This window comes from Parapedobacter composti (genome assembly GCF_900112315.1).
Classification (GTDB): domain Bacteria; phylum Bacteroidota; class Bacteroidia; order Sphingobacteriales; family Sphingobacteriaceae; genus Parapedobacter; species Parapedobacter composti.
On record NZ_FOLL01000011.1, the window covers coordinates 114,145 to 154,668 of the forward strand.

Genomic DNA, 40,524 nt, shown 5'->3' on the forward strand with positions numbered 1-40,524 from the left:
TGTTCTCCATGCTTAAAGCTGCCGATTTGTCAATAGGTGGTTTGGCGGCTTTGGGTTCATATTTTTCCGGGTCTGCGTCTGTGGGTACACCGGCGTTCATCGGTTTTTCGGGTTCATGGGGTACCGCAACGCCGAGGTTCGCTGCTACCGCCCGGGCAAGGTCTTCGTCTACCTGGGTCAACAGTCCCACCATCCGTTCATGGATGTGGGGGTAGGTGACCTTGCCCAGTTCGAAGCTGAACGCATCGATAATGTGTTGCTGTTCGGCGGGCGATTGGCTATGGTAGAACAGCGAAGCTTGGGAGAAATGATCTGAAAAGCTGGCACTGCGATCGCGTACTTTATGGGCATCTATCCGTTCAGGATAGGAGGAAAATCCACCTTCGGACAACATGGCCTGGTATGGGCAGCCACCACCGAGCGAGTTAGGTTGGTAACTGGTCGTGCCGCGATTAATGGTGTGACGCATGTGGCCGTCGCGCTGGTTGTTGTGTACGGGAGCTACGGGACGGTTTATCGGAAGCTCATGGAAGTTCGGGCTGCCGAGGCGGCTCAGTTGGGTATCCAGGTAGGAGAAAAGCCGCCCTTGTAACAGCGGGTCGTTCGTGAAATCAATGCCGGGTACAATGTGGCCGGGATGGAAGGCCACCTGTTCTGTTTCGGCAAAGAAGTTGTCTGGATTGCGGTTCAGCACCATCTTGCCGATGCGCTGCACGGGAACCATTTCTTCGGGGATAATTTTCGTGGGATCAAGCAAATCGAAAGGGAAGTTATGTTCGTCTTCTTCTGCTACGAGCTGTACACCTAATTCCCATTCAGGAAAAACACCGCTTTCGATGGCCTCCCAGAGGTCTCGCCGATGGAAGTCGGGGTCCACACCGGATATTTTCTGCGCTTCGTCCCATGCGACAGCATGGACACCCAGCATAGGCTTCCAGTGGAATTTGACAAATGTACCTTTGCCGTCAGCATTGACAAAGCGGAATGTGTGCACGCCGAAACCTTCCATCATACGGTAGCTGCGTGGGATAGCGCGGTCAGACATTGCCCACAAAATCATATGCATGGACTCTGGCATCAGTGAAATGAAGTCCCAGAAGGTATTGTGCGCGGCCGTGGCTTGGGGAATTTCGTTATGGGGCTCTGGTTTAATCGAATGGACCAGATCGGGGAATTTCATTGCGTCCTGTATGAAAAATACAGGGATGTTGTTGCCAACCAGATCGAAGATGCCCTCATCGGTATAGAACTTGACCGCAAATCCGCGCACATCTCTCGCCAAATCGGTTGAACCGCGGGAACCGACGACGGTGGAAAAACGTACGAACACTGGGGTTTGCTTGTCGGGATCGGCTAAAAAGCCTGCCTTGGTCACGGCCGCCATTGATTGATAGGGCTGAAAGTAGCCATGGGCACCGGCACCCCGGGCATGTACGACCCGTTCTGGTATGCGCTCATGGTCAAAATGGAACATCTTTTCGCGGAAAATAAAGTCTTCCAGCAGCGAAGGGCCCCGATCACCGGCCTTGAGGGTGTTCTGGTTGTCTTGTATGCGTACGCCCTGATTGGTGGTAAGGAATTGGTCCGTGGATGAACGGGTGTCCTTGTCTAAATCAATTTGCTTCGGTGTGGGAGTTGGAGTCTTTTTTGCCATGGTTCATCATTTAATTGTTTAACATCCTCATTATGTTGAACAATGACGCTTTTTTATTGTTTGATTGAGTTTCAGAAGCTGGCATAAAGTTCGCAGCTATGGTTAACTTTACGCAAACGTTCTGATTTATGGATACATCATTAAACAGTAGATACGCCTTGGTTTGCGGAAGTACGCAGGGTATTGGGTTGGCCGCAGCCCGGGAGTTGGCGGCTTTAGGGGCTACCTGCATATTGTTGGCACGGAACAAAGCGAAACTTGAAGCGGCGATAGCGGGTTTGCCTACTCCCGAAGGGCAGCAACATTACTATGAAGTGGCGGATTTCACCGATTTGGGCGCAGTTAATGGAGCTGCCAACCGTATCATGGCGCGCTTCCCGGTGACGGTGCTGGTTAACAATACGGGCGGCCCCCCGGCGGGCGCTATAACGGATGCTCCGGTTCAGTCGTTTGAGCAGGCGTTCAGGCAGCATTTGGGATGTAACCAGTGCCTGGTAAGTGCGGCATTGCCGGCAATGAAGGCTGCCGGTTATGGTCGGATTATTAATGTCATTTCTACTTCGGTGAAAACCCCATTACCTGAATTGGGGGTTTCCAATACCGTCAGAGCCGCTGTTGCTGCGTGGGCTAAAACATTGGCCAATGAGGTTGGAGCGTTCGGAATCACGGTTAATAACGTGTTGCCGGGCCCAACGTATACGGGACGATTGGAGAGCCTGATGAAGCACACTGCGGAAAAGACAGGGAAACCGCTTGATGAGGTGGAACGTTCCATGGTGAGCACGATACCGCTAAGGCGCTTCGGTCAGGCGGAAGAAATTGCACATGTGGTTGCCTTTCTGGCTTCACCGGCAGCCGCTTACATCACAGGTGCCAGCATACCCGTGGATGGGGGCAAGACGCCAAGTTTATCATAAAAAAAGGAGCTTATTCAAGCTCCTCTAATTTCTCTGCGGTAACTTCCGCCTTGATCTTAGCTTCCAGCTCGTCCATCAGGTCGGGGTTGTCAAGCAACAGGTTTTTCACGGCATCGCGGCCCTGGCCGAGTTTGGTGTCGCCGTAGCTGAACCACGACCCTGATTTTTTGATGATGCTGAAATCGACACCCAGGTCAATGATTTCCCCCGCTTTGGAAATCCCCTCGCCGAATAGGATGTCAAATTCTGCGACACGGAAAGGAGGGGCTACCTTGTTTTTTACGATTTTTACCTTCACACGGTTACCGGAAACTTCGTCTGCATCCTTGATTTGTGCCATACGGCGGATATCGAGCCGCACCGAAGCATAGAACTTAAGCGCGTTTCCCCCGGTGGTGGTTTCCGGGTTACCGAACATTACACCTATTTTTTCGCGTAATTGGTTGATGAAGATGCAGCAACAGTTGGTTTTCGAAATGGTTCCGGTGAGTTTGCGCAGGGCCTGAGACATCAGGCGGGCCTGTAAACCCATTTTAGAATCGCCCATCTCTCCTTCGATTTCGCCTTTGGGAACAAGGGCGGCTACCGAGTCGATGACAATGACGTCAATAGCGCCGGAACGGATGAGGTTATCCGCAATCTCAAGGGCTTGCTCGCCGTTATCAGGCTGTGAAATGAGCAGATTTTCGATATCTACACCTAACTTTTTAGCATAATACTTGTCAAATGCATGTTCGGCATCGATGATGGCTGCGATACCTCCTTTTTTCTGTGCTTCTGCAATGATATGTGTAGCCAATGTGGTTTTCCCGGAAGACTCAGGGCCGTAAATCTCAATGACACGCCCTTTCGGCACACCGCCGATGCCCAAAGCGATATCCAATCCAATGGAGCCGGTTGAAATCGCTTCGATGGGTTCCACCGCCGAATCGCCCAATTTCATAATGGTGCCCTTACCGTATGATTTTTCCAATTTATCTAAGGTAAGTTGCAAGGCTTTTAGTTTCTCTTGATTGCTCATTGATTTAGTAATTATTCGGCCAAAGATAAAATTTATTTAATCTGTTTACTAAGTTTTTTCGTTTTTTTTATATTTCTCGAAATACCGGCACATCCACGTAATCGGACATGTTGCGCACTTGGGGTTTCGAGCCACGCAGATGTAGCGTCCATGTAAAATTAGCCAATGATGGGCAATTGCCAAAGTGTCTTTGGGTAAATATTTAACTAATTGTTTTTCTGCAGCGAGGGGCGTTTTGGCGTTGTCGGTAAGTCCAATGCGGTTAGCTACCCGGAAAACATGCGTGTCTACGGCAATGGCGGGCGCTTGGTATACCACTGAGGCGATAACGTTGGCGGTTTTGCGTCCTACACCCGGTAGTCGTTGAAGCTCTTCTATCTTTTGGGGTACTACACCGCCGAAATCGTTTACCAATGTCTGGGCCATGCCGACCAGGTGTTTGGCTTTATTGTTAGGGTAGCTGACGCTCCGGATATAGGTGAATACCTCATCCGGCGTACTTGCTGCGAGGCTTTCGGCATCAGGGAATCGGGCAAATAAGGCAGGGGTAACCTGGTTGATGCGTTTGTCTGTGCATTGAGCAGATAAAATAACCGCCACCAGCAACTCATATGGATTGCTGTAGTTGAGTTCGGTCTGGGCATCCGGATTGTGTGTGGAGAAATAGTCTACGAATGCCCGGTATCGTTCTTTTTTGAGCATAATCCGGCCCGGTAACTAAGCGGTATGCCAAGCCTTTGAGTATGCAACGATTTTGTTGATACTTCCCTGATTGGGCTGGCGGAGCAGCTCATCCATCTTGCTTTTGAGCGAATCGTAGAATAATTCATCATCTAAATCCAAGCGGAAGTGCTCCTTCTCTAATTTTCTGATGATACCGCGGGCCTGTTTCTTGGTGTAAATTTCTGTCATAAGCACAATGATTTAGCGTTTCGCGTATATCGTTTATAACGATTTGAACCGCACATTAGTATGTGACGGAAAGCATGGAGCGGCATTTTTACTGTTTTTTCTTGCTTGATTTTGAAGCCTGCTGCGCTGCGAGCTGCAAGGCCTTGTAGGCGTTAACAACACCTCCGGTCACACACACTTCGTTCATGGATACGCGCCTGTTCTGGCCGTCTGGCCCCTTCACCTTTACGCGCTGGTCTACACGGGTAACTGACTGCATGATGATGCGCTTTACCTCCACGGCCGGAAGCTCGGGGTAGTATGACCGTATCAGGGCCGCAAGGCCGGCCACTACCGGTGCTGCCATGCTGGTGCCTTGTTGGTCTTTATAGGTTGACCCGGGCATGGTGGAGTGTATTTTTACGCCTGGAGCAAACACATCGACAGAACGGCGGCCGTAGTTGGAGAACGAGGCGACCAAATCGCCGTCATTTTTCCATTGGCTGGCCCCAACTTCTATCCAAGCATCGGCTTCGCCTTTATTGATGCCCAAGCTATCCACGTAATTCCGGTTGGGGAAATTGGGGTTGGCGTCATTGTCCTGACCTTCGTTTCCGGCAGCATGGACTATCAGTACATCGTTTTCCATCGCAAAACGTACGGCGTCATCCACCACCTGTTTGTCTTTGGCAAAGGCTTTCCCGAAGCTCATATTGATGACTTTGGCTCCGTTTTCTACTGCATACAGGATGGAATTGGCCACATCCTTATCGCGCTCATCGCCATCGGGAACGGTACGTATGGCCATAATCCGCACGTTATCTGCCACCCCTTTTATGCCAATATCATTGTCGCGCACGGCACCGATAATACCGGCAACATGGGTGCCATGATCCGCATCCGGGCCCGTTACATCGGCATTGCCGTAATACCGCTCACGACTGTTTTCATAATCATCGCCAACGATGTGGCGCGGGTCGTATTCCTTGTTGAGGTGGTAGTTTACTTGGTTGTTAAAGTACTCCACGCCGTCTTTGAGTTGTTCGTAGAATTTACTGAAGTCGGGTTCGTCTTTCAGTTCTTTCTTAATGATCTTTAAGGCCATCTTTTCCAGATCGTCTTCGGCTCTGTATCGATCAAAGTCAGCGAGGGTAGGGTTTTCTTTCCCGATCCGGGCTACGATGGTGTCTACGGCTCGTTTCAAGCCGGTGTAGCTAACCTGGCCGAACCGGGCCTCCTGCGTCTTGTTGGCGTAGTAGGTAACCATCTTTTGGTATTCCTGAAATTCCCGCCGTTCTTCGCCGCTCATCGGGGTGGATGGCAATACGGAAATGTATTTGGGTTCAAGGACCCTCACCAGGCGGGTGACCTCAAGATTATCGTAATGAACGTTTTCACCGTTTGCATTGCCGATGAAATTCCATCCGTATTTGTCATTTATATAGCCGTTTCCATCTTCATCCTTGCCGGTGGCAGCGCTGTCCTTTTCGTTGATCCACATCACATCGCGCAAATCTTCATGGTTGACATCGATACCACCGTCAATCACGGCAACGACCACCGGTGTGCTTCTTTTGCCTTTCAGCAGCAGTTCATACGCCTTTTCGGTGCTGATACCCATCACACCGTCGCGCTCATAATCAAGGTTGAACCAGTTAGGGGGAGGATTGTCTTGTCCGACAGAAAGTAAAGGGATTAGGATGAGAAAGAATGCATTGCGCAATTTCCAGAACGCCATATAGTAGTTAATTTTTCGTATGCTGACAAATATACTGTTTATTGCTGTATACTATTTATTACCGCCGAATATTTGCAAAAGTTGACAAATATCTCCACCAAAGGTTTAACTAAACTGTTATCTTTGTTTACTAATCGTGTAACTAAGCGGCATGCCGATGAACCGAAAATCAACTAATTTTTTAATAATGAGTGTTTTAATGACTTCCTGTGCGCAGGAGAAGTCCCGGACGCCTTACGAGTGGCCATCGATTGCTGCGCCGATCGCTGCGGTGAAGCCGCATGTAAGAGCGCTGCATGGCGATACGGTGATCGACAATTATTATTGGTTGAATGATTACTTTAAAAAGGGACCGGATACCGCGGCCGTTATTCAGTATCTTGAAGCGGAGAACGCGTATACCGACGCCATGATGAAAGATACCGAACCGTTGCAGGCCAAATTGTTTGAAGAAATGAAGGGGCGTGTTAAGGAGCAAGACGAGTCTGTGCCTTATTTTAAGAACGGGTACTATTATTATACACGCACCGAAGAAGGCAAGCAATATTACAAGTTCTGCCGTAAGAAAGAAAGCTTAGATGCGCCGGAAGAGGTGCTGTTGGATGTGGATGCACTGGCGGAGGGCCATTCTTATTATTCCGTAAGGGGTTTCAATGTAAGTCCGGACAATAAGTTGCTGGCGTACGGGGTTGATACCGTGTCCAGACGGCAGTATACCATCCATATTAAAAAGCTGGAAACCGGCGAACTGATGGCGGATGCAATCCCTGGGACGACCGGGGGATCCGTGTGGGCCAACGATAACCAGACGTTGTTTTATACAAAAAATAATCCCGCTACGTTGCTTACGGAGAAAATCATGCGGCATACGCTTGGTAATGGGGTGGAGGGAGACGCGACCGTTTATCACGAACTGGATAACACGAACTATATTGGTGTAAGTAAGGCCAAATCAGGCCGGTTTATTTATATCTATTCTGGCGGTACACTATCGTCAGAGACCCGGTACCTGGATGCGGATAAGCCCATGGAAGCTTTCAGGGTGTTTCAGCCCCGCATGAAGGATGTGTTATACAGCGTCACAGCGTTATCGGATCGCTTTCTTATTGTAACCAACCGCGACGCTAAGAATTTCAAATTGATGGAATGCCCCTTGGACGAAACGGGCGTAGCGCATTGGAAAGAGATGATTCCGCACCGCGAGGATGTGCTGCTGGAAGATGTAGATGAATTTAAGGATTTTCTGGTTATATCCGAGCGGAAGAACGGCCTTGTTCAATTGGCGGTACGTAACCTGATGGACGGCAGTGAGCATTATCTGGATTTTGGCGAGGCAGCGTACACGGCCTACCCGGCAACGAATCCCGAGTACAATACCTCCACCTTGCGGTACGCGTATACATCGCTGACCACGCCGGCATCGACCTATGATTACGACATGTTATTGCGGGAAAAGACCTTGAAGAAGCAACAGGAGGTTGTGGGCGGTTATAACGTTGAAGATTATACTACCGAGCGATTGTATGCGACGGCTGACGATGGCACAAAAGTGCCTATATCGTTGGTCTATAAAAAAGGTTTCAGGAAGGACGGCAGCGCTCCGCTGCTGTTATATGGGTATGGCTCTTACGGTGCTACCATGGATCCTTCCTTCAGCTCCGCGCGGCTGAGCTTGTTGGATCGTGGGTTCGTGTTTGCCATTGCGCATATCCGTGGTGGACAGGAAATGGGCCGCCAATGGTATGAAGACGGTAAAATGATGAAAAAGAAAAACACATTCACCGACTTTATCGCTTGCGGCCAGTATTTAGTGGCCGAAAAATACACGGCCCCGGAACATCTTTACGCGCAGGGAGGCAGTGCCGGAGGGTTGCTTATGGGGGCTGTGATCAACATGGCGCCGCAGCTTTGGCATGGTGTCATTGCCCAAGTGCCATTTGTAGATGTGGTTAATACCATGCTTGACGAGACCATACCGCTTACCACAAATGAATATGATGAATGGGGCAATCCGAATGATCGAGAAGCCTATTTCTACATGAAGAGCTATTCGCCTTATGAGCATGTAGAAGCGAAGGCATATCCGAATATGCTGGTGACTACCGGCTTGCACGACAGCCAGGTGCAGTACTTTGAGCCGGCTAAATGGGTTGCTAAACTGCGCGCGACCAAGACGGACAACAATGTGTTGTTACTGAAGACCGAGATGGATTATGGCCATGGGGGAGCATCCGGGCGGTTCGACTATCTGAAAGAAATCGCGCTGGTATACGCCTTCTTATGTGCATTGGAGGGCATCACGGATTAGGTGACTGACTATTTTTTCTCTTGTGCTTCTTTTTTCCGCATCTCAAAATTCACGGCCGCGTTTTTACTGGCCCGCGACGAAACGTAAATGGCGGCGGATGCAAGCAGGATGACGATGAGAATACCCCAAACTCCCTTGCGCTTATCCTGCTTCATAAGCCAGATGAGCAACGCGATGAGGGGAACGGCGAAGAAAAGAATGAAAAACCAGCTTGTGCCTGTCATGCCGCAAAGTTCTGAATAAAAAGCAAGGTATGCAAATGGTATCTGTATGGCAGTCAGCCGCTAACATGACAGGGCTGGGATAAAAATAAAATATCAATAAATTTGTGTAAAGAAAAATATTTTCTCTACATTTGGCACCTTAATTGCAGCCCGGGTTGCAATACTATTCAGAATGAACACAAAAAATATAATCGCCGTATCTACCGTGTCGTGCTTCCAGCACCACATGTTGTGCTTTTTGTGTGAAGTTTTAACTGCCGAGAGACCGGTACTCCGGCTCCGACGACCCATTTTGCCCCGGGCTTAATTGTGGGGCAACGCTCTCCGAAAAACGTACAGTATTAGGTCCGATAGCTGTACATCGAATCAACGGTTTTCGTTTAACGATTTAATTACCAAAACACACCACTTCGTTGGCTGTTTTTAATTTTTTAGGGGTCGTATATTCCAATGCAACTTTCAGACTTTTTGATTATACCTGCTTCTGAGCAACATATTGCATACGCTCAGCAGATTTGCGACGAGATGGCAGAGTCGGCCAAAGCCCGGGGAACCGGGATTGCCCAGCGCAGTCCGGAATACGTAGCGAATAAGATGCGTGAAGGCAAGGCGGTGATAGCGCTGCGTAAGACAGATTGGGCGTGGGCCGGTTTCTGTTATATTGAAACCTGGAGCCATGGGGATTTCGTGGCCAACTCCGGTTTGGTGGTAAACCCCGAATTTCGTAAGGTAGGGTTGGCCCGCGCCATTAAAAAGCGTATCTTCGACCTCTCACGGGAGAAGTACCCGAAAGCTAAGATATTTGGCCTTACCACCGGACTTGCGGTAATGAAGATTAATTCGGAGCTGGGTTACGAGCCGGTAACGTATTCCGAACTCACACAAGATGAAGAGTTCTGGAAGGGATGCCAAAGCTGCGTGAACTATGACATCCTGACCAGCAAGCAACGTAAAAACTGCATGTGCACGGCCATGTTGTGGGACCCGGTAGAGAAAGAGAAGGAGTTGCGTGAGCGTATTGAAATGAAGGCCAAAGCGCGCGAACGGTTGAAGCAAATTACCAAGAAATCGTCGCTCCTGAAACGGATAGAAGCGAAACTGTGGAAATCGACCAAAAAAATGATCACCGCGTTTATCGCCAGACATCCAAGGACGGCATAAGCTGTATAAACTCAATAGATATCAATGAAGAAAGTCGTATTAGCATTCAGCGGAGGGTTAGACACCTCATTTTGTTGCATTTACTTGTCCAGAGATCTCGGACTGGAGGTACATTCAGTCATCGTTAACACGGGTGGTTTTTCAGCGGAAGAACTCGGCCAGATTGAGCAACGGGCTTATTCCCTCGGCGTGAAGTCCCATACTGTTGTCGATGAAACGCAGCACTATTACGACAGTTGTATCAGATACCTTATTTTCGGAAACGTACTGAAAAATGCTACCTACCCGTTGTCAGTAAGCGCGGAACGGGTAAGCCAGGCCACGGCCATTGCTCATTATGCCAAACAAATCGGTGCGGAATATGTGGCACATGGCAGTACTGGAGCGGGTAACGACCAAGTACGGTTCGATATGATTTTCAACACGCTTATCCCGGAGGTGGAAATCATTACCCCCATACGCGATTTAAAGCTGAGCCGTGAAGAAGAAATTGCATACCTGCATAAACATGGAGTGGAGTTCAGTGCCGAAAAAGCCAAATATTCCATCAATAAAGGAATATGGGGCACTTCAGTGGGCGGGCAAGAAACACTTACCTCTCATGAAACGCTGCCGGAAGAGGCCTGGCCTACACCGGTGACAGCTACGGAAACCCGGCGACTGGCGATTGACTTTGTAAAGGGCGAACCGGTGGCATTGGATGGCATGGAATTGGGACCGGTGAAGGTTATCCAAGAATTGCAGGCCATAGCCCAGCCTTATGGTATCGGGCGTGATATCCATGTGGGCGATACCATTATCGGCATAAAAGGGCGGGTTGGCTTTGAAGCGGCGGCCCCCATCATTCTTATCAAAGCGCACCATACGCTGGAAAAACATACGCTGACCAAATGGCAGCTGAGCTGGAAAGATCAATTAGCCGCGTTTTACGGCAACTGGATGCATGAAGGGCAAATGCATGATCCGGTAATGCGGGATATCGAAGCTTTCTTGCAAAGCGCGCAGCAGACGGTGAGCGGAAAGGTATTCGTTGAACTGAATCCTTACCGTTTTACCATCGTTGGTATTGAATCGGCCCACGACCTGATGTCCAGCAAATTCGGCAGTTATGGAGAGATGAATAATACCTGGACTGGCGATGACGTAAAAGGGTTTTCCAAGATTTTCGGTAATCAAGTGTCTATCTGGCACAAGGTGAACAGGGGGGGGGAATGAGTAAGGTAAAGGTAGGCATCATCGGTTCCGCCGGTTATACGGGCGGTGAACTGCTCCGTATCCTTATCCACCACCCGCATGTGGATATTGTATTTGCGTATAGTGCCAGCAATGCAGGCAATCTCATTGCTGATGTTCACACCGACCTGTTGGGCGATACCAGCCTGCGCTTCAGTGATACCTTCCATAGCGATATAGACGTATTGTTCCTCTGTGTAGGCCACGGCGATGCCCGGAAATTTCTGGAAGCCAACACGATTGAACCGCATGTGAAGATTATTGACCTTTCCCAGGATTACCGCTTACGTGCCCGGACGGAATACCAAGGTCGGTCTTTTGTATACGGATTGCCGGAGTTGCAGCGGGAGACCATCCGGTCCGCGCAGTATATCGCCAACCCGGGTTGCTTCGCTACAGGTATCCAGCTGGCTTTGCTGCCGCTAGCGGCGCAAGGGCTGCTTACCGGCGAAATCCACATCAATGCAACAACGGGTTCTACGGGCGCAGGGCAAAAACCGTCAACCACCTCCCATTTTAGCTGGCGGAATAATAATTTATCTGTATATAAGGCATTTACGCATCAACACTTGCAGGAAATCAGCGAATCGTTCGAAAGCCTGCAGCCGGGATTCCTGCCAGCTGATGGCGATACCTTGTTGCAGCGGGCGCAGCAGCGGATAAACATTATTCCACAGCGGGGCGATTTCACGCGGGGCATCCTTTCGGCCATTTACCTGGATAGTCCAATAAGTGAGGCGAAAGCGTATGAACTGTATGAAGCGTTTTATGCTGGCCATCCGTTTACCCACGTCAGTGAAGCTAATATAGACCTTAAACAGGTTGTAAATACCAACAAGTGCATCATACACCTTGAGAAGCATGGAGATAAGCTTTTTGTGGTAAGTATTATAGACAACCTGCTCAAAGGCGCAAGCGGGCAAGCCGTGCAGAACATGAACCTACTGTCGGGCTTGGAAGAAACCGCGGGCTTGAAGCTGAAGAGTGTAGGGTTTTAAGTGGCAAATACCGCGGCATTAAGCCGCGGGCTTGTTATGCCTGAATAGCTCATCCAAGCTCTCGAAAATTGCGCGCTTGGCTTTCTCCAGCTCAATCTTGCTATGGGCTGCGGAGATAAAGCCCACTTCGTAACCCGAAGGTCCCAGATAAATACCCCGGTTAAGCAATTCGCGGTGGAACACTTTGTAATGTTCCATACTGCCGTGATCGATAGCGCTGGCCGTACGGATATGTTCTTGATCAGTAAAGGCAAACCAAAAGATGGAACCTACATGGAATAGTTTGACCTTATAATTTTTTGCGGCAATATATCGCCTGATGGCTTCCACGAATTCCGAGGCTTTGGCATTAAGCGCCTTATAAAAGCCACTGCCCTTTAATTCGGTCAGCTGCGCTATGCCAGCTGCCATCGCTACGGGGTTGCCCGACAGGGTGCCTGCCTGATACACGGCGCCGTCCGGCGATATGCAGGCCATCAGCTCGGCGGACGCGCCGTAGGCCCCCACAGGCATACCCCCGCCGATAATTTTTCCGTAGGTGATGATATCTGGCTGTATGCCGTAATGTGCCGCCGCTCCTTCGAAACCGAGGCGGAATCCGGTGATCACTTCATCGAATATCAGCAATGCGCCATGCTGCTTGGTGATGTCGCGCAGGAACTGGACGTACGCAGGTTCCTGGATGAGCAATCCGTTGTTAGCCGGGATACCTTCAATGATTATTGCCGCGATTTGACCACTGAATTGGCTGAAGGCACTTTCCACTGCGTCGCGGTTGTCAAGGGGCAATACGATGGTTTCAGCGGCAAAGGCTTTGGGTACACCCGCTGAAGAAGTCTCGCCGAAGGTCACCAGCCCCGATCCGGCCTTTACCAGCAGTGAATCCGAGTGCCCGTGGTAGCATCCTTCGAATTTGATGATTTTATCGCGCCCCGTATACCCTCGCGCGAGGCGGATGGCAGACATCACTGCTTCTGTGCCTGAGCTGACAAAACGGATTTTCTCCAGGTATTTATTGTTCTTCAGGATAAGTTCGGCCAACTCATTTTCCAGGGCGGTAGGTGCGCCGAAGCTAAGTCCTTTTTCCAGTGTTTTGGTAACCCGCTCCCGGATTTTAGGGTGGTTATGCCCCAGTATCAATGGCCCCCATGAACAGCAGAAATCAATAAACTGGTTGCCATCGGCGTCCCATAGGAAGCAGCCATCGCCCCGTTCGATAAACAAGGGTGTGCCGTATACGGATTTGAATGCCCGTACCGGCGAGTTCACCCCTCCGGGGAAAAATTGCTTGGCCTTTTCGTAAAGGACTGCAGATTTTTCCCTGGAAATATCGTTCTTTTTGCCGGCCGGGGCCGTGCGGTGCTCATCGTTACCGGAGAAAGCTTTTTTCAGTGCATCTAACATGCTTCATCAATCTAAATCTGTTGTCTAATGTCTGTTTGTCTGTTATCCGCTGTCTTACTACAGCCACTTTTTTTCCAGCACTTCCTTTGCATGGTAAGACAGTATGGCCGTAGCGCCTGCGCGCCGGATGCTCATAAGCACCTCCATGGTAGCCCGTTGTTCATCGAGCCAGCCGTTGCGTGCAGCGGCTTTTATCATGGCATATTCGCCACTCACATTGTAGGCAGCGACTGGCAGCTGTGTATGATCTTTCAGCAGTTTGACAACGTCCAGGTAGGCCAATGCCGGTTTGACCATCAGAAAGTCGGCCCCTTCAAGAGCGTCCAGTTCTGCTTCAATGAGTGCTTCGCGCTGGTTGGCTGGATTCATCTGGTAGGTTTTTTTATCTCCGTGCTTTGGCGCTGAATTCAGCGCATCGCGGAAGGGGCCATAAAACGCGCTGGCATATTTCGCCGTATAAGACATCAACGATACCTGGTTATGTCCGTTGGCATCCAATATCCTGCGGATATAGCCGATGCGGCCGTCCATCATGTCTGATGGTGCGATGATATCCGCTCCGGCTTGGGCGTGAGCCAATGCCATCCGGCCCAAGATTTCGAGGGTTTCGTCATTGAGGATTTCGCCATTTTTCACAATGCCGTCATGACCGTCGCTGCTGTAGGGATCCATGGCGACATCCGTGATTATGCATGCTTCGGGGAAATGCTTCTTTACCTCGGCAATGGCGCGTAAGTACAGGCTGCCTTCACGGTAGCTTTCTGAAGCAAGTGGATCTTTTAGCGTGTCATCAATGTTCGGGAACAGGTCGAATGCGCGTAATCCCAAGTTCATGCAACTTTCCACCTCCCGGAGCAGGTTGTCTATCGAGTAACGGTAGATGCCCGGCATGGAATCAACCTCGGATTTCGCCCGTTCCCCCGCAATCACAAACAGCGGGAAAATAAGGTTGGACGTCGTTAGCTGCGTTTCCTGCACCATATCCCGGATTACCGCCGATTTGCGGTTTCTTCTGGGTCTTATCAACATATCTTCAACCATTCTTCGTCCCCTGCGCTCAATAATCCAACCCGAATACCGCTTCTGCAAGCCCGATTTCGTCAGGCGAATAAGGAAGGGTATATGAAAGTCCGAGTTCTTCGATTTTCCGGCCTGTGGAACGGCCTATACAGATGATTTTCTGGCCCGGATCCACCAGGTTGTCCACAAAATAAGCTTCTACATTGGATGGGCTCGTGAAGATCAACACGTCGGCATTGGATTTATCCACATTGGTATCGATGCGGGTTTGGTACACGGGTAAATTGATAATTTTGGTGTCCGGTGTAAGTGACTGCTGGATGGTTTCCAGCGACTCTTTTGCCCGTGGGATCAACACCGTGGTGCCTGAGGCTACTTTGGCAAATTCTGCCGCTATTTCTTCCATGTTGATGCCCAGCCGCTCGCCTGAAAAGTGCGGAGTATGGCCGAATTGCCGTAACATCTCTTCCGAACCCCGGCCGATGACAGCGAATTTCGTGTGCTTACGGAGTCTGGGATTGAGCCGGAAAAAATTCTCAATACCATTTTTGCTGCCGAAGAATACCCAATCCACGTATTTGAGGATGTAAGGATCCAACTTGTTGATGATGGGGAATATTTTGATGAGCGATCGGCCTTCCACAGCGATACCGTGTTTGGCCATGGCCCGGTAGAAGTAGCTGGTTTCTGCCACGTCGCGTGTGATGAAGACATGGCCGGGAAGCTTTCTGCTTTTGTCGAATTTGCTGGCTATCCGTTCTGCCAAGCCATCGGTTCGGACGGCTGAAAGGTAGAGCCTGTCGGGGAATTCTTCATCATTATCCGCTTTGGAAGTCCACACCTCGTAGTTGTCTCCCTGTTTGCGGCAGTAGCAGCCGAGGGGTGCATGGCATCCCGCGTCAAACAAGCGCAGCACCTGCCGTTCCACGGCAATGGTGTCGGCCACATCCGGGTCGTTAATTTCCTGTAACAGTTGGTGCAGCTCTTTATCGCTTTCTCTAATCTGGATGGCCAGCACCCCCTGGGCAGGTGCCGGGATGATTTCAACCGGGGGCAGTTCCTCCACGTGGAAGTCACTCAAATCGGCGCCGATACGTGTGATCCCGGCTTTGGCCAGCATGATGGCATCGTAATTTTCGTCGCGTAGCTTTTCTATGCGGGTCATGACGTTACCTCGCAGGTCATCAAATTCCAGATCGGGCCGCATGGCCAGCAGTTGGGCTTTACGGCGGTTGGACGAGGTGCCTACGATGGCGTTATGCTTCAGCGCGAGCCGCTTCTTGAGGTCCACGCAATCTTTATGGATGATGAGCAGTTCTGACGGATCCTCCCGCGTAGTAACAGCAGCGATGATAAGCCCCGCCGGTTGCGCGCTGGGTAGATCTTTATGTGAATGGACAGCTAAATCAATGGCTCCGTTAAGCAGTTCTTCCTCAAGCTCTTTGGTAAAAAAGCCCTTTCCTTCAAGCTTGTCCAGGCGCAGGTGCTGCACAATATCGCCTTGCGTCTTGATGATTTTTAGCTCTGCCTGTATGCCGATATCCGCCAGTTTATTTTTGACATAATTGGCTTGCCATAGCGCTAATTCGCTGCCACGGGTGCCGATAACCAATGTTCGGTCTATCTTTTGTGTGCGCTGCGCAGCTTTTTTAGTCAAGGGTTCTTGTATTAGCATAAACAAATTTAGCGAATAAATGGATTATTCGGCGGATATATTGCAAGATTGCGGTAAATTAAGGAAATTAACGACGGGCAATGGGGTTATCTGTTCAATTGATGTCAGCGTGGCTGGCTTTGACCAGAATATCCTTGGCCATCACCATGGGCACTTTGATGTATTTCTTCTCCATGTAGTCGATTACCTTTTCCAGCAGCTGCCTGGAGTTGGCATCCAGTGCACTTACTTCGGAGGCAAAAACCTCGTTAAGGGCGAACGAACGTATTTCTTTTACCTTTTGCGGCACTTCCCGCATGGCCAGTTCTACACGCCGTTGCTTAACGATGGGTAGAAACTCGCGGATGTTATTGGCAATGATCTGCTCGGCATGAACCAATTCATCACAGCGTTCCTGAAGGTTCTTCGATGCGATGGCCTGCAGGCTGCTAACTTCGATATAATGCACTGGAAATTGCAGCATTACATCCGGATGTACATCGTTGGGTATAGCCAAATCTACAATGACCTTTTTGTCGGTCTCACCCCGGAGCAAGGATTGGTACAGGGCGGTATCCACAATGGCTTCCGGCGCTCCCGTGCAGGTGATCATCACGTCAAACCCGCCTTGGTAATTCGGCAGTTCACTCAGCGGATAAGCTTTGCCATTCAGTTCCGTGCTCAGTGCCACCGCATTGTCCAACGTGCGGTTAAACACTACAAAATTGGAAAACCGATGTTTTTGCAGATATTTGGCAATGTTTTGATTGGTCTCTCCGGCACCGATGATAAGGATGCGGGGATTGTCGTGCAGTTTGATTTCGCGCAGCTTACGATAAGCCAAGGAAACCACCGAAACCGGATTGCGAGCAATACGGGTGTGCGTGTAAACCTCTTTGGCTGTTTTGACCAGGCGATCCATAACCAACCGCAGGAAATCGCCGGTAAAACCGCTTTTGCGGCAACGTTCATAAGCTTTGCGCACCTGGGCCAGGATTTCTTTCTCGCCCACAACCAGGCTTTCCATAGAGCATGACATGCGCAGCAGGTGGTTGAGCGCGTCAATGCCTTCATACGTGTTTACCTGATTGAGGAAGCACTCCAGCCGTTCGGACGGCACGCAGAAATTGAGCTTATGCATAAACTCCTTGACGAATTCGGCTGTCAGTTCGTGGGGGCCGTAAAAGACAAATTCTACGCGGTTGCAGGTACCGATATAAAAAATTTCAGGGATGTCAAAGCTGTTTTTAAGACTAATCAATCGGCTCTCCAGCTCTTCATTGCAAATCACGAGGCTGCCTAAATCCTTCAGGTCCACAAGCTTGTGGGTGAATGCTATGACTTTGAGATTTTTCAAGGTTGTACTACGCTCACTAATTTCCGGCAACAAAAGTACAACATCTATAGCCTGCCATCTGTCAGAAATGTGTCAAACACAGATATTTAGAATGGATATAAATAAGATAGCGGGTCGGTGAGCTGCCAAACTGTCATCATTCAAAATTTATTACTAACTTTGTAGGCTTATTCAATTACAATGTTTGAGATACCGACAAAAGAGCATGACGAATCGCGGCAAGGCGAAGCGGTGCTACTGGAAAAAGACCCCAAAAAGAGCAACGGACGTAAGCTATATATCGAAAGCTATGGTTGCCAAATGAATTTTTCCGATAGCGAAATCGTTGCGTCCATCCTGCTCGATAAGGGATTTGAAACCACACGTGACTATAAGGAGGCCGACGTGGTGTTTATCAATACCTGTTCCATCCGCGAAAATGCGGAACAACGCGTGCGTAACCGGCTGAAGGAATTTGAGTCGGCCAAGGCCAAGAACCCCGGCATGGTGGTGGGTGTGCTGGGCTGTATGGCCGAGCGGCTGAAATCCAAATTCCTGGAAGAAGAAAAACTGGTAGACGTTGTGGTGGGCCCTGATGCTTACCGTGATCTGCCCAACCTGATCGAAAAGGTGGATGAGGGTTCACGTGCGGTGAACGTATTGCTTTCGCGCGAGGAGACCTATGCAGACATCAATCCCGTACGTCTCAACACGAACGGGGTAACCGCCTTCATTTCTATCATGCGGGGCTGCGATAATATGTGCTCATTCTGCGTGGTGCCGTTTACCAGGGGCCGTGAGCGGAGCCGTGATCCGCAGTCTATCGTCCGGGAGGCACGCGATCTGTTCCATGCCGGATATCGGGAGGTTACCCTGCTGGGGCAAAATGTCGATTCGTATAAATATACGGCGCCGGTTGCTGAAGGTGAGGAGCCCGGCCCCGTGGTTAATTTCGCCGCCTTGCTGGAGATGGTTGCCGGAGTAGACCCGCTGTTGCGTGTGCGCTTCTCTACATCTCATCCCAAGGATATCACCGATGAGGTGTTATATACCATGGCGAAGTACGAAAATATCTGTAAATATATCCACCTGCCTGTGCAGTCTGGTAATTCGCGGATCCTGAAGCTCATGAACCGTACTTACGACCGCGAGTGGTATATGGAACGGGTCGACGCCATCCGCCGGATTATTCCCGATTGCGGTATATCCACCGACATCATTACTGGATTTTGCAGCGAAACAGAAGCGGAGCACCATGACACACTGTCGATGATGGACTATGTGAAATACGATTTTGCGTATATGTTCGCTTATTCGGAGCGCCCCGGCACATTGGCCGCAAAGCGCTACGCTGATGATATACCCGAAGAAATCAAGAAACAAAGGCTTACCGAGGTGGTCGACCGGCAGCGGGAACACAGCTTGGAGCGGTTGCAAACTTATGTAGGGAAGGTTCATAAAGTGCTTATTGAAGGGCTGTCTAAACGCTCTGATACCGATTATTGCGGTCGGAATGATCAAAATACCATGGTGGTGTTCCCTGTTGATGGGCGTTACCGGGTAGGAGATTATGTGCAGGTCTACGTGGATAGGTGTACCTCAGCAACGTTGATTGGAACGATTGTAGATTAGGAGAAGCAACATGGATATCCAGGATATAAAAAACAGATTTGGCATCATCGGCAATTCACCGCTGCTCAACCGGGCGATAGATATCGCCAGGCAGGTTGCGCCGACCGATATATCCGTGCTGGTCACCGGAGAAAGCGGTAGCGGTAAGGAAGTATTTTCGCACATCATTCACCAGCTCAGCGCCCGCAAGCATGGGCCGTTTATTGCCGTAAACTGCGGGGCCATCCCGGAAGGGACGATAGATTCCGAACTGTTCGGTCATGAAAAGGGTTCATTTACAGGTGCGCATGAAGCGCGGAAGGGATATTTCGAAGTGGTAAACGGCGGAACCATCTTTCTGGATGAGGTGGGTGAATTACCCCTTGGTACCCAGGCGCGGTTGTTGCGTGTGCTGGAAACGGGCGAATACATCCGTGTAGGATCCTCCAAGGTACAGAAGACCAACGTACGTGTAATAGCAGCAACCAATGTAGACATCTATGACGCTGTGCAGCAGGGAAAATTCCGTGAAGATCTGTATTACCGGCTCAACACAGTGCCGCTGCGCATCCCGCCGCTGCGCGATCGCAAGGAAGACATTCACCTGCTCTTCCGTAAATTTGTAGCAGATTTCACCGATAAATACCGCAGTCCCAGTGTACAGCTCACCGAAGACGCGCAGCAACTGCTTGTCAGCTATCCATGGCCCGGTAATGTGCGGCAACTGAAAAATATTGCCGAGCAGATTGCCGTCCTGGAAAAAGAGCGGCTGATCGACGCGCGTATCCTGCAGCAATATCTGCCCACGACGGGCAGGAGCACCTTGCCTGTGCATGTCGCACAGGGCGGAAAAGAAGATTTTTCGGAGCGGGACTTGCTTTACAAAGTGCTGTTCGACATGAAGAAAGATATGGTCGAACTGAAGAAACTGGTTGTAGAACTTATCCAGAACGGCGTCAACGCGCGGACGTTTGAAAATAATTCGCCATACATTAATCAGCTGTACAGGGAAGTGGATGGCCCCAACAAAGAACAATTGAACCAGCCGTCTACACTTACCATTCATCACCCGCAGACCGCTGGGCAGCGTGACGATTTTCACTACCATACGCAAGAAGCGGAAGAAGTGGAAGAAGAGTCGCTCTCGCTGGTTGAGAAAGAGTCGGATCTGATAAAAAAGGCGCTGAAGAAACATAAAGGCAAGCGGAAATCCGCTGCACAGGAACTGGGGATATCCGAGCGGACACTATACCGGAAAATAAAAGATTTGAATCTAAACTAACAGCGTAGATGTGATGACAGCGAAAAGATTCTTGGTTGCATTGGCTTCGGCGGTTATCGTATTCATCCAGGCATGCGGCGTTAAATATGGTTTTACCGGAGGTTCCATTCCTGAAGGGATGAAAACCTATACCGTGGAGTTTTTCGAAAATACCGCCCCAATTGTTTATCCAACGCTCAGCCAAAGTTTTACGGAAGCATTAAAAGATCGGATACGTAACCAATCGAGCCTCAGCCAGGTGAGCGCCGATGGCGATGCTATTTTCGAAGGAAGGATTACGGGATACAGCATCACCTCAGCCGCCGTGGAAGCCGGTACTGACCGCGCCGCACTCAACCGGCTGACGATTACGGTAAGTGTCAGGTATACCAACAATATTAAACCCGAGGATAGTTTTGAGCAGCAGTTTAGCCGTTTCAAAGATTTCGCCGGTACGGTACAAAGCCAAGAGGAGGCGCTCATACGGGATATTAATGAAATGCTCACGGAAGATATATTTAACCGGGCATTTGCAAATTGGTAAAGCTGGCAGCGGATTTATTAACTGACAGCTAACTTGGAATATCGAAGATGGTCGGAGAGGAAAATAAAGATTACAAGGCGTTATATAATCAGGCACTGTCTGATTCGACGGGTGTTGACGGCGATATGTTGGCGATGTTGATTGAAAAGTATCCGTATTCCCAGCCGCTGCATTATCTTCGCGTCCGGAAGCAGTTCAAGGAGTACGGCACCTTTGACAGTGAAACCGCTCTGCTGTATGCCGGCTCGGGGGATTGGCTATATGGCCTAATCCTGTCTGACGGGAGTGGTCCGGCTGTCCCGGAACCGGAAGGGGCGACTGGGGATGTACCGTTGACCGGAACAGAACGTGCGGTGGATGAACTCGCCGCTGTTGACATCAGTATTACGAGTGAAGGGCAACCGGCAGAATCAACACCTGCATCGGATGCAGAAACGCATATCACAGACGAAGGCCAGATAGCGGTTTTAATGGCCGATGAACCCACGGCCGACGCCGTGGCAGGCGATGCAGACGACGAGGATTTTCAACAGCCTGCAGACGGCCGTGCAGCGGTGGTGCCGGTTGCGCAGGCCACGCCGCATGAGAAAGTAAGCCTGTATCACGACGAGCACCTGCCGTACAGCTTCCTCTGGTGGCTGAACAAAACGCGCATGGAGCATGCGCATACGTATCAGCCTTATGCACCGCTGAATAGCAGGCCGCCGCACGCATCGCCTGCGACGCTCAAGCTTGACGAAGCCCAGTTGCTGGATCAGCAAATCCGCGAAAATATTTTCCACTTGCAGTCGCCCGAAGAAAAGCTAAGTGATGAACACCGTACAAGGACCGTGTCGTTCCAGATACCCAAGAAGACCGATCCGGTAATTGAGCGCTTTATCCGTGAGGAGCCCCAGATCAAGCCCCCGTCGCCCGATAAGATTGATATGGAAAATAAAGCACGGAAAAGTGCAGAAGACCAATTGACGCTGGTTACAGAGACGTTGGCTAAAATATATGCTGAGCAGGGGCTTTATCCGAAAGCGATAGCTATCTATAAAAAATTAAGTTTGAAATATCCCGAAAAAAGTGCTTACTTTGCTGCCCAAATTGCTGAATTAGAGAATAAATTAAAATAGACGAAGAAAATGCAGACATTACTCATCATATTGATCATTCTGGCAAGCGTGCTGTTGTCTTTTCTGGTGCTTATCCAAAACCCCAAAGGCGGTGGCTTGGCTGCCGGATTTTCTGGCGGTGCCAACCTGATGGGGGTAAAACGTACCGGAGATATCCTGGAAAAGGGCACTTGGATACTTGTTGGTGCAATTATGTTGTTTTCATTGGTGATGAATGTCATGGAGCCATCTGCCGGTTCCGGAGGCAGCGGCTTGTCTGACCGGATTACGCCTACTGCGGCCCCGGCGCCGTCATCTCCATTGGCCCCTGTGGCATCGGATACGGCCCGGGAAGCCCCGGCATCAGTAACAGATACCGCTCAATAATAGCCATCAGTATAGACGGATATAATGGCTCCCTGAAAACCGGGGAGCCATTATGTTTTCTGCCAATTACTGACATCATGACACTCCCGTGGCCGGGGAACCCTCCCGAAGGTTGCCACCAAAATGAAAAATTGGCAACGATAAAGCGAAATGAAAAGTTGGCATAGTTGATGAAGTATGCGAGCTGGAAAAAAATTAAAACACATTAATAATACGTATTAAATAAAATCAATTATGGCATTAAGTATTAAACCTATCGGAGACAGGGTAGTGGTGGAAGCCGCTCCTGCTGAGGAAAAGACCGCGTCTGGTATCTACATTCCGGATACTGCTAAAGAAAAGCCGCAACGTGGAACCGTAGTGGCAGTTGGCGCAGGTAAAGCCGATGAGCCTTTAACTGTAAAGGTAGGCGACCAAGTGTTGTATGGCAAATATGCCGGCACCGAAATCACTTACGAAGGGAAAGAGTACTTAATCATGAAGGAATCCGATATTTATGCCATTGTTTAAGGCATATCGGTAGTAAGCGTATTTTCTCCGTAAGTATTGGGTAACTAAATCTCAAATTATTAACAAACATGGCAAAGCAAGTAAAGTATAATGTGGAAGCACGTGACGCACTCAAGAGGGGTGTAGACACGTTGGCAAATGCAGTGAAGGTAACATTGGGTCCGCGCGGCCGTAATGTCATCATCGAAAAAAAATTCGGGTCACCTTCTATCACTAAAGACGGTGTTACCGTAGCGAAAGAAATTGAATTGAAGGATGCACTTGAGAACATGGGTGCCCAGATGGTTAAAGAAGTTGCTTCCAAAACTGCCGATCAAGCGGGTGACGGAACAACTACCGCTACGGTATTGGCGCAAGCCATCATCGCTCCCGGGTTGAAGAGCGTTGCCGCTGGTGCTAATCCAATGGACTTGAAGCGCGGTATTGACAAAGCCGTTGCTGCTGTGGTAGAAGACCTGCAAAAACAATCCAAAACCGTAGGCGAAGACAATAACAAAATCAAACAAGTAGCCAGCATCTCTGCCAACAACGATGAAGTAATCGGTGCATTGATTGCCGAAGCTATGGAAAAAGTAGGCAAAGACGGTGTAATCACCGTAGAGGAAGCCAAAGGTACTGAAACCGAGGTGAAAACCGTAGAAGGTATGCAGTTTGACCGCGGTTACCTGTCGCCTTACTTTGTGACCAATACAGACAAAATGGAAGCCGAGCTGGAAAGCCCTTACATTCTGATTTACGATAAGAAAATCAGCAACATGAAGGAGTTGCTTCCTATTCTGGAGAAACAAGTACAAACCGGCAAGCCTTTACTGATCATCGCTGAGGATTTGGACGGCGAAGCTTTGGCTACGTTGGTTGTAAACAAAATCCGCGGCTCACTGAAAGTGGCTGCCGTGAAAGCTCCTGGATTCGGCGATCGCCGCAAAGCCATGCTGGAAGATATTGCTATCCTCACCGGTGGCACCGTTATCTCAGAAGAACGTGGCTTCAAATTGGAGAATGCAGACCTTACTTACTTGGGACAGGCCGAGAAAGTGGTTGTGGACAAAGACAATACCACCATCATCAACGGTTCAGGCAATCCTGAGGACATCAAAGGCCGCGTAAACCAAATCAAGGCGCAAATCGAAACCACTACATCCGACTACGACCGCGAAAAACTGCAAGAGCGGTTGGCTAAACTGGCCGGAGGGGTAGCTGTATTGTACGTAGGTGCCGCTACTGAAGTGGAAATGAAAGAGAAAAAAGATCGCGTGGACGATGCGCTGCACGCTACCCGCGCTGCGGTAGAAGAAGGTATCGTTGCCGGCGGTGGTGTAGCCTTTATCCGTGCCGGAGAGGCATTGAAAGACCTCAAAGGTGCCAATGAAGACGAGAACATCGGTATCGACATCGTGCGCCGGGCCATTGAGGAGCCGTTGCGTCAGATCTGCAACAACGCTGGTATCGAAGGTGCCATTGTGGTGCAAAAAGTGAAAGAAGGAGAGGCAGATTTTGGTTACAACGCACGCACAGGGGATTATGAGAACCTGATCGGCGCTGGTGTAATTGACCCGACCAAGGTGTCTCGCGTTGCACTTGAAAACGCAGCTTCTATCGCTTCTATGCTGTTGACTACCGAGTGTGTGTTGGCAGACGAACCGGAAGATGAAAAAGCTGCCGGTGCAGGTGCTCCCCCGATGGGCGGAGGCATGGGCGGAATGATGTAATCATTGCCCTGTCAGGGACTATCATATACGCAAAACCGGTACATCGTTGGATGTACCGGTTTTTTTTACCCCTTTTTCAACTTCTCATTATTTCGGTGCCGGTCGGCATCCCGGATGTTTTTCTTTTCGAGATTTTTGGTGAGTGCATCAGTTAGGTCGATGCCCGTTTGGTTGGCCAGGCATATCAACACAAACAGCACATCGGCCATTTCATCCGCCAGGTTTACTTGTTCATCCGACCTCTTAAAAGATTGCTCACCATATTTACGGGCCATGATGCGGGCCACCTCGCCCACCTCTTCCATCAGGATGGCCGTGTTGGTCAGCTCATTGAAATAACGTATCCCGGTGGTGTTTATCCACTTATCTACTTGTTCCTGTGCTTCTTTGATAGTCATTTTCGGTAAATGGTGGTTAGTGATTGTCTTTGTCTTTCGTATCCATAATGATGGTTACGGGCCCGTCATTGATGAGTGAAATTTTCATGTCGGCGCCGAATTGTCCGGTCGCAATAGGTTTGCCCAAGAGGCCCGTTAGATGGGCTATCATTGTCTCATATACCGGAATGGCATAGGCCGGCTTTGCCGCACGGATAAAGGAAGGGCGGTTACCTTTTTTGGTCTGCGCGAAGAGCGTGAACTGGGAAATCAGCAAGATACCGCCCTGAACATCCTGTATGGATCTATTCATGAGTCCGTTTTCATCACTGAACACTCGCAGGTTGGCTATTTTCTGGGCCAACCAGTTGATGTCTTCATCGCCATCAGCCTCTTCTATACCCAATAAAACCAGAAGTCCATGTCCGATAGCCCCTGTGATATGGCCTTCAACCGTGCAGGAGGCTTCGGATACCCGTTGGATAACCGCCCTCATCTATATCAATAACACGCTTAGTTGCCAATCCGGTATAACCGACCGGCGTCGGTGACCGCGTAGAGCGCTCCATCTTTACCTTGCTGCACATCGCGGAACCGTTGTGCTTCGTTGGTAAGCAGTCGCTCTTCGCCCACCACCTTGTTGTCTTCAATAACCAGCCGCGCAATGTGCACGCCGCTCAGGGCGGCAACGAACAAGTTATTTTCCCATTCGGGGATGGCATTGCCGCTGTAAAATGTCATGCCGCTGGGTGAAATGACCGGATCCCAATAATATACGGGTTGTTCCAGTCCGTCTTGGTGTTGGATAGCGTCGCCAATTTTATCCCCTTTGTATTCGATGCCGTATGTAATAGTGGGCCAACCATAATTCTTGCCGGGTTCGATGCGGTTAATTTCATCACCACCCCGTGGGCCGAATTCATTCTCCCACAAGTCGCCCGTAACCGGATGGAACGCCAGTCCCTGTACGTTGCGGTGGCCATACGAGTATATCTCTGGCCGTGCGTCGTTTCTACCCTCAAAAGGATTTCCCGGAGCCGGTTTGCCTTCGGGTGTGATACGGACGATTTTGCCCAGTGCGGAATTAAGATCCTGTGCTTGGGGGCGGGTAACGATGTCTGAACGTTCACCTGTGCTTACGAAGATGTTCCCTGTCTTGTCAAAGAGCAGGCGTGAACCATAATGCAGGTTGCTTTTATGGGCTGGCGTAGCCCGGTAAATCACCGTTGCGTTCTCGACGGATTTTTCGTCGTCGGCCAATTTGCCTTTGGCAACGGCAGTCTGCGTGCCTTGGGGCGTATCTTCCGAAAACGACCAGTAGACCGTCCGGTTGCTGTTGAAGTCAGGGTCAATGGTAATGCCCAGCAAACCACCCTGGCCCGCGTCATTCACTTTAGGCAGTCCCGTAATGGGAGCGCTTACCGTACCTTCTGGCGTAGCTAACCGCAGGGTACCGCCCTTTTCCGTAATTAAAAGCCTTCCATCGGGCAGTACAGCGATGCCCCATGGCCTGCGCAGATCTTCGCTCAAGACCTTCACGTCATACGGCGTAGTCGTTTTTACGCCCGGTGCGCGCGTCTGTCCCTGAAAGGCCGGTTTATAGTCTGTGTTGGGATCTTTGGTTTCCACCGGTGCATAGGTGGAGTCTGCCGGGCGGTTATCTTGGTTCCCGTTGGGCGTGGATGAATTGCACGAGGAGAACATCAATGCCAGCCCGGCGAATATTCCTGCTGATTTTAACGTATGTTGCATAGTGTTTTTTTCGCTAAAGGTAAACACATTTTTGGGATAATACCAATGGCCGCCGGTTATGTTTTTACAGCCTCACTAAAATCTTACATGGAGTCCCAAAAGAAAATTGGTGGTAGCCTGTGGATAATAGAAATTGTAATCTACCCGATCGGTTTCAGAAAGGTAATAGCCCCAGGTGTAACCGTTAGCTGCATACTTTTCGTTGAACACGTTGTTCACCAACAGCGTGAGCCCTACTTGCTTCAGTTTCCAGAAGGCTGTTTGGTATCCAAGCCGCAGGTGGTTCACGAAAAAACCATCGATACTACGGCTCTTATTCCCGGTATTATCCAAGTATTGCCGAGATACGTATTTGCTCAATAGCGCCAGTTCCACCGCATCCCAGGGGTAGAAGCTGAGTTCGTTTGAAGCTACCCAATCCGGAGAGAACGAAATGTCGGTAGTCTGGTAGAAGTTTTGTACATCGCCCACGACTTCGGTGAAGTCCTTGATTTTGTTCTGGCTATACGCCAGGGTAGCGCCCCAGGTAAACCAGCGTACAGGAGCCCACCTGCCGTCAAACTCTAATCCAATGCGGTAGCTATCGTCCACATTGGTACGCAGGGCAGTCCCTACATCATTGAGTTGCCCGGTAAGCACCAGTTGGTTTTTGTACAGCATGGCATACCCGTTGAGTCCCACATTGAAGCGCGGTGTACGGAGGCGGTAGCCCGCTTCGATGTTATGCAGCCGTTCGGGCTTCGGTGTCTGTCCTACGGGCCAGTCGGTAAAGTCACTGCGCACAGGCTCCTTGTTGGCCATGGCATAGGAAGCATATACATTGCTTGACGTAGACAATTGGTAGGTAAGGCCTGCTTTGGGATTAAAAAAGCCGAATGTTGCATCCTGTGTGATATCACGGAGGTCGTTATCAATACCGGTAATGGCGTAGTCGATATATCGGTATTGGACGTCAGCAAAAAACGACCAATTGTTCAATTGATACAATGCTTTTAGGTACGTGTTGAAGTCTTTTTTGGTGGCATCGCCATCATAATAACGGTGGGCCGTTGTAAACGATCCGCTGGTGGCCGGTGAATACGATGCGGTGCTGAATAATGGGTGCCGTGACCAGACGATGTCGCCATAATGTCCGCCTTTGTATTCGTTGTAAGCTCCGCCCCAGGTCAGTTCTAACCCGTTGGTATTGTCATAGACCAATGAATACGTTGCTCCATAAAAGTGGTTGTCCAGCCACCGTTGCCGTACAAGGTCTGTTGCCGCTACGGTACCTTCGTTCACCTCGATGGGCTGCAGGCCGTAGTCCGCATAAGCGTCATTGTCGCGGAATTGTTCATAATAACCTTTGCCACGGGTATAGTGGAGCGCGGTATTCAAGGTTAGCCTGTTATGAAGCGCTGACGAAAACAGCAGCTGATAATGGGTCTGCTGATAATTATCGGTTTCGTTGTCATACAGGTATTTGTTGTAGCGACGGTCAGCGCGCAGCAGATTTTCGATTTCATATTCCGTGAGTCCATCGTCAGCAGCATACGCGCGCATGGCGTCTACATCACCGGTAAGCCGCGATTCTGGTGTTCCATACCATGCCTGGTAGGTTTTTTCCCTGCCGCCGAACACGTTTGCCCTGAGTAAGCTGTTCCGGCCATGCCAGGCGCCCGAAAGGAAAAACGACTGCAGGTCCGATGCCGCTCTATCGATATACCCGTCGCTTTGGATGCGCGACAAGCGGCCATCAAAGCTGTATTGTCCGTCAATAAGCCCTGTACCCAATCTCAACGTGTTTTTCCATGAATTATACGATCCGAAGGAATTATCCAGCTCCGCATACGCTTCTTCGTTGAGTGTGTTAGTCTGGATATTAAGGCTGGCGCCGAAAGCCCCCGCACCATTGGTGGAGGTTCCTACCCCGCGCTGAATCTGGATATTTTCGATAGAAGAGGCGAAGTCGGGCAGGTTAATGAAAAACGATCCCAAGCTCTCTGCGTCGTTAAGCGGTATGCCGTTAATCGTTACGTTGGTGCGTTGGCCGTCGCTGCCGCGAATGCGCATACTGGTATATCCTATGCCGGCCCCTGCATCGGATGAGATAACAACGCCCGGAGTCTGATCGAGCAGGTAAGGGATATCCTGGCCCAGGTTATTCTTGGCAATATCCGCTTTGCTGACGTTCTTGTAGGTCGTAGCTGTATTTTCGGCCGCCCGCGTGGCCTGTACGACCACTTCATCGGTAAGCAGTGGGGCCCGTTCGAGCGAGAAATGGATGGTTTCATGGACAGGCACTGTTACTTGCCGTGCTTGGGGTGCATAGCCAAGGTGGCTTACCGCAACGGTATATGTGCCCGTATGGATGCCGCGGATGACCGCCTTGCCAGAGGCATCCGTCTGCCCTTGGTAAATGGTGCCGTCGAGTCGTACCGAAACTCCCGGCAGCGGCCTGCCGTCAGCCGTATGGCGCACCTCCACCGTAATGTTTTGCTGCGCCGAGACAATACTCAGATGCGCGAAAAACGCAATTCCTGCGAGTACATGTTTAATCATTTTATTGTTGTAATTTTTTAGTTAAACATTGCTTCCATAAGGGGTTCATGGCAGCGCGACAATTTAACTTTACCTTCCCTACGCCGGCATTATCCGGATCAGGTGCTTGGCGCCGCAGCGCCAATGGGTATAATCTCAGCCTTTGTTCGTGTTTGTCTGCAACAAACAAGGCACCCCTAAATGACGGCCGCAAATGTAGGTGTTTTTTTGATGGCGGGCAAATATGTAGGAAATTTGACATTTTTGTGCCATGGCATTTTCTGACGACATCATTGGTTGGTATGCGCAAAACAAGCGCGACCTTCCCTGGCGGCATACCAAAGATCCTTACGTTATTTGGCTTTCGGAGGTTATCCTGCAGCAGACCCGGGTAGAACAGGGGCTTCCTTATTTTCATCGGTTCCTGCTGCATTATCCGAATGTACAGGCATTTGCCAACGCGCCTGAAGATGAATTGTTGATGCATTGGCAGGGGTTAGGTTATTATTCCAGGGCACGGAACATGCATAAGGCCGCCCGGGCGGTTGTTGCAGAACACGGGGGGGTGTTCCCTTCGCGGTATGCTGATCTGATTAAGCTGAAAGGCATCGGCGAGTATACCGCGGCGGCGATAGCGTCTTTTGCTGCCGATGAGCCGAAGGCGGTGGTGGATGGCAACGTGTTCCGGTTACTGGCCCGGTATTTCGGGATCGATACCCCCATCAATTCAACGAATGGAAAAAAACTTTTTTTCCAATTGGCCGAAGAGTTGCTCGATACAGGGCATCCGGGGCTTTATAACCAAGGGGTGATGGAGTTTGGTGCGCTGCAATGCAGGCCCAAGAATCCTCGCTGCGGCAGTTGTGTACTCAGGTTGGATTGCAGGGCATTAAAGGAAGGTAGGGTGGACCAGTTGCCGGTTAAGCTGAAAGGAAAGGCCAGCCGGAACCGTTATTTCAACTACTTTATAGTGACGGAAGACGACCGGTTGCTAATGAATAAACGGGGCAAGGGCGATATTTGGGAAAATCTGTATGAGCTGCCCTTGATTGAGACGCCGCATGCGGTTACCGTGCAAGAACTTGAAAGCCGTGAAGAGGTCATCGCCTGTTTCGGTGAGCATGCGGCTTTGCAATTGGTTGCGGGCCCGGTAAAACATGTGCTGAGCCATCAAAACCTCTTTGCGCAGTTCGTTGCCGTGGGAGCACCGCAGATCCCCGATGGCAAAAAAATGCCGTGGAATTATGTTTTTATAAAAGATTTAGGTACATTAGCTAAACCGAAGCTTATTTATTCTTTTTTAAGAGATTATGGTTTAAATTATACCTAAATTATTATGTCAGGCATTAACAAAGTTATTTTAGTAGGCCACTTGGGAAAAGATCCGGAAATCCGTCATCTGGAGGGGAACGTCACCGTCGCCAGTTTTCCATTGGCTACTTCGGAAATGTACAACAAAGATGGCCGTAAAGTGGAGCAGACTGAGTGGCATAACATTGTAATGTGGCGAGGTTTGGCCGAGGTGGCGGCCAAATACCTGTTCAAAGGAAAGCTGGTATACGTAGAAGGCAAATTGCGCACGCGCACTTATGAAGACAAAGAGGGTATCCGACGCTATACGACTGAAATAGTGGCTGAGAACTTTACATTGTTGGGCCGCCGGAGTGATTTTGAAACACCCAGCAACCAAGGCAGTTCGGCCAACCAAGAAAGCCCGGCAGAGCAAGCTTCAAAAAAAGCAGCCAATAATAGTGATAGCCAAGTTGATTTCAAGGAAAACGAAGGCGAGGAGGATGCCCTGTTTTAGGAAGGGAAGGCGAGGCGCTGCTCAGAATTTTTCCTATCTTTGGCGTCATGTTGCAAGAGAAAATACAGCAGTATACGGAAGAAATCGAGCGGTTCAACCCACAGTCTTCTGAGGAAGTGGAAGCATTCCGGCTCCGTTTTCTCGTTGCCAAAGGCATCGTGCGGGGCTTGTTTGAAGAATTCAAGTCGGTATCGCCTGATGAAAAGCGTTCATTGGGAAAGGTGTTGAACGAATTTAAGCAGGCAGCCGAGCAGAAATACAAGGCCATGCAGGAGCGGTTTGCTTCGGCAGGGCCGCGCCCTAAGCAGGCAGCGGAAGACCTTACCTTGCCCGGTGAGGGCTTTGTGTTCGGTTCGCGCCACCCATTATCGCTGGTACGCAAAGAAATTGTAGAGATTTTCAAAAAGCTGGGCTTCATCGTGGCCGATGGGCCGGAAATCGAAGACGATTGGCATAACTTTACGGCACTCAACTTCCCGCCCGAACATCCGGCCCGCGACATGCAAGACACCTTTTTCATCAAAAAGCAGGAAGGGAACGACATTGCGCTGCGTACGCATACCTCATCCGTACAGGTGCGGATGATGGAAAACGGAAAGCCGCCTTTCCGCGCCATCATGCCGGGACGGGTATACCGCAATGAGGCCATATCGGCGCGGGCGCATTGCTTTTTCCACCAAGTGGAAGGTTTGTATGTTGATGAAAATGTTTCATTTGCCGATCTCAAGCAAACCTTATATTATTTCGTTCAGGAGTTGTTCGGCGACGGCACGCAAGTGCGTTTCCGCCCTTCGTACTTCCCTTTTACTGAACCTTCGGCAGAGATGGATATTAGTTGTACCATCTGCAAAGGCCAGGGATGTACCCTGTGCAAGAATACGGGGTGGGTAGAAATCCTGGGCTGTGGCATGGTTGACCCGAATGTGCTCGAAAACTGCGGCATTGACAGTGAGCGTTACAGTGGGTTTGCATTTGGCATGGGTATCGAACGCATTACAAATCTCAAATACGAAATAAAAGATTTGCGGTTGTTTTCTGAAAACGATGTGCGTTTTTTGAGCCAGTTTGACGCTGAACTTATTTAAGTAAACGGTGAAGGCTATCGGGTATATCGTAGTGGTAAGCATGCTGTCATTCCCCATGGCCTGCAAGAAAGGCGGATGCAATGTGGTTCCCTACAGGCCGTTTAACACTTCCGTGTCTCTGGTTGAGTTCAGTGAATTACGACTGCCCATGCAACCGGTTGTGTTAGGTGCCGAAAGGGGCGGGGTAGCCGGACTTATTGTGATGCAGATAAGCAACGGTAACTATGTCGCTTATGATCGGTGCAGCACGGTCAATCCGGAACGAATGTGTGCCGTGGAACTGACGGATAGTGGCCCGGTGGCAGCGGATCCCTGCTCGGGCGCAACCTATATCTTAACCAACGGTTCCCCCGCCTCAATTGCGGAATGCCCGTTACGGCCATACCACGCCCGCTTACAGCAGGATATTTTAATAATCTCCAATTGATGGAAGCCGATAAAGTAAAGGAGTCGATAAAGAAAGCTGCCCGCGAGCTCTTCCGGCGCTACGGGTATAAAAAAACCAGCGTCAATGAAATCGCCCGCAGGGCTAAGATTGCCAAAGCTACCATATATAAATATTTCGACAGCAAGGAGCTGGTTTTGCATGCCATTCTGATGGACTATATCCGCGAAAGCGTAGATGACCTGCTGGATAAGTACGGCAAACAAACGGATTTGGAAACCTACCTTGGCTATACCATCCTGCGCGTAAGCCGCCTTACCTATACCATTTGCAACGAGTTTCTGGGATGGGATTTTATCCGCGAGTCAGCCAACGCCCAGGAGTACCTCCGCACGCTGTCTGACGATCTGGAATTCCTTCTGATTAGCTCGTTCATCAACAATACCGAAATCGGCAAAGCCGTGGAGCCGGAGCGGCTTACCTTCCTGATTAAGGCCAGTAAGAGCATTGTATTTTCCTTTGCCTTTACTTCCGTAAGTGAGGCTGATGTGCGGAAGAACTTCGTCTCTTTTCAAAAGGAGATGCTGCCCTATCTGGTAAAGGCAACTGTTGATTAGGTTGTTGGAAAAAACCCGTACCTTTGCACACTTATGAGTAGAAGAAGGATTCCGGAGGAACAACGGGTTATCAGGGACGTAGCCGTGATTGACATTGCCGAAGAGGGGAAGGGCGTGGGTAAGGTAGATGATCTCGTTTTGTTTATTGACAAAGCCATTCCCGGTGATGTAGTAGACGTTGCATTGTTCCGGAAGAAAAAGAACTTTGCCGAGGGCAGGACGCTGCAGCTTAAACAGGCTTCGCCTTACCGCACAATGCCCTTTTGCGAACACTTCGGCACCTGTGGCGGATGCAAGTGGCAACATATGGAGTACCGCGCGCAATTGACGTACAAGCAAAAGAGCGTTGCAAACGCGCTTGAGCGTCTGGGCAAAGTTGATGTGTCTTCGATGGAGCCGATATGGGCTGCACCGCAGACCCAATACTACCGGAATAAACTGGAATATACGTTTTCCAATAAACGGTGGCTCACGGATACCGATCAGCAAGCCGATTTGGAACCCAGTGCATTGGGGTTTCATGTACCTTTGCGGTTTGATAAAATACTGGATATCCGGCACTGCTACCTGCAGGACGATCCATCAAACGCCATCCGCAACAGGCTACGGGATTTTGCCCTTGAAAACAGCATCTCTTTTTATGATCTGCGGTTACACGAAGGAGCGTTGCGTAACCTCATTATCCGTACTGCCTCTACGGGGGAGGTGATGGTCATCGTGGTGTTTGCCTATGCCGATGAAGAAACGGTGCAAAAGACCATGGCTTTTCTCCGCGGTGAGTTTCCGCAAATCACATCCCTGCTCTATATCGTCAATCAAAAGAAAAACGATACCATATTCGATCAAGATATTCATACGTATGCTGGGCGCGACCACATTTTTGAGGAGATGGAAGGTCTGCGCTTCAAGGTGGGCCCCAAGTCGTTTTACCAAACCAATTCTGCCCAGGCCTACGAACTATATAAAATTACCCGCGATTTTGCGGCGTTTACAGGTGATGAACGGGTATACGATTTATATACCGGCGCCGGCACCATCGCTAATTTTATCGCCCGGCACGTGCGCGAAGTTGTTGGCGTGGAATACGTGCCCACGGCCATTGAAGATGCTAAAATCAATTCGTCAATAAACGGCATCAGCAACACCCGGTTCTTTGCCGGAGATATGAAAGACGTACTGACCCGCGACTTTATCGAAGCTCAGGGCAGGCCAGACGTGGTTATCACTGATCCGCCGCGGGCCGGCATGCATCCCGATGTGGTGCGGCGGTTACTTGAAATGGAGGCACCTAAGCTGGTGTATGTGAGTTGCAATGCTGCCACCCAGGCCAGGGACGTGGCGCTACTCAGTGAAAAATACGCTGTCGAGCGGATACGTCCGGTAGACATGTTCCCGCATACGCAGCACGTTGAAAATGTAGTGTTGCTTACATTAAAAAATAAAACATAAGCTGCATGGAAATACAAGACCTTTTATCGGCCCAAGCGGGCGATGACGGGCAGCCAGGGAAGGAAAGCCCGTTGAAGAGCCTTCAGGCAGACCTGGACTTCTACAGCGAATCCATTAAAGAAATTGCCGTGGAAATCATGGCCGAAGGCCTGTCAGCTTATCCTATTTTCATCGCCCACCAGCACGCCGTGAATATCGGTGAACTGATTTTGGATAAGGATGAGCTGGGTACGGCATGGACTATCCATGCCTCTACGTTGGAGGAGTTCGTGGAACGGGGAATCATCAAGGAAGACCGCAAGGCGCACTTCGTCAAACAATATAAGAAGCCCGAAGATTTCATGTGTGTGTTTGTTATCGTGCCGGAAGGAGCGAACTTTGTATTTTACCCTTATAAACGTTAACTGCCGGCGGTAACAAACAACCGGTTTAAACGTTTATTGAGAAAGGGAGTCAAACAAATTATATGGGCGTCTTCATAAAAATAGCGCTGCTTATTTCCGTTGGCCTGCTTCCGCTCTGGTCGCTCGCCCAGGAATCAGGCGCCATCCGGGGTATCGTCGTCGAGGCCGGCACGAGCAAGCGTTTGGGCAGTGTAACCATCGTTAACAAAAAAACGGGGAGAACCACCGCTTCGAACAATCTCGGCACGTTTGAAATCAGCGCTACCGTTGGTGATACCCTCACCGCAAACCTGATGGGATACCAGGCCGTAAGCACGGAGGTGAAGACCCTGAGCGATATTCTCATTGACATGAAGCCAGGCAATATCATGCTGGAGCAGGTGGACGTAACCGGAATGAGCAAAGAAGCGGAACTCCGCGATGCGATGCAGGGTTATCGTAAGCAGGGGGTGTATTTTGATGGGAAGCCTCCGGCGCTGGCTTATGTATTTAACCCTATCACTTCCCTTTACGAACTGTTCGGGCGTACACCGCGGAACGCGCGGAGGTTTCAGAATTATATGCACAGAGAACTGGAAGAAACCGAAGTGGATAAGCTGTTCAGCAGAAGCCGTATCCGTGAGCTGACGGGGCTGGAAGGCGATGATCTGAACAATTTTATGATTTGGTATCGCCCATCCTATGAAAACGTACAGTATTGGGGCGAATACGATATTACCGCATATATCGTTCAATCCTTCAAGCGGTTTGATCGCGACGGTCGGCCGGCGGCACCTCGGCTGCCTAAGCTGCAGGCGGAGCCGCATACGGACAATACGCCTTGAACACGCGGCCATTAATAACCGCGGTTAACGTCATGAGCGGTGCATTATTGTCTGCCGATGGAAATTTGGCACCCCGTTTGCACCGGTTTCTGAAATTAAAGTAAGCGTTATGATAATGAAACGGAAAATAGCCTTATTCGGGCTTTCGGTAGCTACATCGGCCATGCTGTTGAGCAGTTGCGGCACCATCCAGTCGATGAGCAATACCCAAAAAGGAGCGGCCACGGGCGCTGTGGCCGGTGGTGCACTGGGGGCCATCATCGGCAATAAAGCCGGTAACACCGCAGTAGGTGTGCTCGCAGGGGCGGCGCTTGGCGGTGTGGCGGGCGGATTGATAGGCAAGAAGATGGATAAGCAGGCCGCAGAAATTGAACGGACGGTTGCCGGTGCGGAAGTTATCAAGGCAGACGAAGGTATCATCGTTAAGTTTGACTCAGGTATCTTGTTTGACTTTGACAAAACGGAAGTTAAACCAGCCGCCCGCGAAAACATCGGCAAATTAGTTGCGTCGCTCAACCAAGAGCCGGATACCGACATCCTGGTTATCGGGCACACCGACAACAAAGGTACAGACAGTTACAATCAGGGATTGTCTGAACGCAGGGCCAAAGCTGTGCGGGATTATGCCGTGTCTCAGGGATTAGCTGCCCGCCGCATAAAAACGGAAGGACGGAGTTTCCATGAGCCTATCGCTGATAACAGCACTGAAGCTGGCCGCGCACAGAACCGCCGTGTGGAAATTGTTATCGTAGCCAACGAGAAAATGAAGCAAGAGGCATTGAATCAGGCCGGGTCCTAAAAGCGAAAGCTACAGCAGACACCGGAAATGCGGCCATACTGATGTGCCGCATTTTTTATTGCCCCCAAGCGGTAACGACAAGGTGCCTGCTACCGCCCTGATTGCGGTGTTCGCAAAGGTAAATACCTTGCCAGGTACCCAGCGCTAATCTGCCCTGCTGGACGGGGATGGTTACCGAAGCGCCCATCAGTGATGCCTTAATATGGGCAGGCATATCGTCGGCCCCCTCATAGTCATGCCGGTAATCAGGGTCGTTTTCCGGTACCGCCTTGTTAAAGTAGGTTTCAAAGTCCATGCGCACGGTTGGGTCGGCGTTTTCATTGACGGTGAGTGATGCCGACGTATGCTGGATAAAAATATGGCACATTCCAGTTTTCCAATGGCGGATGCCTTGGAGGCAGTCGTTAAGCTCATCGGTGATAAGGTGGTATCCCCGCGGCCGTGCCCGCAGCACGAGGTTTTGCTGAAAAATTTCCATAGCAAACGCAAGTTAAGGATTTATCGAAAATTTTAAAAGCTACCTTTGCACCATGGCCGGTGTTTATTTCCACATCCCTTTCTGCAAGCAGGCATGTCATTACTGCGATTTCCACTTCAGCACGTCGCTGAGCTACCGCGAAGGCATGATGCAAGCGCTGCTGAAGGAGACCGCCATGCGTGTGGCTTACCTGGGCGGGGAGCCCGTGGAAAGCATTTACTTCGGGGGCGGTACGCCGTCTGTGCTGGCGGCCGATGATATCCAGCGGCTGGTGGACGGTGTTACCTCCCGGTTCGACGTAACGCCCGGTGCGGAGGTTACGCTTGAGGCGAATCCCGATGACCTGAACGCGGCGAAGGTGGATGCCTTGAAGAGCACGCCTGTCAACCGGTTCAGCATCGGTGTCCAGTCTTTTTTCGATGACGACCTTCGTTGGATGAACCGCGCTCATCGTGCGGAAGAGGCTGCTGCAGCTATTAAGCGCGTACAGGATGCGGGCTTTACCAACATCACGGTGGATTTGATTTATGGATATCCGCTGCTTACCGACGAGAAATGGCACTGGAATATACAGCAATTGCTGGCATACAGCATTCCGCACATTTCGGCATATAGCATGACCGTTGAACCGCGTACGGCGCTGGCTTCGTTCATCGAGAAGAACAAGCAGGAGCCGATGGATGATGAACACAGCGCCACCCAGTTTGAACACTTGATGGATGTCCTTGAGATGGCGGGCTATGAGCACTATGAGTTGTCCAATTTCGCTAAGCCGGGATGTTATGCCGTGCACAACAGCAATTATTGGCGCGGCAGATTATACTTGGGCATCGGGCCGTCGGCCCACTCTTACGATGGCAGTAGCCGGCAGTGGAATGTACGTAACAACGCCCGCTATATCCGTGCTTTGCAAGCAGGTACGTTGCCGTACGAACGGGAGGTGCTTACCGAAGAAAACCGGTTAAACGAATACATCATGACCGCGTTGCGTACGGCATGGGGGGTAGATCTGGATCATGTTGCCGAACGGTTCGGCAGGGCCCGCGCAGGTGCATTGCGATTGGCTTTGCAACCATTCGTGTCCAATGGCGATGTAATTCTTACGGACGCGGTGGTCACGCTTAGCCGGAAAGGCAAGTTGATGGCCGACCATATCGCTGCGGAATTATTCGTCGGTTAGGCCGCCTTTAAGCCATAAATATGTATATTCGTGCCCGGACACATCGAGCGGTTATGTCACGAAAACGTATTCTCATCACCGGCGCTGCGGGTTTTCTGGGATCCCACCTATGCGACCGCTTCATAAAAGAAGATTACCACGTTATCGGGATGGACAACCTGATTACGGGCGACCTCCGCAATATTGAACATCTGTTCAGGCTGGAAAATTTCGAGTTTTATAAACACGATGTTTCCACATTCGTGCATGTGCCCGGCAAACTGGATTACATTCTGCACTTTGCTTCGCCCGCGAGCCCGATTGATTACCTTAAAATACCTATCCAGACATTGAAAGTCGGTTCTCTGGGCACCCATCACCTGCTGGGTCTGGCCAGGGCCAAGAAAGCGCGCATATTAGTGGCGTCAACTTCCGAAGTTTACGGCGATCCTACGGTGAGCCCCCAGCCGGAAACGTATTGGGGCAACGTGAATCCCGTGGGGCCGCGAGGGGTATACGACGAAGCCAAGCGTTTCCAGGAAGCTATCACCATGGCTTACCATACCTTCCACGGCTTGGAAACGCGCATTGTACGCATTTTCAATACCTATGGTCCGCGGATGCGGCTCAACGATGGGCGGGTGTTACCCGCTTTTATCGGGCAGGCGTTGCGCGGTGAAGACCTCACGGTATTCGGGGATGGTTCGCAAACTCGATCGTTCTGTTATGTTGATGACCAAGTGGAGGGCATTTACCGCCTGCTCTTAAGTAATTATCCCTATCCGGTAAACATCGGCAACCCCGATGAGATTACCATTAAACAGTTTGGTGAAGAAATCATCAAACTTACGGGTACCAGGCAGAAGCTGGTCTATAAAGCATTGCCAGCTGATGACCCCAAGCAGCGGCGGCCCGACATCACTAAGGCTAAGGAACTGTTGGGCTGGGAGCCGAAGGTTGGGCGGGAAGAAGGGCTGCGCCTTACCTACGAATATTTCAGGTCGCTGCCGGACAAGGAGATTAGACACAAGGATTTTACGTATTATAACAATAAATAAATGAGCAAAATTTTAGTTACCGGCGGCACAGGTTACATCGGTTCGCATACGGTTGTCGAGCTGCAGCAAGCGGGCTATACCCCTATAATCGTAGACAACCTGGTTAATTCAAACGCGGGGGTGTTAGGTCAGTTGGAAAAGATTACAGGTGTTAAGCCGGAATTCCATGATTTTGATCTCTGTGACGAGGCCAAAGTAAATCGGTTTGCCGCAGAGCACGCCGACGTAACCGGTATCATCCATTTTGCGGCATATAAGGCCGTAGGAGAGTCTGTCCAGCAGCCGCTCAAATATTACCATAACAATTTTTTCTCGCTGATAAACCTGCTCAACGCTTATGCTGATAAGCCCGTGAATTTTGTGTTTTCGTCAAGTTGCACGGTATATGGCCAGCCTGACCAACTACCCGTCACAGAAGCAGCGCCGGTGAAAATGGCAGAGTCGCCTTATGGTAATACAAAACAAGTATCGGAAGAGATTTTGTCTGAAACGGCCGCTGCCTTCAGCAACTACAACATCATTTCGCTTCGGTATTTTAATCCGGTGGGAGCTCATGAGAGCGGATTGATAGGCGAACTTCCGTTGGGAATACCCCAAAATCTCGTGCCGTTCATCACGCAGAGTGCCATTGGCAGGAGGGGCCCCATCACGGTGTTCGGTAACGACTATAATACGCCGGACGGTTCGGCCATCCGCGACTATATCCATGTGGTGGATTTGGCCAAAGCGCATGTGGCTGCCATCCGGTTGTTGGAAAAAGGCAACCCCAACGGCAATTACGATGTATTCAATGTGGGAACGGGCCGGGGATACTCCGTTTTGGAGGTCATCAAGGCATTTGAGGAATCAACAGGCGTGAAACTCAGCTATCAGGTGGGGCCGCGGCGTGCTGGTGACATTGAGCAGGTATGGGGCAACGTGTCCAAAGCCGAAAAAGAACTGGGCTGGAAAGCCGAGTTGGGCATTACCGAAATGATGCGCTCCGCCTGGAAATGGGAGCAATACCTAAAGGATAACCCGTTGAGAGGATAACACCATGAAAAAAATTATCATTACGGGAGGTGCGGGTTTCATCGGTTCACATGTGGTACGCCGTTTCGTGACCACTTATCCCGGATACGAAATCATCAAC

General features: G+C 50.3%; 40 protein-coding genes (1 of these 40 only partly in view). 25 read left to right on the forward strand and 15 right to left on the reverse strand.

The genetic code is table 11. From position 1 onward, the window contains the following. On the reverse strand, positions 1-1,654 hold the 5' portion of the coding sequence (locus tag BM030_RS12490) for a catalase (protein WP_090973935.1). The gene continues 485 nt to the left of window position 1, outside the view; the window shows 1,654 of its 2,139 coding nt (coding positions 1-1,654); its start codon is at positions 1,652-1,654; its stop codon lies beyond the left edge, outside the window. 128 nt (positions 1,655-1,782) lie between these two features. Here BM030_RS12490 and BM030_RS12495 point away from each other — a divergent pair, with 128 nt between their 5' ends. After that, entirely contained in the window at positions 1,783-2,571 is a 789-nt protein-coding gene (locus tag BM030_RS12495) for an SDR family oxidoreductase (RefSeq protein WP_090973936.1), read from the forward strand. Between the two features lie 10 nt (positions 2,572-2,581). On the opposite strand, the gene recA is transcribed toward BM030_RS12495, so the two are convergent. The 4 genes from recA to BM030_RS12515 form a co-directional block, all read right to left on the reverse strand. Then, positions 2,582-3,592, reverse strand: a complete 1,011-nt coding sequence (gene recA, locus BM030_RS12500) for a recombinase RecA (RefSeq protein ID WP_090973937.1) — start codon at positions 3,590-3,592, stop codon at positions 2,582-2,584. Between the two features lie 48 nt (positions 3,593-3,640). Beyond that, the gene (gene nth, locus BM030_RS12505; RefSeq protein ID WP_090973938.1) at positions 3,641-4,294 is read right to left on the reverse strand and encodes an endonuclease III; all 654 of its coding nucleotides are present in this window, start codon (positions 4,292-4,294) and stop codon (positions 3,641-3,643) included. Positions 4,295-4,309: 15 nt separating this feature from the next. Beyond that, positions 4,310-4,504, reverse strand: coding sequence for a hypothetical protein (locus tag BM030_RS12510; protein WP_090973939.1), 195 nt, complete (start codon positions 4,502-4,504; stop codon positions 4,310-4,312). A gap of 88 nt (positions 4,505-4,592) precedes the next feature. Beyond that, a complete protein-coding gene (locus BM030_RS12515) occupies positions 4,593-6,221 on the reverse strand; it encodes a S8 family peptidase (protein ID WP_090973940.1) in 1,629 nt (542 codons plus the stop codon). 187 nt (positions 6,222-6,408) lie between these two features. Here BM030_RS12515 and BM030_RS12520 point away from each other — a divergent pair, with 187 nt between their 5' ends. Next, positions 6,409-8,529 carry a S9 family peptidase gene (locus tag BM030_RS12520; RefSeq protein ID WP_317615110.1) on the forward strand — a complete coding sequence of 707 codons (2,121 nt, stop codon included), beginning with the start codon at positions 6,409-6,411 and terminating at the stop codon, positions 8,527-8,529. Between the two features lie 8 nt (positions 8,530-8,537). Here the strand turns inward: BM030_RS12520 and BM030_RS12525 are convergent, their stop codons facing one another. After that, positions 8,538-8,753 carry a hypothetical protein gene (locus BM030_RS12525; RefSeq protein WP_090973942.1) on the reverse strand — a complete coding sequence of 72 codons (216 nt, stop codon included), beginning with the start codon at positions 8,751-8,753 and terminating at the stop codon, positions 8,538-8,540. A 450-nt stretch (positions 8,754-9,203) separates the two neighbouring features. On the opposite strand from BM030_RS12525, the gene BM030_RS12530 reads away from it, so the two are divergent. From BM030_RS12530 to argC, 3 genes are read left to right on the forward strand one after another with little or no spacing between them, the layout of a single operon-like run. Beyond that, on the forward strand, positions 9,204-9,914 hold the full coding sequence (locus BM030_RS12530; RefSeq protein WP_090973943.1) for an N-acetyltransferase: 711 nt from the start codon (positions 9,204-9,206) through the stop codon (positions 9,912-9,914). Between the two features lie 24 nt (positions 9,915-9,938). Then, positions 9,939-11,129 carry an argininosuccinate synthase gene (argG, locus tag BM030_RS12535; protein WP_090973944.1) on the forward strand — a complete coding sequence of 397 codons (1,191 nt, stop codon included), beginning with the start codon at positions 9,939-9,941 and terminating at the stop codon, positions 11,127-11,129. Then, a complete protein-coding gene (gene argC / locus BM030_RS12540; RefSeq protein ID WP_090973945.1) occupies positions 11,126-12,145 on the forward strand; it encodes an N-acetyl-gamma-glutamyl-phosphate reductase in 1,020 nt (339 codons plus the stop codon). The genes argG and argC overlap by 4 nt, the downstream gene beginning before the upstream one ends. Positions 12,146-12,163: 18 nt before the next feature. Here argC and hemL read toward each other — a convergent pair whose 3' ends face one another. The 4 genes from hemL to hemA form a co-directional block, all read right to left on the reverse strand. Beyond that, positions 12,164-13,549 carry a glutamate-1-semialdehyde 2,1-aminomutase gene (gene hemL / locus BM030_RS12545; protein WP_090973946.1) on the reverse strand — a complete coding sequence of 462 codons (1,386 nt, stop codon included), beginning with the start codon at positions 13,547-13,549 and terminating at the stop codon, positions 12,164-12,166. 57 nt (positions 13,550-13,606) lie between these two features. After that, complete coding sequence (gene hemB / locus BM030_RS12550) at positions 13,607-14,578, reverse strand: porphobilinogen synthase (RefSeq protein ID WP_090973979.1); 972 nt, start codon at positions 14,576-14,578, stop codon at positions 13,607-13,609. Between the two features lie 28 nt (positions 14,579-14,606). Further along, positions 14,607-16,193, reverse strand: a complete 1,587-nt coding sequence (gene hemC / locus BM030_RS12555) for a hydroxymethylbilane synthase (RefSeq protein WP_090973978.1) — start codon at positions 16,191-16,193, stop codon at positions 14,607-14,609. A gap of 145 nt (positions 16,194-16,338) precedes the next feature. Continuing rightward, entirely contained in the window at positions 16,339-17,580 is a 1,242-nt protein-coding gene (gene hemA / locus BM030_RS12560) for a glutamyl-tRNA reductase (RefSeq protein WP_090973947.1), read from the reverse strand. Positions 17,581-17,760: 180 nt separating this feature from the next. Here hemA and miaB point away from each other — a divergent pair, with 180 nt between their 5' ends. The 7 genes from miaB to groL all read left to right on the forward strand — a co-directional run bounded on the left by miaB (position 17,761) and on the right by groL (position 24,678). Then, on the forward strand, positions 17,761-19,191 hold the full coding sequence (miaB, locus tag BM030_RS12565) for a tRNA (N6-isopentenyl adenosine(37)-C2)-methylthiotransferase MiaB (RefSeq protein ID WP_090973948.1): 1,431 nt from the start codon (positions 17,761-17,763) through the stop codon (positions 19,189-19,191). A 10-nt stretch (positions 19,192-19,201) separates the two neighbouring features. Continuing rightward, a complete protein-coding gene (locus BM030_RS12570) occupies positions 19,202-20,452 on the forward strand; it encodes a sigma 54-interacting transcriptional regulator (protein WP_090973949.1) in 1,251 nt (416 codons plus the stop codon). Positions 20,453-20,465: 13 nt separating this feature from the next. Then, a complete protein-coding gene (locus tag BM030_RS12575) occupies positions 20,466-20,975 on the forward strand; it encodes an LptE family protein (protein ID WP_090973950.1) in 510 nt (169 codons plus the stop codon). Between the two features lie 47 nt (positions 20,976-21,022). Further along, positions 21,023-22,093, forward strand: coding sequence for a hypothetical protein (locus tag BM030_RS12580; RefSeq protein WP_090973951.1), 1,071 nt, complete (start codon positions 21,023-21,025; stop codon positions 22,091-22,093). 9 nt (positions 22,094-22,102) lie between these two features. Beyond that, a complete protein-coding gene (gene secG, locus BM030_RS12585; RefSeq protein WP_090973952.1) occupies positions 22,103-22,459 on the forward strand; it encodes a preprotein translocase subunit SecG in 357 nt (118 codons plus the stop codon). Between the two features lie 234 nt (positions 22,460-22,693). Then, a complete protein-coding gene (gene groES / locus BM030_RS12590; protein WP_090973953.1) occupies positions 22,694-22,969 on the forward strand; it encodes a co-chaperone GroES in 276 nt (91 codons plus the stop codon). Positions 22,970-23,037: 68 nt separating this feature from the next. Beyond that, a complete protein-coding gene (gene groL / locus BM030_RS12595) occupies positions 23,038-24,678 on the forward strand; it encodes a chaperonin GroEL (RefSeq protein WP_090973954.1) in 1,641 nt (546 codons plus the stop codon). 65 nt (positions 24,679-24,743) lie between these two features. Here the strand turns inward: groL and BM030_RS12600 are convergent, their stop codons facing one another. From BM030_RS12600 to BM030_RS12615, 4 genes are all read right to left on the reverse strand, one after another. Beyond that, positions 24,744-25,076: a nucleotide pyrophosphohydrolase gene (locus BM030_RS12600; protein WP_090973955.1), complete on the reverse strand. Its 333-nt coding sequence runs from the start codon at positions 25,074-25,076 to the stop codon at positions 24,744-24,746. A 16-nt stretch (positions 25,077-25,092) separates the two neighbouring features. Then, positions 25,093-25,551, reverse strand: a complete 459-nt coding sequence (dtd, locus tag BM030_RS12605; RefSeq protein WP_090973956.1) for a D-aminoacyl-tRNA deacylase — start codon at positions 25,549-25,551, stop codon at positions 25,093-25,095. 17 nt (positions 25,552-25,568) lie between these two features. Then, entirely contained in the window at positions 25,569-26,807 is a 1,239-nt protein-coding gene (locus BM030_RS12610) for a PQQ-dependent sugar dehydrogenase (protein WP_090973957.1), read from the reverse strand. 75 nt (positions 26,808-26,882) lie between these two features. Beyond that, positions 26,883-29,348 carry a TonB-dependent receptor gene (locus BM030_RS12615; RefSeq protein ID WP_090973958.1) on the reverse strand — a complete coding sequence of 822 codons (2,466 nt, stop codon included), beginning with the start codon at positions 29,346-29,348 and terminating at the stop codon, positions 26,883-26,885. A gap of 250 nt (positions 29,349-29,598) precedes the next feature. Here BM030_RS12615 and mutY point away from each other — a divergent pair, with 250 nt between their 5' ends. The 9 genes from mutY to BM030_RS12660 all read left to right on the forward strand — a co-directional run bounded on the left by mutY (position 29,599) and on the right by BM030_RS12660 (position 36,697). Continuing rightward, positions 29,599-30,657, forward strand: coding sequence for an A/G-specific adenine glycosylase (gene mutY / locus BM030_RS12620; protein WP_090973959.1), 1,059 nt, complete (start codon positions 29,599-29,601; stop codon positions 30,655-30,657). Between the two features lie 6 nt (positions 30,658-30,663). Next, on the forward strand, positions 30,664-31,134 hold the full coding sequence (locus BM030_RS12625; RefSeq protein ID WP_090973960.1) for a single-stranded DNA-binding protein: 471 nt from the start codon (positions 30,664-30,666) through the stop codon (positions 31,132-31,134). Between the two features lie 47 nt (positions 31,135-31,181). Beyond that, positions 31,182-32,219: a phenylalanine--tRNA ligase subunit alpha gene (pheS, locus tag BM030_RS12630; RefSeq protein WP_090973961.1), complete on the forward strand. Its 1,038-nt coding sequence runs from the start codon at positions 31,182-31,184 to the stop codon at positions 32,217-32,219. Positions 32,220-32,226: 7 nt separating this feature from the next. Beyond that, on the forward strand, positions 32,227-32,646 hold the full coding sequence (locus BM030_RS12635; protein WP_090973962.1) for a hypothetical protein: 420 nt from the start codon (positions 32,227-32,229) through the stop codon (positions 32,644-32,646). Next, the gene (locus BM030_RS12640; RefSeq protein WP_090973963.1) at positions 32,646-33,221 is read left to right on the forward strand and encodes a TetR/AcrR family transcriptional regulator; all 576 of its coding nucleotides are present in this window, start codon (positions 32,646-32,648) and stop codon (positions 33,219-33,221) included. Before BM030_RS12635 ends, BM030_RS12640 begins: the two co-directional genes overlap by 1 nt. Before the next feature lie 33 nt (positions 33,222-33,254). Then, entirely contained in the window at positions 33,255-34,670 is a 1,416-nt protein-coding gene (rlmD, locus tag BM030_RS12645) for a 23S rRNA (uracil(1939)-C(5))-methyltransferase RlmD (RefSeq protein ID WP_090973964.1), read from the forward strand. 5 nt (positions 34,671-34,675) lie between these two features. After that, positions 34,676-35,074, forward strand: a complete 399-nt coding sequence (locus tag BM030_RS12650) for a hypothetical protein (protein ID WP_090973965.1) — start codon at positions 34,676-34,678, stop codon at positions 35,072-35,074. Between the two features lie 62 nt (positions 35,075-35,136). Continuing rightward, positions 35,137-35,898: a carboxypeptidase-like regulatory domain-containing protein gene (locus BM030_RS12655; RefSeq protein WP_090973966.1), complete on the forward strand. Its 762-nt coding sequence runs from the start codon at positions 35,137-35,139 to the stop codon at positions 35,896-35,898. Between the two features lie 115 nt (positions 35,899-36,013). Continuing rightward, the gene (locus BM030_RS12660) at positions 36,014-36,697 is read left to right on the forward strand and encodes a YiaD family glycine zipper/OmpA-like lipoprotein (protein WP_397235773.1); all 684 of its coding nucleotides are present in this window, start codon (positions 36,014-36,016) and stop codon (positions 36,695-36,697) included. A 55-nt stretch (positions 36,698-36,752) separates the two neighbouring features. On the opposite strand, the gene BM030_RS12665 is transcribed toward BM030_RS12660, so the two are convergent. Next, entirely contained in the window at positions 36,753-37,175 is a 423-nt protein-coding gene (locus BM030_RS12665) for a secondary thiamine-phosphate synthase enzyme YjbQ (protein ID WP_090973968.1), read from the reverse strand. A gap of 52 nt (positions 37,176-37,227) precedes the next feature. Between BM030_RS12665 and hemW the strand changes: the two genes are divergently transcribed. From hemW to BM030_RS20220, 4 genes are all read left to right on the forward strand, one after another. Continuing rightward, positions 37,228-38,355, forward strand: a complete 1,128-nt coding sequence (gene hemW / locus BM030_RS12670; RefSeq protein ID WP_090973969.1) for a radical SAM family heme chaperone HemW — start codon at positions 37,228-37,230, stop codon at positions 38,353-38,355. A 53-nt stretch (positions 38,356-38,408) separates the two neighbouring features. Continuing rightward, positions 38,409-39,392 carry a UDP-glucuronic acid decarboxylase family protein gene (locus tag BM030_RS12675; RefSeq protein ID WP_090973970.1) on the forward strand — a complete coding sequence of 328 codons (984 nt, stop codon included), beginning with the start codon at positions 38,409-38,411 and terminating at the stop codon, positions 39,390-39,392. Beyond that, positions 39,393-40,424, forward strand: coding sequence for a UDP-glucose 4-epimerase GalE (gene galE / locus BM030_RS12680; protein WP_090973971.1), 1,032 nt, complete (start codon positions 39,393-39,395; stop codon positions 40,422-40,424). Between the two features lie 4 nt (positions 40,425-40,428). Continuing rightward, the coding region (locus BM030_RS20220) for an NAD-dependent epimerase/dehydratase family protein (protein ID WP_139215890.1) at positions 40,429-40,524 on the forward strand (96 nt) is incomplete at its 3' end.

Excerpts from the sequence above, each read along its gene's own strand:
- BM030_RS12655 (WP_090973966.1), top strand. The coding sequence starts at position 35,137 with ATGGGCGTCTTCATAAAAATAGCGCTGCTTATTTCCGTTGGCCTGCTT.
- rlmD (WP_090973964.1), top strand. The coding sequence starts at position 33,255 with ATGAGTAGAAGAAGGATTCCGGAGGAACAACGGGTTATCAGGGACGTA.
- BM030_RS12570 (WP_090973949.1), top strand. The coding sequence starts at position 19,202 with ATGGATATCCAGGATATAAAAAACAGATTTGGCATCATCGGCAATTCA.
- argG (WP_090973944.1), top strand. The coding sequence starts at position 9,939 with ATGAAGAAAGTCGTATTAGCATTCAGCGGAGGGTTAGACACCTCATTT.
- nth (WP_090973938.1), bottom strand. The coding sequence starts at position 4,294 with ATGCTCAAAAAAGAACGATACCGGGCATTCGTAGACTATTTCTCCACA.
- secG (WP_090973952.1), top strand. The coding sequence starts at position 22,103 with ATGCAGACATTACTCATCATATTGATCATTCTGGCAAGCGTGCTGTTG.
- BM030_RS12665 (WP_090973968.1), bottom strand. The coding sequence starts at position 37,175 with ATGGAAATTTTTCAGCAAAACCTCGTGCTGCGGGCACGGCCGCGGGGA.
- hemL (WP_090973946.1), bottom strand. The coding sequence starts at position 13,549 with ATGTTAGATGCACTGAAAAAAGCTTTCTCCGGTAACGATGAGCACCGC.
- groES (WP_090973953.1), top strand. The coding sequence starts at position 22,694 with ATGGCATTAAGTATTAAACCTATCGGAGACAGGGTAGTGGTGGAAGCC.
- pheS (WP_090973961.1), top strand. The coding sequence starts at position 31,182 with ATGTTGCAAGAGAAAATACAGCAGTATACGGAAGAAATCGAGCGGTTC.
- hemB (WP_090973979.1), bottom strand. The coding sequence starts at position 14,578 with ATGTTGATAAGACCCAGAAGAAACCGCAAATCGGCGGTAATCCGGGAT.
- BM030_RS12610 (WP_090973957.1), bottom strand. The coding sequence starts at position 26,807 with ATGCAACATACGTTAAAATCAGCAGGAATATTCGCCGGGCTGGCATTG.
- BM030_RS12580 (WP_090973951.1), top strand. The coding sequence starts at position 21,023 with ATGGTCGGAGAGGAAAATAAAGATTACAAGGCGTTATATAATCAGGCA.
- BM030_RS12510 (WP_090973939.1), bottom strand. The coding sequence starts at position 4,504 with ATGACAGAAATTTACACCAAGAAACAGGCCCGCGGTATCATCAGAAAA.
- hemW (WP_090973969.1), top strand. The coding sequence starts at position 37,228 with ATGGCCGGTGTTTATTTCCACATCCCTTTCTGCAAGCAGGCATGTCAT.
- BM030_RS12600 (WP_090973955.1), bottom strand. The coding sequence starts at position 25,076 with ATGACTATCAAAGAAGCACAGGAACAAGTAGATAAGTGGATAAACACC.
- BM030_RS12660 (WP_397235773.1), top strand. The coding sequence starts at position 36,014 with ATGAAACGGAAAATAGCCTTATTCGGGCTTTCGGTAGCTACATCGGCC.
- BM030_RS12525 (WP_090973942.1), bottom strand. The coding sequence starts at position 8,753 with ATGACAGGCACAAGCTGGTTTTTCATTCTTTTCTTCGCCGTTCCCCTC.
- BM030_RS12520 (WP_317615110.1), top strand. The coding sequence starts at position 6,409 with ATGAGTGTTTTAATGACTTCCTGTGCGCAGGAGAAGTCCCGGACGCCT.
- groL (WP_090973954.1), top strand. The coding sequence starts at position 23,038 with ATGGCAAAGCAAGTAAAGTATAATGTGGAAGCACGTGACGCACTCAAG.
- BM030_RS12495 (WP_090973936.1), top strand. The coding sequence starts at position 1,783 with ATGGATACATCATTAAACAGTAGATACGCCTTGGTTTGCGGAAGTACG.
- BM030_RS12640 (WP_090973963.1), top strand. The coding sequence starts at position 32,646 with ATGGAAGCCGATAAAGTAAAGGAGTCGATAAAGAAAGCTGCCCGCGAG.
- BM030_RS12530 (WP_090973943.1), top strand. The coding sequence starts at position 9,204 with ATGCAACTTTCAGACTTTTTGATTATACCTGCTTCTGAGCAACATATT.
- dtd (WP_090973956.1), bottom strand. The coding sequence starts at position 25,551 with ATGAGGGCGGTTATCCAACGGGTATCCGAAGCCTCCTGCACGGTTGAA.
- BM030_RS12625 (WP_090973960.1), top strand. The coding sequence starts at position 30,664 with ATGTCAGGCATTAACAAAGTTATTTTAGTAGGCCACTTGGGAAAAGAT.
- mutY (WP_090973959.1), top strand. The coding sequence starts at position 29,599 with ATGGCATTTTCTGACGACATCATTGGTTGGTATGCGCAAAACAAGCGC.
- BM030_RS12675 (WP_090973970.1), top strand. The coding sequence starts at position 38,409 with ATGTCACGAAAACGTATTCTCATCACCGGCGCTGCGGGTTTTCTGGGA.
- recA (WP_090973937.1), bottom strand. The coding sequence starts at position 3,592 with ATGAGCAATCAAGAGAAACTAAAAGCCTTGCAACTTACCTTAGATAAA.
- BM030_RS12615 (WP_090973958.1), bottom strand. The coding sequence starts at position 29,348 with ATGATTAAACATGTACTCGCAGGAATTGCGTTTTTCGCGCATCTGAGT.
- miaB (WP_090973948.1), top strand. The coding sequence starts at position 17,761 with ATGTTTGAGATACCGACAAAAGAGCATGACGAATCGCGGCAAGGCGAA.
- BM030_RS12650 (WP_090973965.1), top strand. The coding sequence starts at position 34,676 with ATGGAAATACAAGACCTTTTATCGGCCCAAGCGGGCGATGACGGGCAG.
- galE (WP_090973971.1), top strand. The coding sequence starts at position 39,393 with ATGAGCAAAATTTTAGTTACCGGCGGCACAGGTTACATCGGTTCGCAT.
- BM030_RS12515 (WP_090973940.1), bottom strand. The coding sequence starts at position 6,221 with ATGGCGTTCTGGAAATTGCGCAATGCATTCTTTCTCATCCTAATCCCT.
- argC (WP_090973945.1), top strand. The coding sequence starts at position 11,126 with ATGAGTAAGGTAAAGGTAGGCATCATCGGTTCCGCCGGTTATACGGGC.
- BM030_RS12575 (WP_090973950.1), top strand. The coding sequence starts at position 20,466 with ATGACAGCGAAAAGATTCTTGGTTGCATTGGCTTCGGCGGTTATCGTA.